Below are 57,123 nucleotides of genomic sequence, written 5' to 3' on the forward strand. Positions count from 1 at the left end.
TGCCACAGCATGGCTTCCCGGCGGCTGCCGCGCCGTCGTGGCTTGTCGCGCAGTTCCCCGCGCCCCTGAAACCGTGCCCGCGCGCCCCTCAGTACCGCCCTCTACCTGGCCACCAGCCGCCGTCCGGGGTGCCACAGCATGGCTTCCCGGCGGCTGCCGCGCCGTCGTGGCTTGTCGCGCAGTTCCCCGCGCCCCTGAAACCGTGCCCGCGCGCCCCTCAGTACCCCTCTATCTGGCCACCAGCCGCCGTGCCGCCTCCTTCACCGACGCCCGCAGCCGTTCACGGTCCGCGGGCTCGCCGCCCACGAGGATGCGCTTCATCTGCGGGACCACGGCCGCCCAGTTGGCCACGGCGATCAGCAGGAACAGCAGGTCGCGGGGCGGGATGGCGTCGGTGACGACACCGCGGGCCTGGCCGTCCCGCAGAGTGGCGACCTTGTGGCGGTAGTGCTCCTGGCGCTCCGCCTCGTCCGGCAGCTCGGCCGTGGCGCCGTACTCCAGGCCCTCCCAGAAGAGCAGGCGCAGCACCTCGGGGTGGGTCTCGTGGTAGTCCATGAGGCGGTCGATCCAGCCCTCGATGTCGTCCGGGTCGACCGGGACGGCGATCGCGAGGTCGAGCATGACCTTGCCCAGGACCTTCGTGAACAGCTCCGCCTTGTTGCCGAAGTAGGCGTAGATGAGCTGCTTGTTGGCCTTGGCCTCGGTCGCGATGCGGTCGATGCGGGCGCCCGCGATGCCGTGACGGGCGAACTCGGCGACCGCCGCCCCGAAGATCCGGGCCTTGGTCGCCTCGGGGTCCCTTGCTGCTGCCATGGGGCCCAGGGTACGGGCAGCGGAGCCGGTAACCAACTGTTTGGTTGACAGGGAATGAGCGGTCCTCGCACACTGTTGAGCCCGTCATCCAACCAACCAGTTGGTTATTAGATTCGACTCGAAGGATGCCCCGGTCATGCCGACAGCCACCGTCACCCCAGGACGGTCCACCGAGACCCCCGCGCGGGACGCGGGCTCGCTCCTCCTCGTCCTCATCGCCGTCTGCACCGCCGTCACGGCCGCCAACATCTACCTCGCGGCCCCGCTGCTCCCGCTCATCGCCCACGACTTCGGTTCGACGCCCTCCGCGGTCGCCTGGGTCGCCTCGGTCGCGCAGTTCGGCTACGCCTTCGGCCTGCTCGTCTTCGCCCCGCTCGGCGACAGCGTGAACCGGCGGCGCCTGGTCGCCGCCCTCTCCCTCGTGACCACCGCGGCCCTGACCGCCGCCGCGCTCGCCACCGGCACCACCGCCCTCGCGGCCGCCGTCCTGGTCGCCTCCGCGGCCACCGTCGTCCCCCAGCTACTGGTCCCGCTGGTCGCCCAGCGCGCACCCGCCCACCACCGGGCCCGGCATGTCGCGGCCGTCATCGCGGGCCTGTTCACCGGGATCGTCGCGGCCCGGGTGCTCGGCGGGCTGATCGGACAGGCCTTCGGCTGGCGGGTGGTGTTCGTGGGCGCGGCCGTCCTGACGGCCGTCCTCGGCCTCGCGACGGCGTACGCCCTGCCCGCGGAGCGGGTGCGCCGCTCCGGCCCGCTCTTCTCGGGTCTCACCGCGCTGCCGTCCGTCGTCCGCCGCTCGCCCGACCTGTGGCGCGCGTGCGTGCGGCAGGCCGGGATGTACGGCGCCTGGAGCGCGCTGTGGACCTCGCTGGCCCTCCTGCTGACCGGCTCGTCCTACGGCCTGTCGACCGCGACCGCCGGACTCTTCGGCCTCTTCGGGCTCGCCGCGAGCGTGGTGGCACCCCTGGCCGGCGGGTTCGTGGACCGCTTCGGCGCCGCCAAGGTCGTACGGTCGGCGTATCTGCTCGCCGCCGTGTCCGTGCCGCTGTTCTGGCTCGGCGGGCACGCGATATGGGCGCTGTTCGTCGCGGCGATCGCCGTCCACGCGGCCCTGGTCGCCTCCCATGTCGCCAACCAGACCCTCGCCCTGACGACGACCTCGACCCCGGCCACCGCCAACACGGCTTATGTGGTCGCCGGCTTCGCGGGCGGCGCCACGGCCTCCGCGCTGGCGGGGTCGGCGTACGGCTGGTGGGGCTGGGGTGGCGTGTGCGCCGTCGCGGGGGTGTGGCTGACCCTCGGCTGGCTCACCACGTCGGTACGGCGGTGAGGCCGCCGTCGCCCCGCGGCGAGATCGTCGCCGTACGGCGGTCAGGGTCCCCGGTCTCCGTCCGGGGCGCCCTGGCCGCCGTGTCCGTCAGATCGCGCGGAGCCGCGCTCAGAGCCGGGTGACGTCCAGGTCGCCCTCCGCGTACTGCTTGCGCAGGACCTTCTTGTCGAACTTTCCGACGCTCGTCTTCGGGACCGCCTCGATGATCGACCAGCGCTCCGGGAGCTGCCACTTGGCGATCCTGCAGACGTCGCTCGCGAGGAAGGCGCGCAGGGACTCGAAGTCGGCGGTGGAGCCCTCCTTGAGGACGACCGTGGCGAGGGGGCGCTCGCCCCACTTCTCGTCGGGGACGGCGACGACGGCGGCCTCGGTGACGTCCGGGTGGGACATCAGCGCGTTCTCCAGCTCGACCGAGGAGATCCATTCGCCGCCGGACTTGATGACGTCCTTGGCCCGGTCGGTGAGGGTGAGGAAGCCGTCGGCGGAGATCGTGCCGACGTCGCCCGTCTTCAGCCAGCCGTCCTCGCTGAACTTGTCGGCGGGGCGCAGGGGTTCGGCCTCCGGGCCGTTGTAGTACGCGCCGGCGATCCAGGGGCCGCGGACCTCCAGCTCGCCCGCCGACTCGCCGTCCCAGGGCAGGCGCTCGCCGCCGGGGCCGGTGAGGCGGGCCTCGACGCCGGCCGGGAAGCGGCCCTGGGTGAGGCGGTACGCGAACTCCTCGGGCGTGCCGACCACGTGGGCCGGGGGGCGCGCGATGGTGCCGAGCGGGGAGGTCTCCGTCATGCCCCAGGCGTGGCAGACCCGCATGCCCAGTCGGTCGAAGGCCTCCATCAGGGAGGGCGGGCAGGCCGAGCCGCCGATGGTGACCTGGACGAGCGAGGAGACGTCCCGCGGACGGGCGGTGAGCTCGGCGAGCAGGCCCTGCCAGATGGTGGGGACGGCGGCCGCGTGGGTCGGCTGCTCGCGCTCGATCATCTCGGCGAGGGGAGCGGGCTGCAGGAAGCGGTCCGGCATCAGCATGTTGACGCCGGTCATGAAGGTGGCGTGCGGCAGGCCCCAGGCGTTGACGTGGAACTGGGGGACGACCACGAGTGAGGTGTCCTGGTCGGTCAGGCCCATCGACTGGGCCATGTTGACCTGCATGGAGTGCAGATAGATCGAACGGTGGCTGTAGACCACGCCCTTGGGGTCGCCCGTGGTGCCGGAGGTGTAGCACATGGCTGCGGCCTGGCGCTCGTCCAGCTCGGGCCAGTCGTAGGTGGTGGGCTTGCCGGCGATCAGGTCCTCGTACTCGTGCACGCGCGCGTGGGAGCCTTCGAGGGCCGTGCGGTCGCCGGGTCCCGAGACGACCACGTGCTCGACCGTCTTGAGGTGCGGGAGCAGGGGGGCGAGCAGGGGGAGCAGCGAGCCGTTGACGATGACGACGCGGTCGGCCGCGTGGCCCACGATGAAGGCGAGCTGGTCGGCCGGCAGGCGGAGGTTCAGGGTGTGCAGGACCGCGCCCATGGAGGGGATCGCGAAGTACGCCTCGACGTGCTCGGAGTTGTTCCACATGAGGGTCGCCACCCGCTCGTCGTCGGCGACCTGGAGGTCCTCGCGCAGGGCGTGGGCGAGCTGCGCGGCGCGGGCGCCGATCTCGGCGAAGGAGCGGCGGTGCGGCTCCGGCTCGCCGGTCCAGGTGGTCACCTGTGAGGTGCCGTGGATCGACGACCCGTGGGTCAGGATCCTGGAGATCAGCAGCGGTACGTCCTGCATGGTGCTCAGCACGGCGTCCTCCCGGGGCGACATTGCCTACGCGGTAGTAAGGGATGCGCCGATTCTGCGCACATACCGCGCGGTATGTCACTAGAGGCGGGCGATCGATCACGTCACGATGCCCTCACAACGGCCGGCCGCGCCTGACGGTTCCCGGGGTGTCCCGGCGGATGAACGCCGCTCCGCCGTGGCGCCCTTACCGCGCGAGCACCAGCTCGGGGTCCTCGCGGAGTTTGCCCAGGGCTCGGGAGACCGCCGACTTCACGGTGCCGACGGAGACGCCGAGCACCTCGGCCGTCTGCACCTCGCTGAGGTCCTCGTAGTACCTGAGGACGACCATCGCCCGCTGCCGGGCCGGCAGCTTCATGATCACCCGCCACATCGCGTCGTGCAGCGCCTGCTGCTCGGCGGGGTCGTCCCCGCCCGGCACGGGATCCGGCTCGGGGATCTCGTCGGTCGCGAACTCGTCGACCTTGCGCTTGCGCCACTGCGAGGTGCGCGTGTTCAGCAGGGCCCGGCGCACATATCCGTCGAGGGCCCGGTGGTCCTCGATGCGCTCCCAGGCGACATACGTCTTGGTCAGGGCGGTCTGCAGCAGGTCCTCCGCGTCGCTCGGGTTCGCGGTCAGCGACCGGGCGGTACGCAGCAGCACCGGCTGGCGGGCCTTCACGTACGAGGCGAACGAGGGGTACGCGAGGGTCTGCGTCGCCGGGACGGCGGCCTTCGAAGCGCTGGTGCAGACGGGTGTGGTCATGGCTCCACGCTAGATTCGCGACGCCCTCCGCTCATCGGCCACAGGTCCCGAAGAGGACTCCGCCTCAGGTTGTAGAGGTGGTGCTGACTGCACCTCCTGAAGGTGGACGAGAGAGGCCCTCCTAGTGCGGGATCACCCCTGGGGGCTACTCGTCCACGGTGAGCACGAGCCCGGACGTGGGCACTCCCGTCCCGGCCGTCACCAGCACGCGCCCCGCCCCCGGTACCTGGTTCACGGCCGTCCCCCGCAGTTGCCGTACGGCTTCCGCGATGCCGTTCATCCCGTGGAGGTAGGCCTCGCCCAGTTGACCCCCGTGGGTGTTGAGGGGGAGCGCGCCCCGGCGTACGAAGTCCGCGGCCTCGCCCCGGGCGCAGAAGCCGAACTCCTCGAGCTGCATCAGGACAAAAGGCGTGAAGTGGTCGTACAGGATCACCACGTCGATGTCCCGGGGGCCGAGGCCCGAGGTCCGCCAGAGCTGGCGGGCGACGACGTTCATCTCGGGCAGGCCGGTGAGGTCGTCGCGGTAGAAGCTGGTCATCTGCTCCTGCGCGCGGCCCGCGCCCTGGGCGGCGGCCGTGACGACGGCGGGCCGCCGGGGGAGGTCACGCGCGCGTGCGAGGGAGGTGACGACGATCGCCTGGCCGCCGTCGGTCTCCTGGCAGCAGTCCAGGAGCCGCAGCGGCTCGACGATCCACCGGGAGGCCGCGTGGTCGGCGAGGGTGATGGGGCGGCCGTGGAACCAGGCGGCCGGATTGGTGGCCGCGTACGCGCGGTCGGTCACCGCCACATGGCCGAATGCCTCCGGGGTGAGGCCGTGGGTGTGCAGATAGCGCTGGGCCGCCATCGCCACCCAGGAGGCCGGGGTGAGCAGCCCGAAGGGCAGGGCCCAGCCGAGCGCGACGCCCTCGGCGGAGGGCTCGCGGTGCTGGACGCCGGAGCCGAAGCGGCGCCCGGAACGTTCGTTGAAGGCGCGGTAGCAGACCACGACCTCGGCCACGCCCGCCGCGATCGCGAGCGCCGCCTGCTGGACGGTCGCGCAGGCCGCGCCGCCGCCGTAGTGGACGCGGGAGAAGAAGGACAGCTCGCCGATCCCGCAGGCCTGGGCGACGGTGATCTCCGGACTGGTGTCCATGGTGAAGGTGACCATGCCGTCCACGTCGGCGGCCGTGAGCCCCGCGTCGTCGAGCGCCGCGCGGACCGCCTCGGCGGCCAGGGCCAGTTCGCTGCGGCCGGAGTCCTTGGAGAACTCGGTGGCCCCGATGCCGGCGATCGCGGCCCGGCCGCCGAGCCGGTCACGCGCGCGTGTGCTCATTCGGCGTCCCTCAGGCAGAAGGTGACCGTGCCCGTGACGTGGTCGCCGATGCCGTTGGCCCCCACGACCCGGACGGTGGCGGTGTCGCCCTCGACGGTCTCCACTGTTCCGCGCAATACCATGGTGTCGCCGGGATAGTTGGGGGCGCCCAGTCTGATGGCCACCTTCTTCAGCACGGTCCGCGGGCCGAAGTGATCGGTGATGTAGCGCCCCACCAGGCCGTTCGTCGTCAGGATGTTCATGAAGACGTCCGGGGAGCCCCTGCCGCGGGCCGCCTCCGGGTCGTGGTGCACGTCCTGGTAGTCCCGGGAGGCGATCGCCCCCGCGACGATCAGCGTGCGGGTGACCGGGATCTCCAGGGACGGCAGTTCGTCGCCTGCTCTCATACGGCGGCCTCCTCGGCGGCGGCGCGGAAGACGGGCAGGGTGAGATCGCCGTCGTACGTCGTGAAGGCGAGCCGCACCGGCATGCCGATCCGCACCTTGTCGTAGGGCGTCCCGACCACGTTGCTGATCATCCGCACGCCCTCGGCGAGTTCGACGAGCACGACGGCGTAGGGAGGGTCGAAGGCCGGGAAGGGCGGGTGGTGCATGACGACGTACGAGTGGACGGTCCCCGCCCCGCTCGCCTCGACGGTGTCCCAGTCGGGGCCGCCGCAGTGGGCGCAGCCCGGCAGCCACGGGAAGCGGAGGGCCGCGCAGGCGGTGCAGCGCTGGATGAGCAGCCGGTGCTGTTCGACGCCCTCCCAGAAGCCGGCGTTGTCCCGGTTGACGACGGGGCGGGGCCGGGGTGGGGCCTGCTCACGTCGTGCGGGCGCGTACTTGAGGATGCGGAACCGGTGGGTGCCGACGAGGGCCCCGGCTGCCCGGACCTCGGTTCGGGTCGTGACGAAGTGACCGGTGCCGAGCCTGGTGGTCTTGCGGTCCGAGACGGACTCGATGACGGTGTCGAACGTGATCTCGTCCCCCGGGCGCAGCGGCCGGAAGTACTCCTGCTCGCAGTCGGTGGCGACGACCGAGGTGCAGCCCGACGCGTCGAGCAGCGCGAGGAGTTCGTCGTACGCCGACGATCTGCCCGGGTGCCCGCTCAGGCCCCCCATCGTCCAGACCTGGAGCATGGTGGGCGGCGCGACGGCGTCGGGGCCCGCGTAGGCAGGGTGGGTGTCCCCGAGGGCCTCGCACCAGTGCCGGATCATGGGCAGGTTGACGGGGTCCTTGCCGGTGGCGGAGACGGCGGCGGGGTGTCCTTCGTAGGACGTGAGACGGGCGAGCGGGTCGGGGGGCGGGGCGTCCGGAACGCGGGCCTCGGGCAGGGTCGGCGGAGTGTCCGGATCGTCGGCCATGAGGACAACCTCCTTGTCCGCAAGATTTCCTGACTGTCCGTCAGATCAGGAGCGGTGTCAAGAGCGTCACCCGGGGCGCGGACACGCCTGCGCGGTGCGGTGGCTAGGGCATCGCCCTCGGGCGCGGACACGCCTGCGCGGTGCGGTGCGGTGCGGTGTCCAGCGCGTCACCCCGAGCCGGGACCCGCCTGCGCGGTGCGTTGTCCAGAGCGTCACCCCGAGCGCGGACACGCCTGCGCGGCGGCGCCGAAGCACCGCCGCGCGGACGTGTCACCTCCCCCCGTACAACCCCCCACGGTTCCCCCTGAAACCCCCCGGGATCCACCCCCTTGAAGCCCTCCTGAAGCCCCCCCCCCGCGGGCCCGCTCACTTCTCCCGGGTCACCACCACAGCGGGGTGAAGTGGACGGACGTGTTGTTGTTCCCCTGGTTGATGGCCGTGAACGCGGAGCCGTTGACCTGTGCCGTGTTGCTCTGGTTCGACGCCCCGGAGCCGACGGCGTTCTGCTGTGTGGTGGACGCGTTGCCGTTGTTGTCGTGCCCGACACCGCTGCCCACGATGCTCGCGACACCCGCGTTCGATCCGTCGTCCGCGAAGCCGCCGTTGTCCGCCGTCGCGATGCCGGTGAAGAGCGCGGCGGCGAGCGGGAGGGCGGAGACGGCGGCGATGACGCGGGCGGTACGGATGCTTGCCATGGTGTTTCCTCCAGAACCCGGCCGGTGGCCGGTAGTACGTCAAGTAAGGCTGTTGTCAGGGCAGTTGGCCGACCACCCCGGTGCTGTGCACGACGTCGTGAGTCCAGAGTTGCCCACCGAATCCCCGGCGAACCAGAGCGGAAGCTGTTATTCCCCCTGAAGCGTGAGGACAAGTCGATAAACCCCTTTCGCGACTTCAGGCGCCATGTCAGGGCGATACGGACTCTTACTCCCCAAGGGGGACAACAGAGGAAGCGTTCCAGCACCTTTCCGGCCAATCCCCCGTCCTCGGCGCGTCGCGCCCGCCACCCCTTCCCTTTTTCGAACACGCGTACGAACATGGAGGCATGGCCACCACAGACCGGCAGGCCACGACGCTGGCCCTCGCACACGCCCTGTCAGCCGCCGAGCGCGGGCTGTCCGTCATCCCCCTGTCCCGCACCAAGCCCCCCGCCCTGCGCTCCCCCCACCGCGACGACCCCCTGGGCGCCCCCTGCCACGGCGAGTGCGGCGCGTTCGGACACGGCGTGTACGACGCCTCGACCGACCCCGTCCGCATCCGCGAGCTCTTCGCGGCCGCCCCCTGGGCCACGGGCTACGGCATCGCGTGCGGTCTGCCGCCCCACCATCTGATCGGCGTCGACCTGGACACCAAGTCGGGCACGGACTCCTCGGCGGCCCTGCGCGAACTGGCCCTGCGCCACCTCTTCACGATCCCCGACACGGTCGTCGTCCTCACCCCGAGCGGCGGCCGCCACCTGTGGCTGACCGGCCCGCCGGACGCCGCCGTCCCCAACTCGGCCGGCCGCCTGGCCCCCGGCATCGACATCAGGGGCGCCGGCGGCTACCTCGTCGGCCCCGGTTCCCGCACCGACCACGGCACCTACGCGACGGCCCCGGGCACCGCCCACCTCGCCCCCGCGGCCTGCCCGCCGGCCCTGCTCCGCCTGCTGCTGCCCCCGCCGCGCCCCACCCACCCGGCGACCCACCCCTCGGCGGGCGACCAGGGCCAGGGCCTGGTCCAGTTCGTCCTCGCCGCCCACGAGGGCCAGCGCAACACCCGCCTTTTCTGGGCCGCCTGCCGCGCCTACGAGAACGGCATCGGCCCGGCGCTGGTCGCGCCCCTGGTGGACGCGGCCCTCAACACGGGCCTCACGGAACGCGAGGCACGGGCGACGATCGCGTCGGCGGCCCGCATGACGGGCCGCCGCCCCTGACTCCCCACCACCCGGACCGCGGGCACCACGAGAACCAGAACCACCGGAACCACCAGCACGGCAGAACCATTGGAGCGCCACAGAGTGCCGATCATGACCCTGTCCCGGCTCGTCCTGACCTCCGGCCGCAGGGTCGACCTCGGGGAGCTGCGCCTGACGTCGACGTACGGCGGGATGCTGGACGGCTACCCGTGCAGACCGGTCAACGAGCTGCGGATCGAGGGCCTGCTGCGAGCGGCCGAGCACGACTACCCGACCGCCCCCGTGCACCTGGTTCCGCCCCCGCACGAGTACCCGGACCACTACCCCGGCGCCTTCGGCCCGGTCGAGATGCTGCCCGCGGTGGCCTGCGTCGGCGTCTTCCGCTCCACGACCCTGACCCCGTCCCGCGACCCCATCCTCTACGGCAGCCACCTGACGATCATCTGGTTCCAGCCCCACGCCCGCGTCCCCTCCGACTGCGACGCCCAGGCCGGCCTGAGGGACGTCGCCTGGGAGCAACTCGCACGGGACTACGAGCTGTAGCCCGCCGGCACGCAGAAAGGGTGCCCCGTGACGGGGCACCCTTTCTGACGGGCTCATGCGCTGAACCACCGCGGTGGGTGTGGGATTTGAACCCACGGTGACATCGCTGCCACGACGGTTTTCAAGACCGTTCCCTTAGGCCGCTCGGGCAACCCACCCCGCGCCGCCGGTGACCGTGGCGCGGGGACCAGAGTAACGGGTCCGGACGGTGGCGTGGATGCTAGCTGTCGCCGGTGCGGGAGCCCAGGGTGAGATCGACCGTGCGGGTCCGGCCGTCCCGCTCGTAGGTGATCTTGACCTTGTCGCCGGGCTTGTGGGTCCAGATCTCGCCGATCAGGGTGGGCCCGGAGTCGATGACGTGGTCGTCCAGCTTGGTGATGACGTCGCCCGGCTTGAGGCCGGCCTTGGCGGCGGGACCGCCCGCCTCGACCGGGGCCGAGCCGCCGGCGCCCTCGGTGGTGATCTTCGCGCCGCCCGAGGAGTCCTCCAGGGAGACGGACGCGCCGATCTTGGCGTAGACCGGCTTGCCGGTCCGGATGAGCTGCTGGGCGACGTACTTGGCCTGGTTGATCGGGATGGCGAAGCCGAGGCCGATCGAGCCGGACTGGCTGGTGCCGCCGAGGCCGCCGCTGCTGGTGGACTGGATCGCGGAGTTGATGCCGATCACGTTGCCCTGCGCGTCGAGGAGGGGGCCTCCCGAGTTGCCCGGGTTGATCGACGCGTCGGTCTGCAGCGCGCTCATGTAGGAGGCGTTGCTGCCGCTGCCGTCGCTGGAGGCCACCGGGCGGTTCTTCGCGCTGATGATGCCGGTGGTGACGGTGTTCGACAGGCCGAAGGGGGCGCCGATGGCGATGGTGGAGTCGCCGACGGCCACCTGGTCAGAGTTGCCGAGGGTGAGCGGCTTGAGGTCGCTCGGCGCGTTCTTGAGCTTGATGACCGCCACGTCGTAGCCCTGCGCGTGGCCGACCACCTCGGCGTTGTACTTCTTGCCGTTCGGGAAGGTGGCGGTCAGCTTGCCGCCGTCGACCGCGTCGGCGACCACGTGGTTATTGGTGACGATGTGGCCCTCGGTGTCGAAGACGAACCCGGTGCCGGTGCCGCCCTCGCCGTTGGTGGACTCGGCCTCGATGGTGACCGTGCTCGGCAGGGCCCGCTGGGCCACACCCGCGACGGTGTCGGCGGCCCGCTTGACGCTGCCGCCGGTGTCCGAGGCGGACAGGGTCGTCGAGGAGCCGTTGTCGTTGTTCTTCGCCAGGGTGTAGCCGAGACCGCCGCCGATGCCGCCGGCGACCAGCGCGGCCACCAGGATCGCGGCGACGAGACCACCGCGGCCCGTCTTCGGCTTCGGCGCGGGCTGCTGGTAGCCCGCTCCCCAGACACCGGTCGGACCGGCGCCGCCCGCACCGCCGTCGGCGTACGGCGGCGTGCCCGGGACCTGCGGCGGCGGCCAGGCGCCCTCGGGGCCGCCCGCGCCACCGTGCTGCTGCCCCTGCGCCGAGGCGTACGCGGGAGCCGGTCCGGCGTGCACGAGTTCCGGGTTCTGGGCGCCGCCCGCGGGGTGCGGCGGGACCGGCGGGGTCGGGGCGCCGGCCTCGGGGGCCTGGGGCGCCGAAGCCGCGGGAGCGTCCACCGGCACGGGGGGTGCAGACGGGGCCGGGGGTACCGCGGTGCCCTCGTTCTCGGTGCTCACAGCTTCTCTCCTCGGTCCACGGCTGTCGATTGTCGGTCGCACTCGGTCACGCTCGGCCGGGGCCGCCGCGTGTCCGGCGTACGTCAGCTATGCATGTCCTTTTGTATGCCGTCAGCTTTTCCCACGAGCCGTCAGGGCACCATAAGCGGTGCCTGTGGGTCCGTGGCTGCTCTTTATATAGGCCATGTAAGACAAATAAGGCGCAAACCGTATGCCTTCGGATACCTCCGTTCGCACGCGTACCCCCGCGCGGTGGCACCATGACGCGGTGACCCACGCACGGCAGCAACTGACTCAAGTCGTCGCCCACCGCGGAGCCTCGGAAGACGCTCCCGAGCACACGCTCGCCGCGTACCGCAAGGCGATCGAGGACGGCGCGGACGCCCTGGAGTGCGATGTACGCCTCACGGCCGACGGCCATCTCGTGTGCGTCCACGACCGACGGGTCAACCGTACGTCCAACGGCCGCGGAGCGGTCTCGGCCCTGGAGCTCGCCGACCTCGCCGCGCTGGACTTCGGCTCGCGCAGGACACGGGAGTTCTGGCGCACCCGCGACGAGGAACCGGACTGGGTGTACCGGCCCGAGGACCGCGAGGACACCTCCGTGCTCACCCTGGAGCGGCTGCTCGAACTCGTCGCCGACGCGGGCCGGCGGGTGGAGATGGCCATCGAGACCAAGCACCCGACGCGCTGGGCCGGCCAGGTCGAGGAGCGGCTGCTGCTGCTCCTGAAGCGGTTCGGCCTGGACAGCCCCGCCTCGGCCGCCGAGTCGCCGATCAGGGTCATGAGCTTCTCGGCCCGGTCGCTGCACCGCGTGCGTGCCGCCTCGCCGACCCTGCCGACGGTCTACCTGCTCCAGTTCGTCTCGCCCCGGCTGCGGGACGGCCGGCTGCCCGCGGGGGTGCGGATCGCGGGGCCCTCGATCCGGATCGTGCGCAACCACCCCGGTTACATCGAGCGCCTGAAGCGGGCGGGCCACCAGGTGCACGTGTGGACCGTGAACGAGATGGAGGACGTGGACCTCTGCGTCGAACTCGGCGTCGACGCCATCATCACCAACCGGCCGCGCGCGGTGCTCGACCGACTCGGCCGCTGACGTCGCCTCCGTCACAGGGTGTGCCCCGGCGCGTTCGGTGCGTGTTCGAGCGTGGTGAATGCGTCGGCGGAGCGGGATCGGCCGGTTTCCGGTTCAGGCCAATGGGGCATCCACACCGTGGCGTGGGGCGAAGGAGGTCTCGGGGGTGGCGTTGGTGGTGGCACAGGAGGTGCCCACGTCGTCGAGCATGGCCGTACCCCATGGCCCTGCGGGCGTGGGGGAAGCGAGACACCGTATGCGCGTGCAACTGCGCAGGGGTGGCGTGGCGGAATCGGTCATCGACGACGCCGTACTGATTCTTTCCGAACTCTTGAGCAACGCGTGCAAACACGGCCGGCCGCTGGGCGACGCCCTGGCCGGGGACGGTGACGTCCGTGCCGCCTGGCGGGTGGACGCGGGCGGCAGGCTCACGGTCGAGGTGACGGACGGCGGCGGGCCCACCCGCCCGGCTCCGGCCACGCCCTCGGTCACCGCGCACGGCGGCCGCGGGCTCAACATCATCACCGCGCTGGCCGACGACTGGGGTGTCAGGGACGACGCCCGGGACGAGGTCACGGTGTGGGTGATCGTCCACGCGGACGTGCACGACCCGGACGCGAGCCGCCGCCGCGACGACTTCGCGACGCGTGTCGTGGCCCCGTCGGTCGCGATACCCGACCTGGACTTCTCGGACGCGTTCGACGATCTCGCCTGAGGGGCCGGGACCGGACGTCCGGGCCGGACACCGCGGTGGTTGTCCACAGGCTCCCGTCGGCCAGGTCGCGAGCGGCTAGGCTCGCGCCCGTACGAGACGAGCCGTAACCGGGAGACAGCCACGATGGCCAAGAAGCGACCCCAGACGAAGGCCAAGCGCCCGCAGAGCACGGATGGCGCCCGCGCCGTAGGCGCTGATGGTCGGATTCCGGTCGTCGGCGCCCGCGAACCCTGCCCGTGCGGAAGCGGCCGCCGCTACAAGGCCTGCCACGGCCGGGCCGCCGCACAGGCCGCGACCGAGCTGGTGCACCGCCCGTTCGAGGGGCTTGCGGGTGAGGGCGACTGGGTGGCCCTGCGCGAGCTGGTCCCCGCCGCCACCGTGGAGCTGACCCTCAGGAGCGGTCTCCCCGAGGGCGTCCCGTCGGTCACGCTGGCCACCGTCCTGCCGATGGCCTGGCCCGCCCTGCGCCGCGACGACGGCTCGGTCCTGCTCGGCCTGCAGAACGACACGGCGTCCGGTGACATCAGCCGCGATCTCGCCGACACCCTCCAGCGCGCGCTCACCGCGGCTCCGGGCACCCCGGTCGAGGGCCGGCGCGCGCCCGCCGACGGTCCGCGGCTGCAGGATCTCCTCGACCCCGAAGGCGCGTTCGAGCCAGTTGTGCACGAGGGCTTCGAGTTCTGGGTCCCGGACGCGGAGAACGCCACGCCCGAGGTGACCGCCTCCCTGGAGCGGGCCAACGCGGCGGCCATCCCGACCGTCCGGCTGACCGGTGTCGACGCCGCCTACTGGTGCGAGACCCCGGACAAGAACCACCTGCGCTGGGTGATGCCCCACCCCGAGGAGCAACTTCTGGACGCGCTCGCGCGCCTGCACGCGGCCGGGAAGTCGAGCCTCGGCGAGGGCACCCGGCTCGTCGGTTCCTTCCGCGCCCACGGCCTCACCGTCCCGGTGTGGGACCTGCCGAGCGGGGTCACCGCGGAGGACGTCGAGAAGCCGGCCGCCGAGTTCGCCGAGCGGCTCGCGGGCGCTCTGGCCACGGACGCACCGCTGACCGTCGACGAGCGCCGGGCCCGGGGCGGCCTCACCAACCGTCAGGTCACGCTGAGTTGACACAAGGGGTGCGGCTGACCGGTCGGTCAGCCGCACCGAACCTTCACGGAACTACCGGCTCCGTTCACAACTCCCCACAGGGGAAGGCGAATCGGTGTCCGAATCAGCCAGGGAGCGGCGCGGTCGAATTTGCGAACGGGCGATCTCTTGTTACCGTTCCAGTAGCCCGGTTGCTGGTGCATCCCCCGTCGCCAGCAACCGGGTCTTTCTGTGTCCGGGCAGCTTTACGGAACGCCGTCGCGCGTCAACTGCCCGCGTCCTCCGCGGAGTTGCTCCCCACCCGCAGCAGCAGCGGTCCGTTGCCCCGCCGGGCGAACTCCGCCATCGCCGTGTAGTCGGCCGGTGCCCCCTGGGTGCGTTCCCGGGGCGTCTCGCACATGTCCGGCTCGTCCCCGGCGCCGACCGCGCAGCGCAGCTCCACCGTGCGTCCGCCGGGTCCCATGAAGCTGAGCGCGGCGTCCAGCACCGCGCCGGTCGCGTTGCGGTAGTAGGTCCGCGCCCAGGTCTCCTCGCCCTGAGTGAGCACACAGGTCTGCGCCTCGATGCCGTCGGGGGAGATCAGTTCGGGACCGCAGCGCGCGGCGGTGGCCAGACCCACACCGAGCAGCAGCGGGGAGCGGCCGGGAGCGGCGAGGGGCGCCTTGGGGTCATCGGCCGCGGACGGTCGTACGGCGGAGGGCCCCGCGTCGAGGCGGGCGGCGGAAGATCCGGCGTCGTGACGGGCCGCGGATGATCCCGCGTCGGTACGCGCTGCGGAGGACCGCTCGGTCGTACGCACCGCGGACGACCCCGCGTCGGTACGCGCGGCGGGAAGGGGCGTGTCGGGACGCACGAGATCGCGGACGACCGTACGGCCTCGGTCGCCCACCTGTCCCGCGGAGGCCACGGCCAGGGGCAGCGCGACGGCGCACACCACGGCACCGGACAGGGCGAGCAGCCGAACCCATCGGGGGTCTGGGGGTCGCCCCCCGGAATGACGCAGCATGGAGCGGACGATAACGACCGAGCGCGGGCACCCGGTTCCGCCCGCGCCCGACACCCTTACAACTCGGGTGCGCTCACACCCGTACGAGTGAGGGCCTCGACCACGGCGTCCACCACGGCCTCGACGTCGGGAACCCACGGGGAGGCCGAGCCGGGCAGCGGAGCCCGCTCCCAGGCGATCTCGCCGTGGCCGGTCTCGGAGGGGGGCAGGGCGAGGTAGCCGCCCTCGCCGTGGAAGCGGAGGGAACCGGGGACGTGGTCCTGGGCGTACAGCAGTTCGCCCAACTGTTCCAGGGAGTACGGCTTGACCAGGATCGCCCAGCGGGTCGGCGAGGCGACCACCGGGCCGAGGCGCATGCCCTCGCGGTCGAGCGCGGCCAGCGCGCGGGCGGCCGGGAGCGCCGGCAGGCTGACCGCGCAGGGGGCGCTGCCGCCGGTGGCCAGGACGATCGGCGCGGCCGGGCGGTTGGTCCACCACCAGCGCACCATGCGTTCGTCCGTGGTGGCCGCGAGCAGCCCGGGGTCGAAGGGGTGGGCGCCGGGGACCGTGCACTCCGGGTCGGGGCATCCGCAGCGGGCCCGGCCCTCCGGGTCCGGTGCCACACCCGGGAGTACGGGCCACTGCCATTCCTTCGCGAAGGTCAGGGCCGCGCTGAGCAATTCAGGCCTTCCGTCGCTGCGCTGGGACAGGAGCCTGCGTCGCCTTCCGAGGATCTCGCGCATGAGCGCTCGTTCCTTTCCGTTGCACCGCTGGCAACACCGTGGACCACATCACACCATGTGTCGATCACTTCACTGTGCGTACCTGTTGGCGCATCACGCCCTTGTCCGAGACAAGGGGAACCCCATACTGCGTCTATCAAAAGCGCGGGCGTGGCGGGGGGTGGCGAAGTCTGGCGTTTTGCCGTCCCGGTATTTCTCTCCGCCTCCGCCACGGGAGGATGGGGCTCGATCGTCGGTGGCTAAGACGCCCGGGTCGGTCACCAGGTTCCGGGTGACTGTCCAGCACCCCTGGTCCTTACCGAGTACGTACCCATCACGACCGCTGTGACGCTCTGTGGAGCAAGGCCAGTCGACCTCAATACACCTTAACCCGAGGCAGTTTTAAGCCAACTTTGCCCATCAACCCACCCTCCACCGGTTACCCACGGACACCAGGAATCCCGGCAGGACAATGCTGGACATCCCCTTACGAGTGCGTGTACATGTGGAGACACTGCTAGCGGCGCAGAATGACATGGGGGTTTGCGATGCTTTTGAGCAATACGCACCGGTCGGAAAGCCGGACGCCATGAACGCCCCTCACCCTTCGAAAGTGGCCGGAATCGATTCAACGGTTCCCGCACCCGCACACACTGTCCCGCCCGCGCCTGCCGCCCCGGGCACCCCCGTGGCCCCCGCGCCGCACCCACCCGGCGCCCTGCTCCAGGACCGTCTGGCCGGCTGGGTCTCCGACCTCACGACCCTCCACGAACTCACCGAACGGCTCGCCCGCACGGACGCGTTGTCCGACGCCCTCCAGGAACTCCTGCGCGCCGGCGCCGCCCTGGTGGGGGCCCGGCGCGGACTCCTCGTCCTCGAACCGGACGACGGCCTCGGACCCGACACCACCATCGGCCTCGGGCTCGGCCGCGCCGACCTCGGGCACATCGAGACCGTGCCGCGCAGCGCGATGGCGTACGGCCGGCTCCTCGACACGGCGGCCGGGCTGCCGGGCGGTGACGGCGAGATCGCCCAGCCCGACCTGCTCGCCGAGGACGGCCTGGACCCGCGCCACCGCGAGGTGGCCGCCCGCCTCGGCTACGCCGCCTGCTACGCGCTCCCCCTGTCCACGGCCGGCGCGGGCCGCCTCGGTGCCGCCGTCTGGCTCTACGACGAGCCCGCCGAACCGTCCGAGCGCCGGCGCCACCTCGTCGGCCTGTACGTCCGCCACGCCACCGAACACCTGGCCCGGCTCGTCGAGGTCGAGCGCACGCGCGCGTGCATGGCGACGATGGCCGAGGAGCTGCTGCCGTCCCGGCTCCCCCGCGTCGCCGGCGTCCGGCTCGCCGTCCGGCACCGCACCGGCCCGCGCGGCGGCGGCGACTGGTACGACGCGCTGCCGCTGCCCGACGCGGCCCTGGGCCTCGCGGTCGGCTCGGTCACCGGCAGCGGCCCGAGCGCGATCGCCGCGATGGGCCGCCTGCGGGCCTCCCTGCGCGCGTACGCCGTGATGGAGGGCGAGGACCCGGTCGCGGTCCTGTCCGACCTGGAGCTGCTGCTGCGGCTGACCGAGCCGGCCCGCTCCGCCACCGCCTTGTTCGCCTACTGCGAGCCCGCGCTGCGCAAGTTCACGCTGGCCGGTGCCGGGCACTGCCCGCCGCTGCTGATCGGCGAGCGGCGCACCGAGTTCGTGGAGACGTCCGTGTCGGCGCCGCTCGGCATGCTCGCCTGCTGGGAGGCGCCGAGCGTGGAACTGTGCGCGGAGCCCGGAGAGACGGTTCTGCTGTACACCGACGGGCTGCTGCACCGCACGGGCGACTCCACCGACCGCGCCTTCGCCCGTCTGCACGCGGCCGCGGCCGGGGTGCCGAAGGCGCTGCGCGGCGACCCCGACGCCGTCGCCGACCACGTGCTGCGGACCGTGCTGCCGGACGGGCGTGACGAGGCGGACTCCGCGGAGGACGTCGTCCTGCTCGCGGCTCACTTCGAGTAGCGATCGGTAACAGGTGCTGCGGGCCTGGGCCCCCTTCGGTACGACCGTACGATGGACGGGGTCCAGTGCCGTACCTAGGAGGATGACCGTGGCCGACGAGCTCACCCCGGAGACCCCGGAAGAGTCGGAAGAGCCGATCAAGAAGCGCAAGAACGGCCTGTACCCGGGCGTCTCCGACGAGCTGGCCGAGAACATGAAGTCCGGCTGGGCCGACACGGAGCTGCACGACCTGGAGCCGATCGCGCAGGCCGCCGAGACCGCGGCCCGCCGCGCGGCGCTGTCGGCGCGCTTCCCCGGCGAGCGGCTGGTGGTCCCCGCGGGCAACCTGAAGACCCGCTCCAACGACACCGAGTACGCCTTCCGGGCCTCCGTGGAGTACGCCTACCTCACGGGCAACCAGACCGAGGACGGCGTCCTCGTCCTGGAGCCCGCCCAGGACGGCCACACCGCCACGCTGTACCTGCTGCCGCGCTCCGACCGCGAGAACGGCGAGTTCTGGCTGTCCGGCCAGGGCGAGCTGTGGGTCGGGCGGCGGCACTCGCTGACCGAGGCGTCGACGCTGTACGGCCTCCCCGTCTCCGACGTGCGCGAGCTCGCCGACGCCCTGCGCGAGGCCACCGGCCCGGTGCGGGTCGTGCGCGGCCACGACGCCGGCATCGAGGCCGCGCTGACCGACAAGGTCACCGGCGAGCGGGACGAGGAGCTGCGGGTCTTCCTGTCCGAGGCCCGTCTCGTCAAGGACGACTTCGAGATCGCGGAGCTCCAGAAGGCCGTCAACTCGACGGTCCGCGGCTTCGAGGACGTGGTGAAGGTCCTCGACAGGGCCGAGGCCACCTCCGAGCGGTACATCGAGGGCACGTTCTTCCTCCGCGCGCGCGTGGAGGGCAACGACGTCGGCTACGGCACGATCGCCGCGGCGGGACCGCACGCCTGCACCCTGCACTGGGTGCGCAACGACGGACCGGTGCGCTCCGGTGACCTCCTGCTCCTGGACGCGGGCGTCGAGACGCACACGTACTACACCGCCGACGTCACGCGCACCCTGCCGGTCAACGGCCGGTTCAGCGAGATCCAGAAGAAGATCTACGACGCCGTGTACGACGCCCAGGAGGCCGGGATCGCGGCCGTGCAGCCGGGTGCCAAGTACCGGGACTTCCATGACGCGGCCCAGCGGGTGCTGGCCGAGCGGCTCGTGGAGTGGGGCCTGGTCGAGGGGCCGGTGGAGCGGGTGCTGGAGCTCGGGCTCCAGCGTCGCTGGACGCTGCACGGGACCGGGCACATGCTCGGCATGGACGTCCACGACTGCGCCGCCGCGCGGGTCGAGACCTACGTGGACGGGGTCCTGGAGGCGGGGATGGTGCTGACCGTCGAGCCCGGTCTGTACTTCCAGGCCGACGACCTGACCGTGCCCGAGGAGTACCGGGGCATCGGGGTGCGGATCGAGGACGACATCCTCGTGACGGCCGACGGGAACCGGAACCTGTCCGACGGCCTTCCCCGGCGGTCCGACGAGGTCGAGGCGTGGATGGCCGGTCTCAAGGGCTGAGTCACGGGCCGGGGGGTTCGGTGGACCTGCATCTGGACCCCGACGGCGCCGACGGGCGTCGGGCCGGGCTCGAACGGGACCTGCGCGACGCCGTCCGGCACGGGCGGCTGGCCCCCGGCGCCCGGCTTCCCGCCACCCGGCGGCTCGCCGAGGAGCTGGGGATGTCCCGGGGGACCGTGAAGGCCGCCTACGACCAGTTGATCGCCGAGGGCTACCTGACCGCCCGGCAGGGGTCGGGGACCGTCGTCGCCCCGCTGCCGGCCGCCGAGACCGGCCCGGCCGAGAGCGGTGCACGCGTGCGTGCGCCGCTTTTCGACCTGCGGCCCGGAACCCCCGACGTCGGCGCCTTTCCCGCCACCGCCTGGCTCAGGGCCGTACGACGGGCCGTCGCCGCCGCGCCCGTCTCCGCCTACGACTACGGCGACCCCCTGGGCCGGATCGAACTGCGGACCGCCCTGTCGGAGTATCTCGGCCGGGCCCGCGGAGTCGTCGCCCATCCGGAGCGGATCGTCGTCACCTCGGGGGCCGTGCAGGGGCTCGCGCTGCTCACCGGGGTCCTGGCGGGCGGGACCGTCGCCATGGAGGACCCCGGGCTGCCCTTCCACCGCGACGTCGTACGGCGGGCCGGCGGACGGGTGGTGCCGGCACCGGTCGACGGGTGGGGCGTGGAGGTCGACGGTCTGGGCAACTCCGCGGCCGTCGTCGTCACGCCCGCCCACCAGTACCCGACCGGCGTGACGCTGCACCCCGCACGGAGGCGGGCGCTGACCGACTGGGCACGCGCGCGTGGGGCGTTGGTCGTCGAGGACGACTACGACGGGGAGTTCCGCTACGACCGGCAGCCCGTAGGGGCGCTCCAGGGGATGGCGCCGGGGCAGGTCGTCTACCTCGGGACCGCGTCCAAGACGCTCGGACCGGCGCTCCGGCTCGGCTGGATGGTGCTGCCGCCGCACCTCGTCGCCCCCGTCGCCGACGCCAAGCTGCACAGCGACCACAGCACCGAGGCCATCGGGCAGCTCGCGCTCGCCGAGCTGATCCGCAGCCACGCCTACGACCGTCACGTGCGCGCGTGCCGGCTGCGGTACCGGCGGCGCAGGGACCGGCTCGTGGAGCGGCTGGGGGCGCGATGGCGGGTCCAGGGCATCGCGGCCGGGCTGCACGCTCTGGTGGAGGTCGGGGACGAGACGGCCGTGCTGGCCCGGGCCGCGGCCGAGGGGCTCGCGGTGGGGTCGCTCCGGGAGCACTGGCACGCGTCCGGGACTCGCGAGGGGCTGGTCGTGGGGTACGGGACGCCACGCGAGGGGGCGTATCCCGGGGCGCTGGACGCCCTGGTCCGGGTCCTGGAATTGGACCACTCCCCGAGGTGACGAGTGGGCCTCCCCGGCGGCCCACCCCGCTTCTAGCGTTGTCCTCATGACGAACTCACTCGTCCCGCCCGCGGGCCCGCCACGCGTCCTGGCACTCGCCCAGTTGAGCAACTCCGTCGGGGACGGCGCCTACTACGTGACGTCGGCCCTCTACTTCACGCACGTCGTCGGTCTCGACCCCGCGCGCGTGGGGCTCGGGCTGACCGTCGGGTGGGCGGTCGGATCGGTGGTGGGAGTACCGCTCGGGCGGCTCGCGGACCGGCGCGGGGCGCGCGGTACGGCGGTGCTGCTGGCGCTGGCGACGGGGCTGGCGGTGGCGTCCTTCCTGGTCGTGCGGGACTTCGTGCCGTTCGTCCTGGCGGCCTGTGCCTACGCCTCCGCGCAGTCGGGGCTCGCCGCGGCCCGGCAGGCCCTGCTCGCGGGGCTGGTGTCCGCCGGGGAGCGGACCGGGCTGCTGGCCCACCTCCAGGCGACCCTCAACGCCGGGCTGGCGGTCGGGGCGGGGCTGGGCGGGCTCGCGCTGCACGCCGGGACGCGGGCCGGGTATCTCGGGGTATTCGCGGTGGACGCGGTGAGCTTCGTGGTGTGCGCGGGCCTGTTGCTGCGGCTGCCGTCGGTGGCCCCTCGCGGGACCGCGGACCGGCGTCAGGGCTCCGGGGTGCTGCGCGACCGGCCGTACGCCGTGATCACCTTGCTGAACACCGTCCTGCTGCTGCGGATGCCGCTGCTGAGCCTGGGCATCCCGCTGTGGATCGCCGAGCGGACCGCGGCCCCGGCCTGGCTGGTCTCCGCGTTGTTCGTGCTGAACACCGGGGCCGTGATGGTGTTCCAGGTGCGGATGGCCCGCGGGGTGACGGGCCCGGCGTCGGCCACGCGCGTGGTGCGGCGGTCGGGCTGGGTCATGCTGGCGGCCTGCGCGGTCTTCGCGCTGTCGGCGGGGGCCTCGCCGTGGGTGGCCGTGGGGGCGCTGGTCGTCGGGGCGGTGCTCCAGGTGGTGGCCGAGATGGGGCAGTCCGCCGGGGCCTGGCAGCTCTCCTTCGACCTGGCCCCGGCCGAACGGGTCGGCGAGTACCAGGGGTTCTTCGGGACCGGGGTGACGGTGGCCCGGACCCTGGGCCCCCTGGTGCTGACGACACTGCTGGTGGAGTGGGGCACGCCGGGGTGGCTGCTGCTCGGCGGGGCGACACTCGTGGCGTCGTACGCGATGGGTCCGGCGACCAGGCGGGCGGCGGCGGGCCGGGTGTCACGGCCGGGGACCGAGCGGGCTGTGCTGGTGGGCTGAGGCGGCCGGTGCGGAGGGCGCGGGGCGGAGCCCGCTTGTCGCGGTGGGCGGCGATCTTCTTGGCGGCCGCGGCCACGTCCCCGGACCGTGCCCCCGGGTCGAGGGCGGCCGCGGCGACCAGCAGGCCGAGGGTCCACAGCGCACCTCGGTGGCCGCCGCCGGCCAGGCCCACCGAGTGCTCGGTGCACCGGCCGATCGCACCCAGCTCCGCCCGCAACTGCGGGGTGGGTTCGCCGGTGCGCCGGGCGGCGGCGGCCATCGCCGCGAGGCCGGGCGCGAGCGCCTTGGCCGACCAGCGCAGCGAGCAGTGGTCCCGGCGCGTGGCCCGGGCCCCGAGGTCACGCGGGTCGGGCAGGCCCGGCTTGGGAGCCAGGGCGAGCTGACCGGTCAGCGCGGCCACTGCGGCCTGCGCCAGCGCCTCGTCCTCGCGGCTGCTCATGGCCGCACCCTACGAGGACGCGGGGGCCGAGGGACCGGCACTTTCGGACGGACCGGACGGACCTCCGCTCGGGGTCGCTCCACCGCCACCGCCACCGCTGCCGCCCGCGCCGGTGTGCCCGGCGTCAGGGTCGAGTCCCTGTGGTTTCCCGTCATGGCGAGGAACGTAGGAACCCAGGCCGTCAGGAGCTTGAGGGGACGCTGTGCGCGAGCTGAGGATGCTGGGGAAACTGAAGTCCGCGGCCGCGGTTCACACCGCGATGAGCGGTGCGTCCTTGCGCCACTTGAGGATCTTGTCGAAGCTCACCACGGCGCCGCGGCCCGGCTTGTTGCCGATCTGGACGTGGTCGGCGAGCTCGTGGATGAGACAGAGCCCTCGGCCGTTCTCCGCCTCCACGGGGGTCAGGCGGGGGCGCACCGGCGAGAAGCCTGGACCGGAGTCGGTGACCTCGATACGGCACTTCTCGCCGTCGAGGTAGGCGGTGACCCGGTAGGCCTCCGTGGCGTCCTGCGGCCCGCTCTCCCCGCCGTGCTCCACGGCGTTGGCGCAGGCCTCGCTCAGGGCGAGGGAGAGGTCGTAGGAGACGTCCGGGTCCACGCCCGCGGTCTCCATGGTGCCGAGCAGCAGGCGCCGGGCGAGCGGAACGCTCGCGGCCTCGCGCCTCAGATGGAGTGACCACCAGATGCTCATGCTCCAGCCTCCTGGCCGCGGCTCGACATACCGTTACGTATTGCCGCCCGTGCCCGTCCGTAAGCACATCCTTGACGTGATGCCGCCCATATGGGCGATGCGTCGGGGGCAACGGGCGGTGTATGTGGGGCAGTCCGCATGAGAAGTGACGTTCCGGTCGTACCCCCCGTACGTCATCTTGTGGACCTGCCGTATGGCGCTCATAAGCCCAGTGCGATGATGAGCCCGCCATGACTGCCCCCCACGCGCGCTCCGGAGGGGATCTCCGGGTTCTGCGGGCCGCGGTGTTCGCCGCGGTCTGCGTCGTGCTGGCCGCCGCCGGTCACGCAATCGCCTCCTGCGCCACGGTTCCGCTGTGGACGCTCGGCGCGGGGTTCGCCGGGGTCGGGCTCGTCGTGGCACCTCTGGCCGGTCGCGCGCGCTCGCTGCCGGGCATCGCGACGCTGCTCGCGGTCGGACAGACCGTGCTGCACGTCCTGTTCGGCCTCGGACAGCACGGCACGACGGCGATGACCTCGTCGATGACGTCCATGACGTCGATGTCCTCGATGACGTCGTCGATGTCCTCCTCGGTGTCGTCCGCGCAGTCGGTTTCCGACGCCACGCTGGTCCAGCAGGCCGCGCGGCTGCTGTGCGGGACCACCGCCGCGGCGATCAGCCCGGCGCAGGCGCAGAAGATCCTCACCGACGCCCGGCTCTATCCCGGCACACCGGGGACCACGACCCACCACGCGGCGGACGCCGTGAGTGCCGTCTCCGTCTGGCCGTCCCTGTCGATGATCCTCGGGCACGTCCTCGCCGCGGTCGCCGCGGGGTGGCTGCTGCGGCGCGGGGACCTGGCGCTGCTGCGGCTCGTCGAACTGTCCACGTGCTCGGCGCATTCGGTTGCGGAAGGGGCGCTCGTACGGTCCCTGCGCGGGGCGCTCGCGCTGGTGCGTGCCCTGTGCGCCGGGCTGCCGGGGGTTCCCGAGGCCGGGCCGCGCGCCCCGCTGGCGGCGTCTCTCGCGCCGCCCCGGCCGCGGACCGCGGCACTCCAGCACACGGTGATCAGGCGCGGGCCGCCGGCCGCCGACGTACTCGTTCTCGCCGCCTGACGCGACGCGACCACCGCTCCACTTCCCAGGGAGACGGAAAAAGGGGCCGCCGTCGTGCGGCACGCGCGTGTGCGCACGCGTATCCCTCTCCACAGGATCTCTTTCGAAGCGGAGTGCTCTTCATGAAGGCTTCTCGTCTCGCCGCCACCGGTGCCGTCGCCGCCACCGCCGTCGTCGTCCTCTCCTCGCCCGCGTTCGCACACGTCAGCGTGCAGGCCGAGGGCACCGCGGCCAAGGGCGGTTACGCGGTCGTGGACTTCAAGGTCCCGAACGAGCGTGACAACGCCTCCACCACCAAGCTCGAGGTCAGCTTCCCGACCGACCACCCGCTGGCCTCGGTCATGCCGGAGCCGATGCCCGGCTGGAAGATCGAGGTCACCAAGTCCAAGCTCGCCAAGCCCCTCGAGCTGCACGGCGAACAGATCACCGAGGCCGTCTCCAAGGTCACCTGGACCGCCTCCGGCAAGGACAGCGGCATCCAGCCCGGCTACTTCGAGAAGTTCCCGGTCTCCATCGGCGCCCTGCCCGAGGACGCCGACGAACTGGTGTTCAAGGCGATCCAGACGTACTCCAACAAGGAGGTCGTCCGCTGGATCGAGGTCCAGGAGGACGGGGCGGAGGAGCCCGAGACGCCGGCTCCCGTCCTCGCCCTGTCCGCGGCCTCCGAGGACGGGCACCACGGCTCGACGGCCGCCGACGACGCGGACGACAAGACGGAGAACGCCGCCGCGGCCACCGACTCCGGCACCGCCGACAGCAGCGACACCACGGCCCGTGTCCTCGGCGTGGTCGGCATCGTCGTCGGCGCCCTGGGCGTGGCCTATGGCGTGCTCGCCGGCCGCCGGCGCAGCGACGCCTGACCTGTTCCGCGGGAGGCGTGCCGGGGTCGTACGGCCCCGGCACGCACCGAAATTCTTACATCTGGGACATTTTGATATGCGCAAGAAGATGTTCGCCGCGGCCGCGCTGGTCGCCGCCGCCACCCTGACCCTCTCCGCCTGCGGCAGCGGTGACGACGGCGACAGCTCGCCCGTCTCGGTGGTCTCGGAGGAGGCCGGCTCGGACAAGGCCGCCACCGTCCTCGACCAGCCGTTCGAGAAGCCCGACCTGGTCCTCACCGACACCAAGGGCCAGAAGTACGACCTCCGCAAGGAGACCAAGGGCAGGCCGACGCTCGTGTACTTCGGCTACACCCACTGCCCCGACATCTGCCCGCTGACGATGAACAACATCGCCGTCGCGAAGAAGCAGCTCCCCAAGGCCGAGCAGGACCGACTGACCGTCGTGTTCGTCACCACCGACCCGGCCCGCGACACCCCGGCCGAGCTCGGCAAGTGGCTCAAGGGCATCGACACCCGGTTCGTGGGCCTGACCGGCGACTTCGCCACCATCCAGGCGAGCGCCCGCACCCTGGGCATCTCCATCGAGCCGACCCACAAGGACAAGAAGACCGGCAAGACCGTCTCGGTGCACGGCACCCAGGTCGTCGCCTTCTCCCCGAGGACCGACCAGGGATACGTCCTCTACGGCGAGGACGCCACCGTGGACGACTACACCAAGGACCTGCCCAAGCTCATCAAGGGGCAGAACCCGTGAGGCGTACGGCGATGTCGGCAGCCGTCCTGTCCGGGACCGGGGCCCTCGCCCTGGTCGGAGCCCTCGTCCTGGTCGGCTGCTCCGGCTCCGACTCCTCCGCCGAGGACCTCACCGTCTCCGGCGCCTACATCCCGCAGCCCGTCTCCGCCGACATGGCCGCCGGGTTCCTGACCATCTCCAACTCCGGCTCCTCCGCGGACGAGCTGACCTCGGTCACCAGTGACGACGGCGAGGTCACCATGCACGAGACCGACGGCGGCGCGATGGAGGAGGTCACCCGCCTGACCGTCCCGGCCCACGGGCGACTCGTGTTCAGGAGCGGCGCCAACCACCTGATGTTCGACAAGCTGAAACAGGCCCCGAAGCAGGGGCAGACCGTCACCGTCGAACTGCACTTCGCCACCTCCGACCCCGTCGTCGTCAAGATGCCGGTGAAGTCGGCGACCTACGTCCCGAAGACCGGACACTGAGGGAGGGACCACCTTGACGCAGACCATCACCCCCCGCGTCCGGACCCTGGTACTGCTGCTCCTGGCCGCGTGCGGCCTGCTGCTGGCCACGGCCGGGCCGGCCTCGGCGCACGCCGCGCTCACCGGCAGCGACCCCCAGCAGGGGGTGGTGGTCGACAAGGCGCCCGACCAGGTCTCCCTAACCTTCTCCGAGAAGGTCGCCCTGTCGAGCGACTCGCTGCGGGTCCTCGACCCCAAGGGCAAGGCCGTCGAGCAGGGCAAGCCGTTCGAGGTCAGCGGCACGACGTACGCCGTGAAGCTGCACAGCGGGCTGCCCGACGGCACCTACACCGTCACCTACCAGGTCGTCTCCGCCGACAGCCATCCGGTCTCCGGTGCCTTCACCTTCTCCATCGGCGCCCCCTCGACCACCTCCGTCTCCGTCTCCGGGGACACGGCGGGCGGCGGGGTCGTCGGCTGGCTGTACGGCTTCGGCCGCTACATGTCGTACGCCGGTTTCACCGTGCTGGTCGGCGGCGCCGCCTTCGTGCTCGGCTGCTGGCAGCGCGGCGCCGGAGTGCGGCCCATGCAGCGGCTCGTCGTCGGCGGCTGGCTCACGCTCACCGCGGCCACCCTGCTGCTGCTCCTGCTGCGCGGCTCCTACACGAGCTCCGGGAAGGTCGGGGACGTCTTCGACCTGGACCTGCTCGGCAACGTGCTCCAGACCAAGGCGGGCGCGGCACTCGTCTCCCGGCTGCTGCTGCTCGCGGCTGCGGCCCTGTTCATCTCCGTGCTCTTCGGGGCGTACGACAAGCGCGAGGACGAGGAGAAGCGCGACCTCACCTTCGGGCTGGCGATCGGCGGGACCGTCGTCGCGGCCGGGCTCGCGGCGAGCTGGGCGATGGCCGAGCACGCCTCGGTCGGGCTCCAGGCGGGCATCGCGATGCCCGTCGACGTCGTCCACCTGCTGGCCGTCGCCACCTGGCTCGGCGGCCTCACCGCCCTGCTCGTCGCCCTGTACCGCTCGGACGCGCCGGTCGAGTCGGCCGCCGTACGACGGTTCTCCCAGGTCGCCTTCGGCAGCGTCGTCGCGCTGGTCGCGACCGGCGTCTACCAGTCCTGGCGGCAGCTCGGCTCCTGGTCGGCCTTCACCGGGACGCGGTACGGGCAGTTGCTGCTGGTCAAGATCGGGCTGGTGGCGCTGCTGGTCGGCATCGCGTTCATCTCCCGCCGGTGGACCGCGCAGCTCGCGGACACGGTGGTGCAGCGGGGGAAGCGGGCACAGCAGAAGGAACGGGTCGGGGCGGGTGCCGCCGGCTCGGGCGGGGGTTCCGGCTCGGGGTCGGGCCTTGGCTCTGGCAAGTCCAAGGGGGGCGGCGGCTCCAAGGGCGCCGCTTCGAAGGAAGCCGGTGCCAAGGAGGGCGGCGACAAGAGCGCCGGCTCCGGGACCGCCCGTGACTCCAAGCGGGCCGCCCAGCTCGCCCGGCAGCAGGCCGCGATGGACACCGCGCGGCAGAAGCGGAGTCGGGACGCCGATCCGAACCGCTTCGGGCTGCGCCGCTCGGTACTCGCCGAGGCGGGGGTCGCGGTCGTCCTGCTGGCGGTCACGACCGTGCTGACGCAGACCGAGCCCGGTCGTACGGAGGAGGACGCCAAGGCGGCCAAGGCGGCCTCCTCGTCGGCCTCCTCCGACCCGTCGGGATCGTCCGGCGCGCTCACCCTGGACATGTCCTTCGACACCGGCGGCACGGACGGCAAGGGTGTCGTGACCGTCGACTTCGACCCCGCGCGCGTGGGCGGCAACGAGATGCACGTCTACGTCCAGCGGCCCAACGGCCGGGCCTTCGACATCCCCGAGGTGAAGGTCGCCCTCACCCTGGAGGCCAAGAAGATCGGTCCGCTGGCCGTCACGCCCGACCGCATCGCCACGGGCCACTGGTCGGCGAGCAACGTGCAGATCCCCATGGCGGGCGACTGGAAGGTCGCGGTGACCGTGCGGACCTCCGACATCGACCAGACGACCGTCTCCAAGAACGCTCAGATCGGCTGAACCGCACCATGGCTGAACAGTCCCCTTCCCTCGTCGACGACGGCGCCTCCGCCCCGGAGAGTCCGGCCGCGCGGCAGGGCATCTCACGGCGGGCCCTGCTCGGCACCGCCGGCGCCACCGGGCTCGTCCTCGGAGCCGCCGGCGGGGCCGCGGGGTATGCCGCCGCACCCGCCGCGGCGACTCCGCTGGCCTCGGTCGGCAGCCACGAGGTGATGTTTCACGGGAAACATCAGCCCGGCATCACCGACGGCCTCCAGGCGTGCGGCCATCTCGTCGCCTTCGACCTGGCGGCGGGCGCGGGCCGCAAGGAGGCCGCCGCACTGCTGCGCCGCTGGTCCGCGACGGCTCAGCGGCTGATGGCGGGGGAGGCGTCCGCGTCCGGCGACACGGATGTCGCCCGGGACGCAGGCCCCTCCTCGCTGACGCTCACCTTCGGTTTCGGGCACAGTTTCTTCGCCCGCACCGGACTGGAGAAGCAGCGGCCGGTCGCCCTCGACCCGCTGCCCGACTTCTCCTCCGACCAGCTCGACAAGGCCCGCAGCAACGGCGATCTGTGGGTGCAGATCGGCGCCGACGACGCCCTGGTCGCCTTCCACGCCCTGCGCGCGGTCCAGAAGGACGCGGGCAGCGCGGCGAAGGTCCGCTGGCAGATGAACGGCTTCAACCGCACTCCGGGAGCCACGGCCCACCCCATGACGGCCCGCAACCTCATGGGCCAGGTGGACGGCACCCGCAATCCGAAGCCGAGCGAGCCCGACTTCGCCCAGCGCGTCTTCGTCCCCGAGTCCGGCACGCCCGCGTGGATGGCGAACGGCTCCTACGCGGTCGTACGGCGGATCCGGATGCTCCTGGACGACTGGGAGAAGCTGTCCCTCGGGGCCCAGGAGGCCGTCATCGGGCGCCGCAAGGCGAACGGCGCACCCCTGACCGGGGGCACCGAGACGACCGCGATGGACCTGGAGAAGACCGACGCCGAGGGCACTCTGGTCGTCCCGGTCAACGCGCACGCCCGGATCACCCGGCCCGACCAGAACGGGGGCGCGGCCATCCTGCGCCGTCCGTTCTCGTACCACGACGGCATCGACGCGGACGGGACGCCGGACGCGGGGCTGCTGTTCGTCTGCTGGCAGGCGGACCCGCTGCGCGGTTTCGTCCCGCTCCAACGCAAGCTCGACCGCGGGGACGCGCTCTCCCCGTTCGTCCGGCACGAGTCCAGCGGCCTGTTCGCGGTACCGGGCGGGGCGGCCCAGGGCGAGTACGTGGGGCAGGCGCTGCTGGAGGGGTGAGCGCCCCGGACGTGCGGGACGGGGGCGCGCGGGCGTGGGTCACGCGAACGTCGGAGGCGGCCCTTGGTCACGCCGTTTCACTCAGCGGAGGGGCACTCGTGAGACGAGTGCGTCCCCTTCCGCAAGGGCCATTAGGGTGAGGTCATGCCAGCCAGCTATGCGTATCTCGGCCCCGAGGGGACCTTCACCGAAGTCGCGCTGCGGACGCTTCCCGAGGCGGCGACCCGGGAGCTGATCCCGTACGTGTCGGTGCAGTCGGCGCTGGACGCGGTGCGCGCGGGCGAGGCCGAGGCCGCGTTCGTGCCGATCGAGAACTCCGTCGAGGGCGGCATCACCACCACCCTCGACGAACTGGTCGCGGGCGCCCCGCTGATGATCTACCGCGAGGTGCTGCTGTCGATCACCTTCGCGCTGCTGGTCAGGCCCGGCACCGAGCTCTCGGACATCAAGACGGTCTCCGCGCACCCGGCCGCCCAGCCGCAGGTGCGCAACTGGCTCAAGAGACACCTCCCGGACGTCCACTGGGAGTCCGCCGCCTCGAACGCGGACGCGGCCCGGCTGGTCCAGGAGGGCCAGTACGACGCTGCCTTCGCCGGCGAGTTCGCGGCCGCCCGGTACGGCCTCCAGGCGCTGGAGACCGGCATCCACGACGCCGAGAACGCGCAGACGCGGTTCGTACTGGTCGGCCGCCCGGCCCGGCCCGCCGCGCCGACCGGGGCCGACAAGACCTCCGTCGTGCTGTGGCAGCGCGACGACCACCCCGGCGGGCTGCGTGACCTGCTCGGCGAGTTCGCCACCCGCGGCATCAACCTGATGCTGCTCCAGTCCCGGCCCACCGGGGCGGGCATCGGCAACTACTGCTTCTGCATCGACGCCGAGGGCCACATCACCGACCGCCGGGTGGCCGAGGCCCTGATGGGGCTGAAGCGGATCTGCCACGAGGTGCGCTTCCTGGGGTCGTACCCGCGTGCGGACAAGGGGCCGACGGACCTGGGGGCGCCCCTGACCGGAACCTCGGACGAGGAGTTCATGGCCGCCTCGGACTGGGTGGCCCGATGCCAGGACGGCCGCTTCTAGAGCCGGTCCTACCTGCAGATTTTAGTTATCCACAGGAGTTTTCCACAGGTCCGCTTCTCGACCTGGGGACAAGTCGACAACAAAAGGTGACCCTGTCGACAAATCGGCCCTCAGGGCCCATCCGTGTCCACACGCACGCAGGTCACCCTTCGTCCACTGTTTTCCTTTAGGCAATCCTTTGGGGTGACCCCTTTCCACTCGAAAGTAGGGGTAGAAGTGGGTTTGTGACGGGAATCCTCGGCATGGCCCTCGGGTTTCGGAGTGATCAATTCCGAAATCCACAGATCGTCCGCACACCCTGTGGATAACTTTTCGCGGGGTGTGGATTCCTGTGGACAACCGTGGGCCAAGTCCCGGTCCCCGCAAGGGAGTCGAGTCAACCCGACTCCTCGCGCGTGCTTCCTCCCGGGGATGCGGCACGCCTTTCCTTGACACGCACCGCAATTCGCCCATAACGGTACGTAAGTAGCGATTCCTCCCGACGGGGAATAGTGAGTCGTGGGCCGTATCCCCGCACCGGTAGCCTTGGCCGCGTGATTGACCTTCGCCTGCTCCGTGAGGACCCCGACCGAGTGCGCGCGTCCCAGCGCGCCCGTGGAGAGGACGTCGCCCTCGTCGACGCCCTCCTGTCTGCCGACGAGCGGCGCAGGTCGTCCGGCGTCCGCTTCGACGAGCTGCGTTCCGAGCAGAAGTCGCTCGGCAAGCTCATCCCCAAGGCCACGCCGGAGGAGCGCGCCGAGCTGCTCCAGAAGGCGGAGCAGCTCAAGTCCGACGTCAAGGCCGCCGAGGCCGCCCAGAACGAGGCGGACGACGAGACCAAGCGCCTCGCGCTGCAACTCGGCAACCTCGTCCACCCCGACGTCCCCGTCGGCGGCGAGGAGGACTTCGTCGTCCTGGAGACGCACGGCACGATCCGTGACTTCGGCGCCGAGGGCTTCGAGCCCAAGGACCACCTGGAGCTCGGCGAGGCGCTCGGCGCCATCGACGTCGAGCGGGGCGCCAAGGTGTCCGGCTCGCGCTTCTACTACCTGACCGGCGTCGGCGCGCTCCTGGAGCTCGCGCTCGTCAACGCGGCGATCGCGCAGGCCACCGAGGCCGGGTTCACGCCGATGCTCACCCCCGCGCTGGTCCGCCCGCGCGCCATGGAGGGCACCGGCTTCCTCGGCCAGGCCGCGGAGAACGTCTACCACCTGGAGAAGGACGACTACTACCTGGTCGGCACCTCCGAGGTCCCGCTCGCCGCGTACCACATGGACGAGATCGTCGACGCCGCCCAACTGCCGCTGCGCTACGCCGGCTTCTCGCCGTGCTTCCGCCGCGAGGCCGGCACCTACGGCAAGGACACCCGCGGCATCTTCCGCGTGCACCAGTTCGACAAGGTCGAGATGTTCTCCTACGTCGCCCCCGAGGAGGCGGAGAACGAGCACAAGCGGCTCCTGGACTGGGAGAAGCAGTGGCTGACCGGTCTTGAGCTGCCGTTCCAGGTCATCGACGTCGCCTCGGGCGACCTCGGCGCCTCGGCATCCCGCAAGTACGACTGCGAGGCGTGGATCCCGACGCAGGGCAAGTACCGCGAGCTGACCTCGGCCTCCAACTGCGACAGCTTCCAGGCCCGCCGCCTGTCCGTGCGCATGCGCGACGGCAAGAAGGTGCAGCCGCTGGCGACGCTCAACGGCACGCTGTGCGCCGTACCGCGCACCATCGTGGCCATCCTGGAGAACCACCAGCTCGCCGACGGCTCGGTGCGGGTGCCCGAGGTGCTGCGTCCGTACCTGGGCGGCCGGGAGCTGCTGGAGCCGGTCGCCAAGTGAGCCAGGCCCTGCCGTACCGGCTGATCGCGACCGACCTCGACGGCACGCTGCTGCGCTCCGACGACTCGGTCTCCCGGCGCACCCGGGACGCGCTCGCCGCGGCCACCGCGGCGGGCGCCGCCCACATCGTCGTGACGGGACGCGCGGTCCCCTGGACCCGGCACATCCTCGACGACCTCGGCTACGACGGCCTCGCGGTCTGCGGGCAGGGCGCGCAGGTGTACGACGCCGGCGCGCACCGTCTGCTGACGTCCGTGACGCTGGACCGGCAGCTCGCCGGTGTGGCCCTCGCGAAGATCGAGGCGGAGGTCGGCCCGCTGTACCTGGCGGCGAGCCGTGACGGCCTCGAGGGCGACGTACTGGTCGGGCCGGGATACGCGGTGACGGGGAAGCTGCCGTCGATGCCGTTCACGGACGCGTCGGACCTGTGGGCCGCCCCGCTGAACAAGATCTACATACAGCATCCGAGGCTGTCGGACGACGAACTGGCCGAGGCGGCCCAGCAGGCCGCGGGCGGCTTCGTCACGGTCGCGATGGCCGGCGAGGGCATCGTCGAACTGCTCCCGCTGGGCCTGTCGAAGGCGACCGGCCTGTCCCTGGCGGCCCGCCGTCTGGGGCTGAAGGCCGCGGACACGATCGCCTTCGGCGACATGCCCAACGACATCCCGATGTTCGCCTGGGCGTCCTACGGCGTGGCGATGGCGGACGCGCACGAGGAACTCAAGGCGGTGGCCGACGAGGTGACGGCCTCCAACGAGGAGGACGGCATCGCGGTGGTGCTGGAGCGGTTGCTGGGCTGACGCTGGTTCAGTCGCAGGTGCTCGGACTGCTGCGGCTGTCGGCGCTGTTCGCGGAGGATGCACGGATCGAACGTGCGCGGGCTTTCACCCGACCATGCCTGCATCTGCTTCAACACAGTGCAAGCCAGTGCCTTGCCACTCGGCCAATCCTCCGGGTGGGCGGCCTCACGCGAGAGCGACATCGCGTGCTCGAAGCGGCCGCCCCGGGCAGGTCCTGCGGGTGGACTCGACGGTGGCGTAACTACACCGGAGTCCTCCGCCGGCTGCCCTGACGGGAGCAGGACGTACTGTCGTGCATGGACACCGTCCGGCTCCTCTCCCAGCTCGTGGTGAACACAACCATCGTGCCCGTCCGCCGAGTTGGGCGCCACCGAATTAAACGGTCAGGTGTTCGACCTACCGGCGTCCCCACCGCCTGCGGCGCTTGCTGAAGAACCATCCCGCGGGCGGCTCGTCGGAGCGCCAGGGCTGCGGCTCGGGCGACTCCCGGCGCCAGCGCGCGGCGAGCATACGGGCCCGGGCAGACGGCTCGGAGGTCTCCGCGGAGCGTATGAAGTCCTCGTCCAGCACGAGGTCCTCCCAGTCGTCTGCCATGTCCGTTCCCTTCGGCTCGCAGCCGGACACACCCCTTGTCCAGTGTGGCCGGACCAGGATGAAGTCCCGGTCAATAAGCGGGACGTGAGGGGCTCCTACTCCTCGCCCGCCAGCGTCAGCGACCGCAGCTTCTGTCCCGCGTACCAGGTCGCGAGGACGGTCACCACGACCAGCAGCACGGTGGCCGTCGGCAGGCCGACGTCCGAGGTGACCAGGTCCCCGCCCGCGACCTTGTGGGCGACGGCCAGCGACCACTGCTGGACGCTCAGGGTCCTCGCGCCCGCCACCAGGGAGCCGAACAGGGCCTCCCAGACCAGCGCGTAGACGAGCCCGAACACCACCGCGTGCCGGGACACCGTGCCGAGCAGCAGGAAGAGCGCCGCGTAGGCGATCGAGGAGACCAGCGCTGCCACCGTGTAGGCGACGGCGATCTGCTGGCCGTTGCCGTTGAGGATGAAGCCCGCGATCAGCGTCGGCAGGGCCGAGAAGACCATCGTCACGGCGATCGCCACGATCAGCTTGGTGAAGATGATCGTCGGCCGCTTGACCGGCTTGGACAGCAGGTACACCACCGATCCGTCGTCGATCTCCGGGCCGATCGCGCCGGTGCCCGCGATGACGCCGATGATCGGGACCATGGTGGCGAGCGCGAGCCCGCCCAGCAGGTCGGAGGCGGTCTGGTCGTCGGCGCCGACCAGACCGCGCACGATCACGGAGATCAGGATCAGCAGCGCCGGCAGGGCGCCCAGGATGAGGGCCCGGCGGCGGCCGAGCAGGGCCCGGTAGGTGAGTCGGGCGACTGTGGGGTCGTACATCTTCGGCCTCCTACGCCGCGACGAGATACGAGAAGACGGACTCGAGCGACTCGTCGGACGGCGAGACCGTGAGCAGCCGGATGCCGTGGTCGCGCGCGACCTTGGGCAGCAGCGCGGTGAACCGGCCGAAGTCGACGGCCTGGATGCGCAACGCGCCTTCCGTCAGGTCGACCTCGATGCCGGACGTGGACGGGTCGGCGATCAGCGCGGCCGCGAGCGCGCGGTCGTCGCTGGAACGCACCAGGTAGCGGTGCGGGCGGTCCGTCATCAGGCGGCGGATCCTGCGGAAGTCACCGCTGGCCGCGTGCCGGCCCGCGACGACGACCTCGATGTGCCAGGCGAGCTGCTCGACCTCTTCGAGGATGTGCGAGGAGAACAGCACGGTGCGGCCCTCGTCGCCCATGCGCCGCAGCAGGTCCATGAGCTGCATGCGCTGACGCGGGTCCATGCCGTTGAACGGCTCGTCGAGCAGCAGCAGCGAGGGGTCGTGGACCAGCGCGGACGCCATCTTCACGCGCTGGCGCATGCCCTTGGAGTACGTGGAGATCTTGCGGTCCTGCGCGTACTCCATCTCGACCGTGGCCAGCGCCTTCTGGGCGGCCTTGGCGCCGAGGCCGTGCAACTCGGCGTTGGCGACGACGAACTCGCGGCCGGTGAGGAAGTCGTACATCGCCTCGCGCTCGGGGACGATGCCGATGTGCCGGTAGATGGCCTCGTTGCGCCACACCTGCTGTCCGTCGAGGGTGACGGTGCCGGTGGAGGGGGCGAGGAAGCCGCCCATCATGTTGATGAGGGTGGACTTCCCGGCGCCGTTGGGGCCGAGGAGGCCGGTGACGCCGGGGCCGATCGTCATGGTGATGTCGTTGACGGCGACCACGTTGCCGAACCAGCGGGAGACGTGGTCGATCTGGAGCGTGGTCACAGTCCCACCTTCTTGTAGCGGCGCATCAGGAGGCCGTAGCTGGCGGCGATCAGACCGAGGACGGCCAGGACGTAGACCACGCCCTCGCCGTTCGACGGGCCGACCGCTCCCGGGAAGGCCGAGTTCGCGCCGAGGAACGCGGACTGCAGTCCGTCGATGAGCGTGACCGGCGAGAACAGGCCGATCCACGGGACGGCACTGGAGCTGCCCTGGGCGTCGGCGATGGCCTGGAGGGTGGAGACCGCGCCGTAGGAGATGGTCATGACGGCGATCACGGCCGCGATGCCGAAGCCGCGGCGCGGGGTGACCGACGCGATCACCAGGCCGATACCGGCGAAGAGCAGCGAGAGCAGCGCCACGGAGACGAGTCCCTGACCGAATCCCTTGGTCTGGTCGGTGAAGTCCAGCTTGGCCAGCAGCGCGCCCACGTAGAGCACGATCAGCGGGGCCGCGGTGAGGACGAACATCGCGGTGGCGAGCGCCGCGTACTTCGCGCGCACGTAGTCGGCGGTCTCGATGGGCCGCGAGAAGTACAGCGGCACGGTCTTGAAGCGCAGGTCGCGCGAGACGGACTGGGGTGCCTGCGAGGCGACATACAGGCTGATGACGGCCTGCATGATGATCGCGTAGCGCGTGTAGTCGACGGGCAGGTCGTTGGCCTTCGTGGCGACCGCGACGGCCACCATGATGGCCGCGGGCACGCACATCACGACGAAGAGCAGCATCGGCAGCACCTTGGACTTCACCGAGCGGCCGAGGCCGTAGGCGCCGCGCAGGGACTGCGAGTACAGCGAGCGGGTGGCGTAGGACCGGCCGAGGCGGGGGCCGTCGTAGGAGCGGTAGCCGATGTTGTGGATGCGGGTCTGGTCGCCCGAGGGGACGGTGACCGGGTGCTCAACTGCCATGGCCGACGGCCTCCTTCCGCTGCTCGTCCTCGTTCGTGAAGACTTCCGAGATGTGGTGCCTGCGCTGTTCCATGCGCACCAGGCCGAGCCCGAGGTCGGCGACGACGTCCCGGACGACGTCGTAGGTCTCCTCGCCCTGCGCGGTCAGCAGCAGGATGTGGCCGGCGCCCGGCAGACCGCTCGCGGAGTCGAGGACCTCGACGCCGCGCGCGTGGAGCGCCTCGCGCACCGCGCGGGTGCCGTCCGGGTGCGTGTCGGTGTCGGTGACCTCGACCGCGAGGGTCGTGGTGGTCTGGGTGAAGTCGGTGGTGGAGCTGGAGCGCAGGAGCTTGCCGCCGTCGATGACGACGACGTGGTCGCAGGTGCGCTCCAGTTCGCCCAGCAGGTGCGAGGTGACCAGGACCGAGATGCCGAAGTCCGTCCAGATACGGCGGATCAGGCCCAGCATGTCGTCGCGGCCGACCGGGTCGAGGCCGTTGGTCGGCTCGTCGAGGAAGACGAGCTGCGGGTCGTGCACCAGGGCCTGGGCGAGCTTCACGCGCTGCTTCATGCCGGTGGAGTAGCCGCCGATGGGGCGGTAGCGCTCCTCGTACAGGCCGACATGACGCAGGGTGTCCGCGGTGCGCTCGCGCGCGGCGGTGGGCGGCAGTCCGGACATGCGGGCCATGTGCACGACGAACTCGGTGGCCGAGACGTCGGGCGGCAGGCAGTCGTGCTCCGGCATGTAGCCGACCCGCTCGCGGATGGCGGCGCCCTTGGTCGCGACGTCGAGCCCGAGCACTTCGGCGCGGCCCTCGGTGGCGGGGGACAGACCCAGCAGGATCTTGATCATGGTGGACTTGCCGGCTCCGTTGGCGCCGACGAGTCCGGTCACACCGGGTCCGACGTCCAAGGAGAGCCGGTCAAGCGCGGTCACCCGGGGGAACCGCTTGCTCAGGCTTTCGGTCGCGATCACAGTCACATCCCCGACAGTAGTGACGCGGACCACTCAGGTCGTCACCCCGCAGAGCTGCATCGGCATCAGACTCCAGACGTACGGGCACCTAGGGGTCACCCTGAGGTCCGACAACCGGGCCTCCGTTTTCCACATCGGCGGGTTTTTCCACAGCCCGCCCAGGCCCTATTGACGCAGCCTCCAATGACTGTCACATTCGCCAGTGTCACGTTACGGACACGTACCGCGGTCGACGGGGACGAGGCGGCATGACCACAGCAGCGCACGGCGAACTGACCACCAGGTTGCGGGGATTCCGGCAGGTCCAGCGGCTCGCGTACGCATGCGCGGAGGCGGTCGCGGCCCGACTGGAACCCGGTGTGAGCGAGCGGCAGGCCGCCCGGATGCAGCGTGAGTGGCTGCGGGCGCGGGGCGTACGGGACTGGTTCCACCTGCCCTTCGCCTGGTTCGGGGACCGCACGGCGTTCACCGGCTTCCGCGTTCCGCTCCAGTTCTTCCCCACCGACCGCCGCCTGGAGCCCGGGATGCCGTTCATCCTGGACATGGCCCCGGTGTACGAGGGGCACACCGCGGACATCGGCTACTCGGGCTCGCTCGGCGTCAACCCGATCCAGGACCGGCTGATGGCCGACCTGGAGGCGCACCGCGAGCTGATCCTGCGCGAGGTCCGCGAGCGGCGGCCGCTGCGCGAGATCTACGAGGACGTCGACCGCCTCATGGTCCGCCAGGGATACGCCAACCGGCACCGCGCGTACCCCTTCGGCGTCATCGCCCACAAGGTCGACCGGGTCAAGCAGCGTCGCTGGTCCCCCCACCTGTTCGGGTTCGGCACCCAGTCCCTGAAGGGCCTGGCGGCGGACGCGCTGCATGGTCACCGCGAGGGCTGGTCCCCCCTGTGGTCGCCGTACCGCTTCTCCGACCACCCGCCGCGGCCGGGCCTGTGGGCGGTCGAACCTCACCTCGGTTTCCGGGGCACCGGCGCCAAGTTCGAGGAGATCCTCGTCGTCACCGACTCCGCGGACCCCGAGCAGAGCGCCTTCTGGCTGGACGACGATCTGCCGCACGTGCGGCGCTGGGCGGAGGAGAAGTGACCTTGCTCGAAGGAGCGCGCGAGCGCCGGGTACGCACCGGCGGCGTCGAACTGTCCGTGGCGGAACTGGGCGACCCGGCCCAACCGACCGTGATCCTCGTGCACGGCTACCCGGACAGCAAGGAGGTCTGGTCCGAGGTCGCCCCCCGCCTCGCCGACCGCTTCCACGTCGTCCTCTACGACGTCCGCGGCCACGGCCGCTCCACCGCGCCCCGGCCGCTGCGCGGCGGGTTCACCCTGGAGAAGCTGACGGACGACTTCCTGGCCGTCGCGGACGCCGTCAGCCCGGACCGGCCCGTGCACCTCGTCGGCCACGACTGGGGCTCCGTGCAGTCCTGGGAGTTCGTCACCGTCCGGCGCACCGAGGGCCGCGTCGCCTCCTTCACCTCGATGTCCGGGCCGTCCCTCGACCACTTCGGCCACTGGATCCAGAGCCGTCTGCGCCGGCCCACCCCGCGCCGGGTCGGCCAGCTCCTCGGCCAGGGCGCCAAGTCCTGGTACGTGTACGCGCTGCAGACCCCCGTCCTGCCCGAACTGGCCTGGCGCGGCCCGCTCGGCAAGGCCTGGCCGCGCATACTGGAGCGCGCCGAGAAGGTCCCCTCCGACGGCTACCCGACCGCCTCGCTGCCCAGCGACGCCGCCCACGGCGCCTGGCTGTACCGCGACAACGTCCGGTCCCGGCTGCGCCGCCCGCGCACCGACGCGTACGCACACGCGCCCGTGCAGCTCATCACGCCCCTCGGGGACGCCTTCCTCTCCGAGAAGCTCTACGACGGCCTGGAGCAGTGGGCACCGCGGCTCACCCGGCGCACCCTCCCCGCCAAGCACTGGATCCCCCGCTCCCGGCCCGACCAGGTGTCGGCGTGGATCACCGAGTTCGTGACGTCCGTCGAAGGCGGCCGGACACCGGTCCGGGCGACCGGGAAGTACGCCGACCGGTTCGGCGGACAGCTCGTCCTCGTCACCGGCGCCGGCAGCGGCATCGGACGGGCCACCGCGTTCGCCTTCGCCGAGGCCGGCGCCCGCGTGGTCGCCGTCGACCGGGAGGTCGAGTCCGCCGCCCGCACCGCCGAACTGTCCCGGCTGCTCGGCGCCCCCGAGGCCTGGGCGGAGACCGTCGACGTCTCCGACGAGCGGGCCATGGAGGAACTCGCCGCCAAGGTCGCCGCCGAGTACGGCGTGGTGGACGTGCTGGTCAACAACGCCGGCATCGGCCTCGGCGGCCCCTTCCTCGACACCACCACCGAGGACTGGAAGAAGGTCCTCGACGTCAACCTGTGGGGCGTCATCCACGGCTGCCGCCTCTTCGGCCGGCAGATGGCCGAGCGCGGACAGGGCGGCCACATCGTCAACACCGCCTCGGCGGCCGCCTACCAGCCCTCCCGGGCACTGTCCGCCTACGGCACCTCCAAGGCCGCCGTCCTCATGCTCAGCGAGAGCCTGCGCGCGGAACTGGCGGGCCGCGGGATCGGTGTCTCGGCGATCTGCCCCGGCTTCGTCAACACCTCCATCACCTCCACCGCGCGCTTCGCGGGCGTCGACGCCGACGAGGAGAAACGCCGCCAGAAGCGCACCGCCCGCCTCTACCGACTGCGCAACTACCCACCCGAGAAGGTCGCCGACGCCGTCCTCAGAGCGGTCGTGCGCAACCAGGCCGTCGTACCGGTCACCCCGGAGGCCCGCGGCGCCCTCGCCCTGGCCCGCCTCGCGCCACGGGCACTGCGGGCGATCGCACGGCTGGAGCCGCCGCGATGAGCCACCCGATCGCCCCGCGCCGGGTGGCCTTCGACTGGTCCCGCACCCCCCTGCACTGGATCCCCGGCGAGCCCACCGCCACCCACGTCGTCAACGTGCTGCACCTGCTGCTGCCGGCGGGCGAACGCTGGTTCGTGAAGGTCTTCAAGGAAGGCCTCCCGCTCGTCAGCGACCCCGGACTCCGCGCCGACGTCAAGGGGTTCATGGGCCAGGAGGCCACCCACAGCGTCCAGCACACGCACGTACTCGACCACTTGGCGGCGCAGCGCCTCGACACCGCCGCCTTCACCCGGCACGTCGACTTCCTCTTCGAGCGACTGCTCGGCGAGCACCCGCCCCTCAACGCACCGATCCCCGCGCGCGAATGGCTGCGGTTCAGGCTGTCCGTCATCGCCGCTGTCGAGCAGTTCACGGCGGTGCTCGGCGACTGGGTCCTGGCCGCCGACGGCCTCGACCGGGCCGGCGCCGACGAGGTCATGCTCGACCTCCTGCGCTGGCACGGCGCCGAGGAGGTCGAACACGGCGCGGTCGCCTTCGACATGTACCAGCACTGCGGCGGCACCGGCACCTCCCGCTACGCCCGCCGGATCGCGGGAATGGCGGTGACCGCCCCCGTGCTGCTGTACCTGTGGGTATGGGGGACGGCCTACCTGATGCGCCACGACCCGGAGCTCGCCGGACGGCTGCGCTACTCCCTCAAGGAGCACGAGAAGGCCGTACGCAAGGGACTGCTTCCGGCCTGGCGGGAACTGGGCGCGGCCGTACCGCGCTACCTCCGTCGCTCCTACCGCCCCTCGCACGAAGGGTCGTTGAGCCGTGCGGTGGAGTACCTGAAGCGGTCACCGGCGGCGAAGGCGGCCTCGTGAGCGACACCCCCGCCTACCGGATCGAGGACCTGGCCCACCTCAGCGGCGCCACCGTCCGCACCATCCGCGCCTACCAGGACCGCGGACTGCTCCCCCGCCCCGAGCGCCGCGGCCGCGCCAACATCTACACCGACACCCACCTCGCCCGGCTGCGGCAGATCGCCGACCTCCTCGACCGCGGCTACGGCCTGGCCTCCATCAAGGAACTCCTGGAGGCCTACGACTCCGGCCGCGGTCTCGGCGGGATCCTCGGGCTGGTCGCCGAGGTCGACGGCCCCTGGACCGACGAGGAGCCCGTCCGGGTCTCCCGCGCCGAACTGGACGCACACTTCGGCGGCACCCCCGACGAGGCCGCGGTCGCCGAGGCGGTGGAGCTCGGCGTGCTGGAGCCGGTGCCCGGGGACGAGGACTCCTTCCTCGTCCCCAGCCCCCAAGAGCTCGCCGTGGCGGTTGAGTTGCATGCCGCCGGAGTCCCCCTCTCCGCGATCTCGGGCCACCTGCGGGAGTTGAGGGGCCAGGTCGAGCACATCGCGGCCCGTTTCCTGGAGTTCACCACCGAGCACGTCTTCGCCCGCTACCTCGACGGACCGCACCGGCCCAGCGACTCCGACGCCGCCGAAGCGGCCTCCCTCGTACGAAGGCTGCGGCCCCTGGCACAGCAGACCGTGGACGCCGAACTCGCTCGGGCCATGCGGCTGTTGGCGGTGCAGCAGCTACGCCAACACCTCGGCTCCGGGGAGGTGCAGGACGGTCGGCCCGTGTCACGTTCCGTGGCCGTGCCCGAGGAGACGATGCGGGCGGTGGAAGGGCTGGTTGGGGCCGAGGGGGTGGCGGAGTTCTTTGTGCTGGCTGCTGAACGGGAGGTGCGGGCACGGAAGTTGGATGCGCTCACGTCAAGTGGACGCCCCCCAGTCGATTTTGACGAAGAGGGCTGACATGACAGGGAGTTGTCCACAGAAACGCCAAGTAGCCTGTGGATAACTACAGTTGGTTGTGGATCAAACATCGGGCCCAAAATCATTCGCGTGATTCACGTCTCTCCCGGCACCCTGGCGAGATGAACCAGAACAAGCCGCGCGAGTGGGACGAGAGACGCACCGTGAAGGTGTCGAAGTACCTCTCGAAGCATCTGCGCCACCAACCCGAACGGATCGGGATCACGCTCGACGAAGCCGGCTGGGTGGAGATCGACGTGCTGATCGCCGCGGCCACCGCACACGGCTTCCGCTTCACCCGCGACGAACTGGACCACGTGGTCGCCGCCAACGACAAGCAGCGCTTCGCCATCGACGGCACCCGCATCCGCGCCAGCCAGGGCCACAGCATCGACGTCGACCTGGGCCTGCCCCCGGCGACCCCGCCGCCGTACCTCTACCACGGGACCGTGGACCGCTACCTGGACGCGATCCGCGCCGAGGGACTGCGCCCCATGAACCGGCACGACGTGCACCTGTCGGCCGACCGCGAGACGGCGACCCGGGTCGGCGCCCGCCGCGGCCGCCCCGTCGTGCTCTCCGTCGACGCACAGGCCATGCACCACGACGGCCACGTCTTCCACGTCAGCGCCAACGGGGTGTGGCTGACCCAGGCCGTGCCACCGCGCTATCTGCGGTTTCCCCAGCCGCACTGAACCCGCCGGGAGATGATCGACGCCATGAACCCCGGCAGGAAGCACCTCCCCACCACCGAGGCCGCCGTCACCGAGCTCCGCGCCCTGGCCGCCGAGTACGGGCTCGCCATCGAGGTGGCCCACGACATCGGCGCCGACCAGACCTCCCGCCGCAGTGCCGCGGGCGTCGGCGTCACCACCGACCCGGACGGCACCCTGCCCCACGAGGCGTACGTCGAACTCGGCGGCCGGCCCCAGGTGGACGTGCGCCTGTTCCCGGACGACGACGCCCTGATCACCGTCGACGGCGTCGAGTGCCCCGACGTCGCCCGTGACGACGTTCCCGCGTTCCTCCGCGCCGTCTACGACGGCCACGCCTGGGTGAAGGCGCGTCGCTTCCCGCCCAGCCACTTCCTGATGGTGCCGCTCCCTGGCGACCGTGTGCACAAGGAGTTCATCCCGGTCGGCCTCAGCCCCTGGCTCAGCGAGCGCACACAGTGACCGTAGGTCACCGTTTCACGTGAAACACGGCCCGCCGCATACGCTCGGACACATGAGTCTGCGTCTGAGCACCGTGATCCTCCCGTACCGCCGCTGGAACGAGGGGGGCCGCGAGGCATGGCAGCGCGCGGAGCAGCTCGGCTTCCACACCGGATACACCTACGACCACCTGTCCTGGCGCACCTTCCGCGACGGGCCCTGGTTCGGTGCCGTGCCCACCCTGACCGGCGCCGCGGGCGTCACCGAGCGGATGCGCCTGGGCACCCTGGTGACCTCGCCGAACTTCCGCCACCCGGTGACCCTCGCCAAGGAGCTGATCACGCTCGACGACATCTCCGGCGGCCGCGTCACTCTCGGCATCGGCGCGGGCGGCACCGGCTTCGACGCCACCGCGCTCGGCCAGGACCCGTGGAGCCCGCGCGAGCGCGCCGACCGGCTCGCCGAGTTCGTCCCGCTGCTCGACCGCCTGCTCACCGAGGACTCCGTGTCCTACGAGGGCGACTTCTACTCGGCGCACGAGGCGCGCAACATCCCCGGCTGCGTCCAGCGGCCCCGGCTGCCCTTCGCCGTGGCGGCCACCGGGCCGCGCGGCCTGAAGCTCGCCGCACGCCACGGACAGGCGTGGGTGACCACCGGCGACCCGAAGCTGTACGAGAACGGCACACCCGAGCAGTCCGTCCAGGCCCTCCGCGACCAGGTCGACAGGCTCACCGACACCTGCGCGGCGCTCGGCCGGGACGTGAGCACGCTGGACAAGGTCCTGCTCACCGGTTTCACCCCCGACCGCAGCCGCCCGCTGGAGTCCCTCGACGCGTTCGTCGACTTCGCGGGCCGCCACCGGGAGCTCGGTTTCACGGAGCTCGTGATCCACTGGCCGATTGCCGATTCGGACTTCGCCGCCGACGAGAAGGTCTTCGAGCAGATCGCCATGGAGGCCGCGGCACAGGTGGGCTGAGACAGCGGCACCGGGACGCGTGGGGTACGTCCCACGTCATCTATGTCTCACCTGTGCGGGCATCCGCACGGTCGTGCACGCATATGCGGGAGAATGAGCGGGTGACCTCAGCGACTCGACAGCCCGAGACCCCGGCCGCCGACATACCGCCGCGCCTGATCGCCACCGATCTCGACGGCACTCTGCTGCGCGACGACAAGTCGGTGTCCCCACGCACGGTCGCGGCCCTCGCCGCCGCCGAGGAGGCCGGCATCGAGGTCTTCTTCGTCACCGGTCGCCCCGCCCGCTGGATGGATGTCGTCAGCGACCACGTCCACGGCCACGGCCTCGCCATCTGCGGCAACGGCGCCGCCGTGGTCGACCTGCACGGCGGCCCCGGCGCCCACCGGTTCGTGAAGGTGCGCGAGCTGGCCCGGGAGAACGCGCTGGACGCCGTACGGCTGCTGCGCGACGCGGCCCCCGGCACGGTGTACGCGGTGGAGCAGACGTACGGCTTCTACCAGGAGCCGGACTACCCCAAGCTGCACATGGAGATCCCGGACAACCTCGCCCCCGCCGAGGAGCTGCTGGCGGACGACGGTCCCGGTGCCGCCGAGCCGGTGCTGAAGATCCTCGCCTACCACCCCTCGATCGACCCGGACGCCTTCCTCACCCTGTCCCGGCTGGCCATCGGCGAGCGCGCCAACGTCACCCGGTCCAGTCCCAGCGCCCTGCTGGAGATCAGCGGGCCCGGTGTCTCCAAGGCCAGCACGCTCGCCCTGTGCTGTGCCGAGCGCGGGATCTCGCACGAGCAGGTCGTGGCCTTCGGGGACATGCCCAACGACATCGAGATGCTCACCTGGGCCGGCCAGTCGTACGCGATGGGCAACGCCCACCCCGACGCGATCGCGGCGGCCTCGGGCCGGACCGTCGCCAACAACGAGGACGGGGTGGCCGTCGTGATCGAGCGGATGCTGGAACGCCTGTAGGGGCACCGCGGCCCGGCCGAGGGGCGCTGCGCGGCCGGTTCAGCCGACCGCCGCCCCGCGTGCCGCCAGCCACGGCAGCGGGTCCACCGCCGAGCCCGCCTCGGGCGTGACCCGCACCTCGAAGTGCAGGTGCGGTCCGGTCGAGTTGCCGCTCGTGCCGGACTGGCCGATCCACCGTCCGGGCGCCACGCTCTCGCCCTGGTCGACGGTGACGGCGGCGAGATGCGCGTACTGGGTGGAGTAGCCGTCCGGGTGCTCGATCACGATCTCGATGCCGAAGGGACCGCCGCAGGACACCTTCACCACCCGGCCCGCGCCCACCGCCCGCACCGGCGTCCCGATCGGCACCGCGAAGTCCTGCCCGGTGTGCCGGCTCGCCCACCGCGTCCCACCGCTGCCGAACCCGGCGGACAGCTCGTACGCCGTCACCGGAGCGACCCAGGTGCCCTCCACCGCCGGCGGCGGCTCGTCCAGGTGGACGGCACCCCGGCACGAACCTGCCGCCACGGAGACGTCGGCCTGACTCTGCAACTGCCCGCGAGCGTCTTCGAGCGTCCGCTCGATCTCCTGCTTCAGGGCGTCCAGTTCGGCACGGCGCTGCTCCAGCTTCCGCCAGACCGCCGCGGCCTTCGCCTCGTCCGCGGCGAGCCGGGCCTCGGCCCGGCGGCTCTTCTCGACCGCGTTGTCGACGGCCAACGTCGTCCGGGAGAAGACGTGCTGGCCCCGCATCAACTCGGCGGGATCCCGGGCGAAGATGATCTGCGCGGTCAGCGGGAGGCCGCCGCTGTCGCGGTACTGGGCCCGGGCGACCCGGCCGAGGTGCTCCCGCAGCACCGCGATCTCCCGGCGCTCCCGGCCCAGCAGTTCCTCGAACCACCGCGCCCGCGCCCGCTGCGCCTCCGCCTCCTGACGTCCCGCCTCGTACCGCTGGGTCGCCAGCGCCGCGTCCTGATACAGCCGCAGCACCTGAGCGCCGACCCCCGGATCCCCGTCCTCGGGGTGGCCCGCGGCGGCGGCGTCCGGGGGACGGGCCGCCAGCACCGCGACCGCACACAGCAGAGCCGGAACGAGCAGCGGATGGCGGCGAGGTGAGCGCATGTCAGCGATCCTGTCCCGGCAACCCGGACACGGTCCTGTTCAAGGCGTACGGCCGGGGGACAGGTTGCTGCGCACGGGTCAGTGGCGCACCCGCCCGGCATCCGCCGTCCTCACCGCGCCGCCACCAGCAGCTCCGACTCCGCCTCCCGCTCGGCCATCCCCCGCAACGGCCCCTCCGCACCAGCCAGCTCCGCATAGGAACCGCGCTGCACGATCCGCCCCTCGTCGAGCACGACCACCTCGTCCACCGACTCCAGCCCCGCCAGGCGGTGCGTGATGAGCAGGGTCGTACGGCCCTCGGTGGCGGCCAGCAGATCGGCGGTGAGCGCGTCGGCGGTGGGCAGGTCGAGATGTTCGGCGGGCTCGTCCAGCACCAGGACGGGGAAGTCGGCCAGCAGCACCCGGGCCAGCGCGAGCCGCTGGCGCTGGCCGCCCGACAGCCACGCCCCGTGCTCACCGACCAGGGTGTCCAGCCCGTCGGGCAGGCTCTCCGCCCAGTCGAGCAGACGGGCCCGCCGCAGCGCGTCCCGCAGTTCCTCCTCGCTCGCGTCCTTCCGGGCGAGCAGCAGGTTCTCGCGCACCGAGCTGTCGAAGAGGTGGGCGTCCTGGGCGCACAGTCCCACCAGCCGCCGTACCTCGTCGCTGTGCAGGCCGTAGGCGTCCACACCGCCCAAGGTGTAGCTGCCGGCGTCCGCGTCCAGGAAGCGCAGCAGCACCTGAGCGAGGGTCGTCTTGCCGGAGCCGGAGGCGCCGACCACGGCGATCCTTCGCCCTTCCGCGAGGGTCAGGTCCAGGCCCGCGAGCGCGTCCCGGTCCTGGCCCTCGTATCGGGTGGTCACTTGCCTGAGGACGACGGGGAAGGGCGAGGCGGGCGCCTGCCGAGCGTGCTCCGGCTCCCGTACCGGCTCGGGCGCGTCCAGCACCTCGTGTACGCGCTCCGCGCTCCTGCGCACCCGCTGGCGGTACTGCACGGCGACCGGCAGACCGAGCACGGCCTCGAAGGCGGCCAGCGGGGTGAGGACGACGACGGCCATGGTGACCCCGCCGAGCCGACCGGAGGCGACCGCCTGGGCGCCGACGAGGGCAGTCGCGGTGACGGTCAGGCCGCAGATCAGGGCGGCCAGACCGTCCCCGAGCGCGGTGGCGGTGGCGGCGCGGGAGGCGATCCGGGTGAGGACGCCGTCGGCCCGCCGAGCCTCGGCGGTACGGGCGGGCAGGGCACCGGCGACGGTCAACTCGGCGGTCCCGGTGAGGAGATCGGTCACCCGGGTCGACAGGTTCCCGCGGGCGGGGGCGAGCCTGCGCTCGGCGCGGCGGGCCACGGCACCCGTGACCAGCGGGACCCCGACGCCGGCGGCCAGCAGGCCCACGGCCAGCGCGGCACCCGCCTCCGGCAGCAGCCAGGCCGTGAAGCCCACGGAGGCCGCCGACACCACGACGGCTGCACCGGCGGGCAGCAGCCAGCGCAGCCAGTAGTCCTGGAGGGCGTCCACGTCCGAGACGAGCCGCGAGAGCAGATCACCCCGGCGGGCCGTGCGCAGACCGGCGGGCGCCAGCCGCTCCAGGCGCCGGTACACGGCGACCCGGGTGTCGGCGAGCATGCGCAGGACGGCGTCGTGCGACACCAGCCGCTCCGCGTACCGGAACACGGCCCGTCCGATCCCGAAGGCCCGGGTCGCCGTCACGGCCACCATCAGATACAGCACGGGCGGCTGCTGCGAGGCCCGCGAGATGAGCCACCCGGAGGTCGCCATCAGTCCCACGGCGCTGCCGAGGGCGAGGCTGCCGAGCAGCAGGGCGAGCGCGAGGCGCCCCCGTCGGGGGCCTGCCATGGCACGGACACGGGTGAGCACACCGCGCGCCGCTGCCACCTGCTCGACCGTTTCAAGCTCGGCCGGAGCCGGAACGGGGTCACCGTCCTCGACCGCGCGAGACGTGGACGCCCTGACCGTGGTGTCCGCAGAGGCCGGGGCCGCGGGCTCCGTCAGCCGCACCACCCGGTCCGCCACCCCGAGCAACGCCGGCCGGTGCACCACCAGCAGCACCGTCCGCCCGGCCGCCAGCCGCCGTACGGCCGCCACGACCTCCGCCTCGGTCGCCCCGTCGAGCGCCGCCGTCGGCTCGTCCAGGAGCAGGACCGGCCGGTCCGCGAGGAACGCCCGGGCCAGCGCGAGCCGTTGCCGCTGCCCGGCGGAGAGCCCGGCGCCGTCCTCGCCTAGCACGGTGGCGGCGCCGAGCGGAAGCGCGTCGACGAACCCCAGCGCCCCCGCGTCCCCCAACGCCCGCCGCACCGCGGCCTCGTCGGCGTCGGGCCGGGCGAGCCGGACGTTCTCGGCGATCGTCCCGGCGAACAGGTGCGGCCGCTGCGGCACCCACGCGATGCGCGACCGCCACTCCTCCAGGTCGGCCTCGGCGAGATCGACTCCCCCGATCCGCACCCGCCCCTCGACCGGCCGCACAAAACCCAGCAGGACGTTGAGCAAGGTCGACTTGCCCGCCCCGCTGGGCCCGACCAGTGCGACCGACTCGCCGGGCGCGACCTCGAAGGACACGTCCGTGACGGCGTCCCCGGAGCGGCCGGGGTACCGGACCGTGACCCGCTCGAAGGCCAGCGCACCGGCGGGCGCGACAGCCGTGCCCGAGGCCGGCACCGGCGTCTCCAGCACGGAGAAGATCTCCTCGGCGGCCGCCAGCCCCTCCGCCGCCGCGTGGTACTGCGCACCCACCTGCCGCAGCGGCAGATAGGCCTCGGGGGCCAGGATGAGGATGACCAGGCCGTCGTACAGGTGCATCTCGCCGTGCACGAGCCGCATCCCGATCGTCACGGCGACCAGCGCCACCGAGAGCGTCGACAGCAGCTCCAGCGCGAAGGAGGAGATGAAGGCGATCCGCAGCGTCCGCATGGTCGCCTGCCGGTACTCACCGGTGATGCGGCGGATCGACTCGGCCTGCGCCTTGGCCCGGCCGAACACCTTCAGGGTCGGCAGCCCCGCCACGACGTCCAGGAAGTGCCCCGACAACCGCGACAGCAGCCGCCACTGACGGTCCATCCGGGACTGCGTGGCCCAGCCGATCAACACCATGAAGACCGGGATGAGGGGCAGGGTGCCGACGATGATGGCCGCCGAGACCCAGTCCTCCGTCACGATCCGCGCCAGCACCGCCACCGGCACGACCACCGCCAGCCCCAACTGCGGCAGATAGCGCGAGAAGTAGTCGTCGAGCGCGTCGACACCCCTGGTGGCGAGAGCGACCAGGGACCCGGTCCGCTGTCCGCTCAGCCACCCCGGCCCCAATGCGGTGGCCCGCTCCACCAGGCGGCCTCGCAGCTCCGACTTCACCGCCGCGCTCGCCCGGTGCGCGGCCAGTTCGGTGAGCCACGAGACAAGACCACGGCCTGCGGCGACGGCCGCCAACAGCAGTAGGGGAGTGCGGAGTTCTGCGACCGCCAGACCGTGCTGGAACGCGCCGACCACGATCTCGGCGATGAGCATCGCCTGAGCGATGACCAGCAGGGCGCCGAGGACTCCCAGACCCACCACGGCCACCAGGAAGAGGCGGGTGGCCCGGGCGTAGCGGAGGAGACGCGGGTCGATCGGTTTCACGTGAAACACACCCTCTTCTCAAGGGGCATGTTTCACGTGAAACATGCCCCATCGGGCTCAGTGCGCGGCTTCGGCGATGTGCTGCGTGCCGATCCGCTTGCGGAACACCCAGTAGGTCCAGCCCTGGTAGAGCAGGACGACCGGAGTGGCGATTCCCGCACACCAGGTCATGATCCTCAGCGTGTACGGGCTCGACGAGGCGTTGGTGACCGTGAGGCTCCAGTCCGCGTCGAGCGAGGACGGCATGACGTTCGGGAAGAGCGTCAGGAAGAGCATGGCCACGGCGGCCACGATGGTGACGCCCGACAGTGCGAACGACCAGCCCTCACGGCCCGCCTGGTTGGCCACCAGGGCGGCGACCAGCGCGGCCACGGCCACCACCAGAGCGACCAGGCTCTTGGCGTCACCGCTGTCGACCTGCGTCCACAGCAGGAAGACCAGTGCCAGCCCGGCCGCGGTGAGCCCGACCCGGGTCGCCAGCTTCCGCGCCCGCTCCCGGATCTCACCGACGGTCTTCAGGGCCGTGAACACCGTCCCGTGGAAGGTGAACAGGGTCAGCGTCACCAGACCACCGAGCAGGGCGTACGGGTTGAGCAGGTCCCAGAGGGAGCCGACGTACTCGAAGTCCTGGTCGATCTTCACCCCGTGCACGATGTTGCCGAAGGCCACACCCCACAGGAACGCGGGGATGAGCGAGGTCCAGAAGATCGCGGTCTCCCAGTTGCGCTGCCAGTTCTCCTCGGGCCGCTTGGCCCGGTACTCGAAGGCGACACCCCGGACGATCAGGCAGACCAGGATGACCAGCAGCGGCAGGTAGAAGCCGGAGAAGAGCGTCGCGTACCAGTCGGGGAAGGCGGCGAAGGTCGCGCCGCCCGCTGTCAGCAGCCACACCTCGTTGCCGTCCCAGACCGGGCCGATGGTGTTGATCAGGACGCGCTTCTCGGTCCGGTCACGGGCGAGCAGCTTGGTGAGGACGCCGACTCCGAAGTCGAAGCCCTCCAGGAAGAAGTAGCCGGTCCACAGGACGGCGATGAGCACGAACCAGACGTCGTGAAGTTCCATGACTCGATCTCCCTCGGCCTAGTACGAGAAGGCCATCGGCTTGTCGGCGTCACGGGTGTCGCCGCCGATCTTCGTGGGCGGGTTGAGGTCGGCCTCGGTGAGCTCGGGCGGGCCGGCTTTGACGTACTTCACGAGCAGCTTGACCTCGACGACGGCGAGGATGGCGTACAGAGCCGTGAAGACGAGCATCGAGATGAGGACCTCGGCCTGGGAGACGCCGGGGGAGACCGCGTGCCGGGTCTGCAGGACGCCGTAGACGACCCAGGGCTGGCGGCCCATCTCGGTGAAGATCCAGCCCCAGGAGTTGGCGATCAGCGGGAAGCCCAGGGTCCAGATCGCCACGAGCCAGTAGAGCCTGCCGAGCTTGGGGCTGAGGGCCTTGTTCCTGAAGAGGACCAGATGCGGCACCTCGTCGTCGGCCACCCGCAGGTGCTGCGGGAGCATGAACTTCTTGCGGGTCAGCCACAGTCCGGCGAGGCCGATGGCGAAGGACGCCATGCCGAAGCCGATCATCCAGCGGAAGGCCCAGAAGGTCACGGGGATGTTGGGCCGGTAGTCCCCCGGTCCGTACTTCTCCTGCTCGGCCTTGTTGACGTCGTTGATGCCGGGGATGTACGAGGTGAAGTCGTCGTTGGCCAGGAAGGACAGCAGGCCCGGGATCTCGATGGCCACGCTGTTGTGGCCCTTCTCCACGTCGCCGTAAGCGAAGATCGAGAAGGGGGCCGATTCCTGGCCGTCCCACAGGGCCTCGGCGGCCGCCATCTTCATCGGCTGCTGCTTGAACATGACCTTGCCGAGCGTGTCACCGCTGATCGCGGTGAGCATGCCGGCGATGACCACGGTGACCAGGCCGAGACGCAGCGAGGTCTTCATCACGGGGATGTGCTTCTTGCGGAACAGGTGGAAGGCCGCGATGCCGACCATGAAGGCGCCGCCGGTCAGGAAGGTGGCCGACAGGGTGTGGAAGACCTGGGCGAGCGTGGTGTTCTGGGTCAGCACCGCCCAGAAGTCGGTGAGTTCGGCGCGGCCCTTCTCCTTGTTGATCCGGTAGCCGACCGGGTGCTGCATCCACGAGTTGGCCGCGAGGATGAAGTACGCCGACAGGATCGTGCCGATCGAGACCATCCAGATGCAGGCCAGGTGGATCTTCTTGGGCAGCTTGTCCCAGCCGAAGATCCACAGACCGATGAAGGTGGACTCGAAGAAGAAGGCGATCAGGGCCTCGAAGGCCAGCGGGGCGCCGAAGACGTCACCGACGAAGCGCGAGTAGTCGGACCAGTTCATGCCGAACTGGAACTCCTGCACGATGCCGGTGACCACACCCATCGCGATGTTGATCAGGAAGAGCTTGCCCCAGAACTTCGTGGCCCTGAGGTACTTCTCGTTCTCCGTCCGCACCCAGGCGGTCTGGAGGCCTGCCGTGAGCGCGGCCAGGGAGATCGTCAGGGGGACGAACAGGAAGTGGTAGACGGTGGTGATGCCGAACTGCCATCGCGCCAGGGTCTCCGGCGCCAGAGCCAGGTCCACGTCGCCGCTCCTTACCTCACAGGCTTGTGGAACAAATGCGTGCGAAGCGTCCGCTTGTGAAAGCGTTCACATTCACAAGCTAGTATGCCGTACCTGTTTTCGATAAACGAAGGGGGGTCCCCGTTCACCTTCGGGGACCCCCTGCTAAACCTCTCTGACCTGCGTGGACGTCAGGCCGGTGTGAGCTAGAGCTCCTTGCGGAAGCCCTCCGCCACCTTCAGGAAGATGTCGTTCGCCTCGGCCTCGCCGACCGTCACGCGCACACCCTCGCCCGCGAAGGGCCGTACGACCACACCGTGCTGCTCGCACGCGGCGGCGAAGCCGACCGTGCGCTCCCCCAGCCGCAGCCACACGAAGTTGGCCTGGGTCTCGGGCACCGTCCAGCCCTGGGCGCGCAGCCCCTCAACCACCCGGTTGCGCTCGCAGACCAGCGAGCCGACCCGGCCCAGGAGTTCGTCCTCGGCCCGCAGCGAGGCGATCGCCGCCTCCTGCGCGAGCTGGCTCACCCCGAAGGGGACCGCCGTCTTGCGCAGGGCCGCGGCCACCGGCTCGTGGGCGATCGCGAAGCCGACCCTCAGCCCCGCGAGGCCGTACGCCTTGGAGAAGGTCCGCAGCACGCAGACGTTCGGCCGGGTGCGGTACAGCTCCACGCCGTCCGGCACCTCGGGGTCGCGGATGAACTCGCGGTAGGCCTCGTCCAGCACCACCAGCACGTCACTCGGCACCCGGTCGAGGAATCGTTCCAGCTCGGCCCGCCTGACGACCGTGCCCGTCGGATTGTTGGGGTTGCACACGAAGATCAGCCGGGTCCGCTCGGTGATCGCGTCGGCCATCGCGTCCAGGTCGTGCACATCGCCCGACGTCAGCGGCACCCGTACCGAGTTGGCACCGCTGATCTGCGTGATGATCGGGTACGCCTCGAACGACCGCCACGCGTAGATCACCTCGTCGCCCGGCCCCGAGGTCGCCTGGATCAACTGCTGGGCGACGCCGACCGAGCCCGTGCCGGTCGCCAGGTGGGAGAGCGGGACGCCGAAGCGCTCGGACAGCTCCTCCATCAGGCCCGTGCAGGCCATGTCCGGGTACCGGTTGAAGGAGGAGACCGCGGCCGTCACCGTCTCCAGCACACCCGGCAGCGGCGGATACGGGTTCTCGTTGGAGGACAGCTTGTAGGCCACCGGACCGCCGGCAGCGGCGGGCTTGCCCGGCTTGTACGTGGGAATACCCTCCAGCTCGGCACGCAGCTTGGGGCTCGTCTCGCTCACCGCAGTCCTCCTCTGGACCACCGACACATGACCACCGGAACATGGCGGCCGACTCCGGCAGCCGGCTCCAATACTGCTCACCTTATGAGGATTGGGCGCCGATGCGTACAGGTGCGAGCCAACCTCATACGCCCCACCCGCATCAGGGGCATCACCGTACGAAGGCAGACGAATCAGGGGGCGTGATCACATATATCTATGCGCCGGTGGCTCGCGCCGTAGCGCGCGTCACCCGTGAAGGTGAGTTGAGACCTCTTCGAAACATCGGGGGCTTGGCAGGCCCATGCGCGCCGACAAGTTAAGTAGTGCCATTGGATCGTTTAACTGACTGTTTTTCAAAGGTAGTTGGCACTAGATGACCTTGCAGAAACGTGCCTGTCAACGCGTGCATATGCGTCCGCCCTACCCCACCGCATGAGCCCTACTATCGGCTCGCCATGACAGCAGCAGGGAAGCACCAGGTGAGCCGCGCGGAAACCTCACGTCGAGGCAGTCGGCCGGGCCGGGCGGGCATCAGAGACGTGGCCGCCGCCGCCGGAGTCTCCATCACGACCGTCTCCGACGCCCTGAACGGCAAGGGCAGACTCCCGGACGCCACCCGCCGCCATGTCAGAGAGGTCGCCGACCGACTGGGTTACCGGCCCTCGGCCGCGGCCAGAACCCTCCGTACCGGCAAGTCGGGACTCATCGGCCTGACCGTGACGACGTACGGGGATGAACCTTTCACCTTCACCGAGTTCGCGTACTTCGCCGAGATGGCGCGGGCCGCCACCTCGGCCGCGCTCGCCCGCGGTTACGCCCTCGTCATCCTGCCGGCGACCTCCCGCCACGACGTGTGGTCGAACGTCGCCCTGGACGGCACGGTGGTCATCGACCCGTCCGACCAGGACCCGGTCGTCAGCGAACTGGTCCGGCAGGGACTGCCGGTCGTCTCCGACGGCCGCCCGGCCGGCGCGCTCCCGGTCACCGCCTGGGTCGACAACGACCACGAGGCCGCCGTCCTCGGCATCCTCGACCACCTCGCCGACGCCGGCGCTCGCCGCATCGGCCTGCTGACCGGGACCACGACGGACACGTACACCCATCTGTCGACCACCGCGTACCTGCGCTGGTGCGAGCGGGTGGGGCAGGACCCGGTCTACGAGGCCTACCCGGCGCACGACCCCTGCGCGGGCGCCGTCGCCGCCGACCGGCTGCTCGCCCGCCCCGACCGACCGGACGCCGTCTACGGCCTGTTCGACCCGAACGGCACCGACCTGCTGGCCGCCGCCCGCCGCTACGGGCTGCGCGTCCCGGACGACCTGCTCATCGTCTGCTGCAGCGAGTCCACCGTGTACGCCAACACCGAGCCGCCCGTCACCACGCTCTCCCTCAAGCCCCGCCGCATCGGCACGGCCGTGATCCAGCTCCTCATCGACGCCATCGAAGGGGTCGAATCGGACCAACCGGTCGAGCAGGTGATACCGACCGAGCTGATCGTGCGCACCTCCTCGCAGCGGCGGGCCCCTCGCACGACGGTCAGCCCGCCGCGGTCGCCCGAGGAGGGGTAGGCCGTCGGCGGAGCGGAGCGGCTCGGGCCGGTTCGGGTCGGGTCGGGTCGGGTCGGGTCGCGGCGAACCGGCGGCTCCGGTCGTGGCGGACGGGCGAGGCGGACGGGCGTGGCGGTGTGACGGAGCGGGGGGTGGCGGAGTGGTGGTGTGGTGGGGTGCACGACGCTGCGAATCCAGACAGTCCGCGTCGGCGGCTGCAAAGGTCTCCGGGCCGGCGGCCTGGAGGGTGTCCGGGTCCGCGCCCGAGAGTGTCCAGGTTCGCGCGCCCGAGGGTGCCGGGCCTGTGCCCGACGGTGTCCAGGTCCGCGACCGAGGGTGTCCGGGTCCGCAGCCCCGTACCCGCCGTCAACCCCGTGGGCGATCTGCCGTCTCACGCGTCGGTGACCCGATCCGTCGGACCGGCTGCCGGAGCGGAGCGTCAGGCGGGGGTCGAAGCCCGGCCCAAACGGGGCGAATGCCGCGGTGAACAGGAGTCTTGCTCCGATTCACCACCCCTGGGTCATCACACGGCGCGATCCGCATTCCTATGATGGGCCCACGACACCGCGGGGCCGCTGCGACCAGGCAGTCCGAAGCGGTGCAGAAGCGGCGCGATGGTGGAGGGGTCTGATGACTCAGGGGGCCGGTCAGGGACCCGAGGTGGAGCGCACAGCGGTGCTGCGCGACTTCCGGGTGCCCGCGTACGTCAACGAGACCGGTCCGTACGGCCACAGCACACACCCCGGAGACGTCGTCCCGGCCCACGAGGAGGCCTACCCGGAGGGGTACACCCCCACCGAACAGGACCTGCCCGTCATCGACCACGGCGACGGACTCCAGGCGGCCGCCGACCCCGCCGCCGAGCAGGCTGCGGACGGTCCCGGTCCGCTCTTCGTCGTCGGCGACGTCCACGGCTACCTCGACGAACTGATGGCCGCACTCCACGAGAAGGGCCTGGTCGACGCCGCCGGCAACTGGTGCGCGGGCACCGCCCGGCTGTGGTTCCTCGGCGACTTCACCGACCGCGGTCCCGACGGCATCGGCGTCATCGACCTCGTGATGCGGCTGTCCGCGGAGGCCGCGGCGGCGGGCGGCTACTGCAAGGCCCTCATGGGCAACCACGAGCTGCTGCTGATCGGCGCCAAGCGGTTCGGCGACACCCCCGTCAACTCCGGCGCGGGCACCGCCACCTTCCAGGCGGCCTGGCTGCTCAACGGCGGGCAGAAGACCGACATGGACCGCCTCCAGGACCACCACCTGCAGTGGATGGCCCGCCTCGACGCCGTCGAGGAGGTCGACGGCCACCTGCTCGTCCACTCCGACACCACCGCCTATCTCGACTACGGCGACTCGATCGAGGCGGTCAACGACACCGTCCGCGAGACCCTCACGCGCAATGACGCGGACGAGGTGTGGGACCTGTTCCGCAAGTTCACCAAGCGCTTCTCCTTCCGCGACGAAGGCGGCGCCGACCATGTGCGCTCCCTGCTCGACACGTACGGCGGCAACCGCGTCGTCCACGGCCACAGCCCGATCCCCTATCTGCTCGGCGAGGTGGGCTCCGAGGACGACAAGGAGGAATCCGGTCCGCTGGTCGAGG

At 71.6% G+C, this 57,123-nt stretch carries 50 protein-coding genes, 2 tRNA genes and 1 pseudogene (1 of these 53 only partly in view); 29 read left to right on the forward strand and 24 right to left on the reverse strand.

Going from position 1 to position 57,123, the window contains the following annotated elements; genetic code table 11:
* Positions 1-228: 228 nt before the first annotated feature.
* On the reverse strand, positions 229-813 hold the full coding sequence (locus tag ACZ66S_RS17990) for a TetR/AcrR family transcriptional regulator (RefSeq protein WP_469902492.1): 585 nt from the start codon (positions 811-813) through the stop codon (positions 229-231).
* Between the two features lie 136 nt (positions 814-949).
* Between ACZ66S_RS17990 and ACZ66S_RS17995 the strand changes: the two genes are divergently transcribed.
* Complete coding sequence (locus ACZ66S_RS17995) at positions 950-2,143, forward strand: MFS transporter (RefSeq protein WP_469902493.1); 1,194 nt, start codon at positions 950-952, stop codon at positions 2,141-2,143.
* 108 nt (positions 2,144-2,251) lie between these two features.
* Here ACZ66S_RS17995 and ACZ66S_RS18000 read toward each other — a convergent pair whose 3' ends face one another.
* The 6 genes from ACZ66S_RS18000 to ACZ66S_RS18025 form a co-directional block, all read right to left on the reverse strand.
* Positions 2,252-3,931 carry a long-chain fatty acid--CoA ligase gene (locus tag ACZ66S_RS18000; RefSeq protein ID WP_469902494.1) on the reverse strand — a complete coding sequence of 560 codons (1,680 nt, stop codon included), beginning with the start codon at positions 3,929-3,931 and terminating at the stop codon, positions 2,252-2,254.
* Positions 3,932-4,094: 163 nt separating this feature from the next.
* A complete protein-coding gene (locus tag ACZ66S_RS18005) occupies positions 4,095-4,652 on the reverse strand; it encodes a SigE family RNA polymerase sigma factor (RefSeq protein ID WP_469902495.1) in 558 nt (185 codons plus the stop codon).
* Positions 4,653-4,797: 145 nt separating this feature from the next.
* On the reverse strand, positions 4,798-5,964 hold the full coding sequence (locus ACZ66S_RS18010) for a lipid-transfer protein (protein WP_469902496.1): 1,167 nt from the start codon (positions 5,962-5,964) through the stop codon (positions 4,798-4,800).
* Positions 5,961-6,350 (reverse strand): MaoC family dehydratase, encoded by a 390-nt coding sequence (locus ACZ66S_RS18015; RefSeq protein ID WP_469902497.1) that lies wholly within the window; start codon positions 6,348-6,350, stop codon positions 5,961-5,963. Before ACZ66S_RS18015 ends, ACZ66S_RS18010 begins: the two co-directional genes overlap by 4 nt.
* Complete coding sequence (locus ACZ66S_RS18020; RefSeq protein ID WP_469902498.1) at positions 6,347-7,306, reverse strand: bifunctional MaoC family dehydratase N-terminal/OB-fold nucleic acid binding domain-containing protein; 960 nt, start codon at positions 7,304-7,306, stop codon at positions 6,347-6,349. Before ACZ66S_RS18020 ends, ACZ66S_RS18015 begins: the two co-directional genes overlap by 4 nt.
* 380 nt (positions 7,307-7,686) lie before the next feature.
* On the reverse strand, positions 7,687-8,001 hold the full coding sequence (locus tag ACZ66S_RS18025; RefSeq protein WP_086724924.1) for a hypothetical protein: 315 nt from the start codon (positions 7,999-8,001) through the stop codon (positions 7,687-7,689).
* Positions 8,002-8,348: 347 nt separating this feature from the next.
* Between ACZ66S_RS18025 and ACZ66S_RS18030 the strand changes: the two genes are divergently transcribed.
* Together ACZ66S_RS18030 and ACZ66S_RS18035 are read left to right on the forward strand one after the other, a co-directional pair.
* Positions 8,349-9,218 (forward strand): bifunctional DNA primase/polymerase, encoded by an 870-nt coding sequence (locus tag ACZ66S_RS18030; protein WP_469902499.1) that lies wholly within the window; start codon positions 8,349-8,351, stop codon positions 9,216-9,218.
* A gap of 93 nt (positions 9,219-9,311) precedes the next feature.
* Positions 9,312-9,743 (forward strand): hypothetical protein, encoded by a 432-nt coding sequence (locus ACZ66S_RS18035; RefSeq protein WP_469902500.1) that lies wholly within the window; start codon positions 9,312-9,314, stop codon positions 9,741-9,743.
* Positions 9,744-9,814: 71 nt separating this feature from the next.
* Here ACZ66S_RS18035 and ACZ66S_RS18040 read toward each other — a convergent pair.
* Both ACZ66S_RS18040 and ACZ66S_RS18045 read right to left on the reverse strand, forming a co-directional pair.
* Positions 9,815-9,901, reverse strand: a tRNA-Ser gene (locus ACZ66S_RS18040).
* Between the two features lie 62 nt (positions 9,902-9,963).
* Entirely contained in the window at positions 9,964-11,433 is a 1,470-nt protein-coding gene (locus ACZ66S_RS18045) for a S1C family serine protease (protein WP_469902501.1), read from the reverse strand.
* Positions 11,434-11,701: 268 nt separating this feature from the next.
* On the opposite strand from ACZ66S_RS18045, the gene ACZ66S_RS18050 reads away from it, so the two are divergent.
* From ACZ66S_RS18050 to ACZ66S_RS18060, 3 genes are all read left to right on the forward strand, one after another.
* Positions 11,702-12,529: a glycerophosphodiester phosphodiesterase gene (locus ACZ66S_RS18050; RefSeq protein ID WP_053852004.1), complete on the forward strand. Its 828-nt coding sequence runs from the start codon at positions 11,702-11,704 to the stop codon at positions 12,527-12,529.
* Between the two features lie 58 nt (positions 12,530-12,587).
* A complete protein-coding gene (locus tag ACZ66S_RS18055; protein WP_469902502.1) occupies positions 12,588-13,223 on the forward strand; it encodes an ATP-binding protein in 636 nt (211 codons plus the stop codon).
* 123 nt (positions 13,224-13,346) lie between these two features.
* A complete protein-coding gene (locus tag ACZ66S_RS18060; protein ID WP_469902503.1) occupies positions 13,347-14,336 on the forward strand; it encodes a DUF5926 family protein in 990 nt (329 codons plus the stop codon).
* Positions 14,337-14,580: 244 nt separating this feature from the next.
* On the opposite strand, the gene ACZ66S_RS18065 is transcribed toward ACZ66S_RS18060, so the two are convergent.
* Both ACZ66S_RS18065 and ACZ66S_RS18070 read right to left on the reverse strand, forming a co-directional pair.
* A complete protein-coding gene (locus ACZ66S_RS18065; RefSeq protein WP_469902504.1) occupies positions 14,581-15,321 on the reverse strand; it encodes a hypothetical protein in 741 nt (246 codons plus the stop codon).
* Between the two features lie 56 nt (positions 15,322-15,377).
* The gene (locus ACZ66S_RS18070) at positions 15,378-16,043 is read right to left on the reverse strand and encodes a bifunctional DNA primase/polymerase (RefSeq protein ID WP_469902505.1); all 666 of its coding nucleotides are present in this window, start codon (positions 16,041-16,043) and stop codon (positions 15,378-15,380) included.
* 451 nt (positions 16,044-16,494) lie between these two features.
* Between ACZ66S_RS18070 and ACZ66S_RS18075 the strand changes: the two genes are divergently transcribed.
* The 4 genes from ACZ66S_RS18075 (at position 16,495) to ACZ66S_RS18090 (ending at position 22,210) form a co-directional block, all read left to right on the forward strand.
* Positions 16,495-18,015, forward strand: coding sequence for a PP2C family protein-serine/threonine phosphatase (locus ACZ66S_RS18075; RefSeq protein ID WP_469902506.1), 1,521 nt, complete (start codon positions 16,495-16,497; stop codon positions 18,013-18,015).
* An 88-nt stretch (positions 18,016-18,103) separates the two neighbouring features.
* Positions 18,104-19,561: an aminopeptidase P family protein gene (locus ACZ66S_RS18080; protein WP_469902507.1), complete on the forward strand. Its 1,458-nt coding sequence runs from the start codon at positions 18,104-18,106 to the stop codon at positions 19,559-19,561.
* Positions 19,562-19,581: 20 nt separating this feature from the next.
* Entirely contained in the window at positions 19,582-20,928 is a 1,347-nt protein-coding gene (gene pdxR / locus ACZ66S_RS18085) for a MocR-like pyridoxine biosynthesis transcription factor PdxR (protein WP_469902508.1), read from the forward strand.
* Positions 20,929-20,974: 46 nt separating this feature from the next.
* Positions 20,975-22,210, forward strand: coding sequence for an MFS transporter (locus ACZ66S_RS18090; RefSeq protein WP_469902509.1), 1,236 nt, complete (start codon positions 20,975-20,977; stop codon positions 22,208-22,210).
* Here the strand turns inward: ACZ66S_RS18090 and ACZ66S_RS18095 are convergent.
* Positions 22,206-22,649 (reverse strand): annotated as a pseudogene (locus tag ACZ66S_RS18095) (triphosphoribosyl-dephospho-CoA synthase); the annotation flags it as partial. The gene ACZ66S_RS18090 and the pseudogene ACZ66S_RS18095 overlap by 5 nt on opposite strands.
* 249 nt (positions 22,650-22,898) lie before the next feature.
* Positions 22,899-23,339 carry an ATP-binding protein gene (locus ACZ66S_RS18100; RefSeq protein WP_469902510.1) on the reverse strand — a complete coding sequence of 147 codons (441 nt, stop codon included), beginning with the start codon at positions 23,337-23,339 and terminating at the stop codon, positions 22,899-22,901.
* 230 nt (positions 23,340-23,569) lie between these two features.
* Between ACZ66S_RS18100 and ACZ66S_RS18105 the strand changes: the two genes are divergently transcribed.
* The 9 genes from ACZ66S_RS18105 to ACZ66S_RS18145 all read left to right on the forward strand — a co-directional run bounded on the left by ACZ66S_RS18105 (position 23,570) and on the right by ACZ66S_RS18145 (position 33,502).
* Positions 23,570-24,433 carry a hypothetical protein gene (locus tag ACZ66S_RS18105; RefSeq protein WP_469902511.1) on the forward strand — a complete coding sequence of 288 codons (864 nt, stop codon included), beginning with the start codon at positions 23,570-23,572 and terminating at the stop codon, positions 24,431-24,433.
* Between the two features lie 122 nt (positions 24,434-24,555).
* Positions 24,556-25,293, forward strand: a complete 738-nt coding sequence (locus ACZ66S_RS18110; protein WP_469902512.1) for a YcnI family copper-binding membrane protein — start codon at positions 24,556-24,558, stop codon at positions 25,291-25,293.
* A 76-nt stretch (positions 25,294-25,369) separates the two neighbouring features.
* Entirely contained in the window at positions 25,370-26,029 is a 660-nt protein-coding gene (locus ACZ66S_RS18115; protein WP_469902513.1) for an SCO family protein, read from the forward strand.
* Between the two features lie 11 nt (positions 26,030-26,040).
* On the forward strand, positions 26,041-26,499 hold the full coding sequence (locus ACZ66S_RS18120) for a copper chaperone PCu(A)C (protein ID WP_469902514.1): 459 nt from the start codon (positions 26,041-26,043) through the stop codon (positions 26,497-26,499).
* Positions 26,500-26,512: 13 nt separating this feature from the next.
* A complete protein-coding gene (locus tag ACZ66S_RS18125; RefSeq protein WP_469902515.1) occupies positions 26,513-28,528 on the forward strand; it encodes a copper resistance CopC/CopD family protein in 2,016 nt (671 codons plus the stop codon).
* An 8-nt stretch (positions 28,529-28,536) separates the two neighbouring features.
* Positions 28,537-29,814, forward strand: coding sequence for an iron uptake transporter deferrochelatase/peroxidase subunit (gene efeB / locus ACZ66S_RS18130; RefSeq protein ID WP_469902516.1), 1,278 nt, complete (start codon positions 28,537-28,539; stop codon positions 29,812-29,814).
* A 144-nt stretch (positions 29,815-29,958) separates the two neighbouring features.
* Entirely contained in the window at positions 29,959-30,891 is a 933-nt protein-coding gene (pheA, locus tag ACZ66S_RS18135) for a prephenate dehydratase (protein ID WP_469902517.1), read from the forward strand.
* 533 nt (positions 30,892-31,424) lie between these two features.
* Positions 31,425-32,702: a serine--tRNA ligase gene (gene serS, locus ACZ66S_RS18140; RefSeq protein WP_469902518.1), complete on the forward strand. Its 1,278-nt coding sequence runs from the start codon at positions 31,425-31,427 to the stop codon at positions 32,700-32,702.
* Positions 32,699-33,502 carry an HAD family hydrolase gene (locus tag ACZ66S_RS18145; RefSeq protein WP_469902519.1) on the forward strand — a complete coding sequence of 268 codons (804 nt, stop codon included), beginning with the start codon at positions 32,699-32,701 and terminating at the stop codon, positions 33,500-33,502. The genes serS and ACZ66S_RS18145 overlap by 4 nt, the downstream gene beginning before the upstream one ends.
* A 51-nt stretch (positions 33,503-33,553) precedes the next feature.
* On the opposite strand, the gene ACZ66S_RS18150 is transcribed toward ACZ66S_RS18145, so the two are convergent.
* The 6 genes from ACZ66S_RS18150 to ACZ66S_RS18175 form a co-directional block, all read right to left on the reverse strand.
* A tRNA-OTHER gene (locus ACZ66S_RS18150) sits at positions 33,554-33,655 on the reverse strand.
* Between the two features lie 243 nt (positions 33,656-33,898).
* Complete coding sequence (locus ACZ66S_RS18155) at positions 33,899-34,096, reverse strand: SGM_3592 family protein (RefSeq protein ID WP_469902520.1); 198 nt, start codon at positions 34,094-34,096, stop codon at positions 33,899-33,901.
* Positions 34,097-34,191: 95 nt separating this feature from the next.
* Positions 34,192-34,911, reverse strand: coding sequence for an ABC transporter permease (locus ACZ66S_RS18160; RefSeq protein WP_469902521.1), 720 nt, complete (start codon positions 34,909-34,911; stop codon positions 34,192-34,194).
* A 10-nt stretch (positions 34,912-34,921) separates the two neighbouring features.
* Complete coding sequence (locus ACZ66S_RS18165) at positions 34,922-35,833, reverse strand: ABC transporter ATP-binding protein (RefSeq protein WP_053849664.1); 912 nt, start codon at positions 35,831-35,833, stop codon at positions 34,922-34,924.
* Complete coding sequence (locus ACZ66S_RS18170; protein ID WP_469902522.1) at positions 35,830-36,738, reverse strand: ABC transporter permease subunit; 909 nt, start codon at positions 36,736-36,738, stop codon at positions 35,830-35,832. The genes ACZ66S_RS18165 and ACZ66S_RS18170 overlap by 4 nt, the downstream gene beginning before the upstream one ends.
* Entirely contained in the window at positions 36,728-37,693 is a 966-nt protein-coding gene (locus ACZ66S_RS18175) for an ABC transporter ATP-binding protein (RefSeq protein WP_469902523.1), read from the reverse strand. Before ACZ66S_RS18175 ends, ACZ66S_RS18170 begins: the two co-directional genes overlap by 11 nt.
* A gap of 248 nt (positions 37,694-37,941) precedes the next feature.
* On the opposite strand from ACZ66S_RS18175, the gene ACZ66S_RS18180 reads away from it, so the two are divergent.
* The 8 genes from ACZ66S_RS18180 (at position 37,942) to ACZ66S_RS18215 (ending at position 45,437) form a co-directional block, all read left to right on the forward strand.
* The gene (locus ACZ66S_RS18180) at positions 37,942-38,784 is read left to right on the forward strand and encodes a M24 family metallopeptidase (protein WP_469902524.1); all 843 of its coding nucleotides are present in this window, start codon (positions 37,942-37,944) and stop codon (positions 38,782-38,784) included.
* Positions 38,781-40,538 carry an SDR family oxidoreductase gene (locus tag ACZ66S_RS18185; protein WP_469902525.1) on the forward strand — a complete coding sequence of 586 codons (1,758 nt, stop codon included), beginning with the start codon at positions 38,781-38,783 and terminating at the stop codon, positions 40,536-40,538. Before ACZ66S_RS18180 ends, ACZ66S_RS18185 begins: the two co-directional genes overlap by 4 nt.
* Complete coding sequence (locus ACZ66S_RS18190) at positions 40,535-41,404, forward strand: metal-dependent hydrolase (RefSeq protein WP_469902526.1); 870 nt, start codon at positions 40,535-40,537, stop codon at positions 41,402-41,404. Before ACZ66S_RS18185 ends, ACZ66S_RS18190 begins: the two co-directional genes overlap by 4 nt.
* A complete protein-coding gene (locus ACZ66S_RS18195) occupies positions 41,401-42,339 on the forward strand; it encodes a MerR family transcriptional regulator (protein WP_469902527.1) in 939 nt (312 codons plus the stop codon). The genes ACZ66S_RS18190 and ACZ66S_RS18195 overlap by 4 nt, the downstream gene beginning before the upstream one ends.
* A gap of 122 nt (positions 42,340-42,461) precedes the next feature.
* Entirely contained in the window at positions 42,462-43,034 is a 573-nt protein-coding gene (locus tag ACZ66S_RS18200) for an RNA 2'-phosphotransferase (protein ID WP_469902528.1), read from the forward strand.
* Between the two features lie 24 nt (positions 43,035-43,058).
* Entirely contained in the window at positions 43,059-43,514 is a 456-nt protein-coding gene (locus tag ACZ66S_RS18205) for a hypothetical protein (RefSeq protein ID WP_469902529.1), read from the forward strand.
* A 52-nt stretch (positions 43,515-43,566) separates the two neighbouring features.
* Positions 43,567-44,469: an LLM class flavin-dependent oxidoreductase gene (locus ACZ66S_RS18210; protein WP_469902530.1), complete on the forward strand. Its 903-nt coding sequence runs from the start codon at positions 43,567-43,569 to the stop codon at positions 44,467-44,469.
* Positions 44,470-44,552: 83 nt separating this feature from the next.
* Positions 44,553-45,437 (forward strand): Cof-type HAD-IIB family hydrolase, encoded by an 885-nt coding sequence (locus ACZ66S_RS18215; RefSeq protein WP_469902531.1) that lies wholly within the window; start codon positions 44,553-44,555, stop codon positions 45,435-45,437.
* Between the two features lie 39 nt (positions 45,438-45,476).
* Here the strand turns inward: ACZ66S_RS18215 and ACZ66S_RS18220 are convergent, their stop codons facing one another.
* The 5 genes from ACZ66S_RS18220 to hisC form a co-directional block, all read right to left on the reverse strand.
* On the reverse strand, positions 45,477-46,535 hold the full coding sequence (locus ACZ66S_RS18220; protein ID WP_469902532.1) for a M23 family metallopeptidase: 1,059 nt from the start codon (positions 46,533-46,535) through the stop codon (positions 45,477-45,479).
* A 110-nt stretch (positions 46,536-46,645) separates the two neighbouring features.
* Positions 46,646-50,140, reverse strand: coding sequence for a thiol reductant ABC exporter subunit CydD (cydD, locus tag ACZ66S_RS18225; RefSeq protein WP_469902533.1), 3,495 nt, complete (start codon positions 50,138-50,140; stop codon positions 46,646-46,648).
* Positions 50,141-50,197: 57 nt separating this feature from the next.
* Positions 50,198-51,202 (reverse strand): cytochrome d ubiquinol oxidase subunit II, encoded by a 1,005-nt coding sequence (gene cydB, locus ACZ66S_RS18230; protein WP_469902534.1) that lies wholly within the window; start codon positions 51,200-51,202, stop codon positions 50,198-50,200.
* Between the two features lie 18 nt (positions 51,203-51,220).
* Positions 51,221-52,729, reverse strand: a complete 1,509-nt coding sequence (locus tag ACZ66S_RS18235; protein WP_469902535.1) for a cytochrome ubiquinol oxidase subunit I — start codon at positions 52,727-52,729, stop codon at positions 51,221-51,223.
* 185 nt (positions 52,730-52,914) lie between these two features.
* Positions 52,915-53,994, reverse strand: coding sequence for a histidinol-phosphate transaminase (hisC, locus tag ACZ66S_RS18240; protein WP_469902536.1), 1,080 nt, complete (start codon positions 53,992-53,994; stop codon positions 52,915-52,917).
* 437 nt (positions 53,995-54,431) lie between these two features.
* Here hisC and ACZ66S_RS18245 point away from each other — a divergent pair, with 437 nt between their 5' ends.
* Together ACZ66S_RS18245 and ACZ66S_RS18250 are read left to right on the forward strand one after the other, a co-directional pair.
* Complete coding sequence (locus ACZ66S_RS18245; protein WP_469902537.1) at positions 54,432-55,544, forward strand: LacI family DNA-binding transcriptional regulator; 1,113 nt, start codon at positions 54,432-54,434, stop codon at positions 55,542-55,544.
* Between the two features lie 609 nt (positions 55,545-56,153).
* On the forward strand, positions 56,154-57,123 hold the 5' portion of the coding sequence (locus ACZ66S_RS18250; RefSeq protein WP_469902538.1) for a metallophosphoesterase. 98 nt of this gene lie beyond the right edge of the window; the window shows 970 of its 1,068 coding nt (coding positions 1-970); the start codon lies at positions 56,154-56,156; its stop codon lies beyond the right edge, outside the window.

The organism is Streptomyces sp. NPDC107471 (assembly GCF_055582845.1).

Coding starts and splice junctions, on each gene's coding strand:
- ACZ66S_RS18115 (WP_469902513.1), top strand. CDS start 25,370: ATGCGCAAGAAGATGTTCGCCGCGGCCGCGCTGGTCGCCGCCGCCACC.
- ACZ66S_RS18210 (WP_469902530.1), top strand. CDS start 43,567: ATGAGTCTGCGTCTGAGCACCGTGATCCTCCCGTACCGCCGCTGGAAC.
- ACZ66S_RS18120 (WP_469902514.1), top strand. CDS start 26,041: ATGTCGGCAGCCGTCCTGTCCGGGACCGGGGCCCTCGCCCTGGTCGGA.
- ACZ66S_RS18025 (WP_086724924.1), bottom strand. CDS start 8,001: ATGGCAAGCATCCGTACCGCCCGCGTCATCGCCGCCGTCTCCGCCCTC.
- ACZ66S_RS17995 (WP_469902493.1), top strand. CDS start 950: ATGCCGACAGCCACCGTCACCCCAGGACGGTCCACCGAGACCCCCGCG.
- ACZ66S_RS17990 (WP_469902492.1), bottom strand. CDS start 813: ATGGCAGCAGCAAGGGACCCCGAGGCGACCAAGGCCCGGATCTTCGGG.
- ACZ66S_RS18035 (WP_469902500.1), top strand. CDS start 9,312: ATGACCCTGTCCCGGCTCGTCCTGACCTCCGGCCGCAGGGTCGACCTC.
- ACZ66S_RS18245 (WP_469902537.1), top strand. CDS start 54,432: ATGACAGCAGCAGGGAAGCACCAGGTGAGCCGCGCGGAAACCTCACGT.
- ACZ66S_RS18015 (WP_469902497.1), bottom strand. CDS start 6,350: ATGAGAGCAGGCGACGAACTGCCGTCCCTGGAGATCCCGGTCACCCGC.
- ACZ66S_RS18090 (WP_469902509.1), top strand. CDS start 20,975: ATGACGAACTCACTCGTCCCGCCCGCGGGCCCGCCACGCGTCCTGGCA.
- ACZ66S_RS18110 (WP_469902512.1), top strand. CDS start 24,556: ATGAAGGCTTCTCGTCTCGCCGCCACCGGTGCCGTCGCCGCCACCGCC.
- ACZ66S_RS18215 (WP_469902531.1), top strand. CDS start 44,553: ATGCGGGAGAATGAGCGGGTGACCTCAGCGACTCGACAGCCCGAGACC.
- ACZ66S_RS18065 (WP_469902504.1), bottom strand. CDS start 15,321: ATGCTGCGTCATTCCGGGGGGCGACCCCCAGACCCCCGATGGGTTCGG.
- cydB (WP_469902534.1), bottom strand. CDS start 51,202: ATGGAACTTCACGACGTCTGGTTCGTGCTCATCGCCGTCCTGTGGACC.
- ACZ66S_RS18220 (WP_469902532.1), bottom strand. CDS start 46,535: ATGCGCTCACCTCGCCGCCATCCGCTGCTCGTTCCGGCTCTGCTGTGT.
- efeB (WP_469902516.1), top strand. CDS start 28,537: ATGGCTGAACAGTCCCCTTCCCTCGTCGACGACGGCGCCTCCGCCCCG.
- ACZ66S_RS18075 (WP_469902506.1), top strand. CDS start 16,495: ATGCTGGACATCCCCTTACGAGTGCGTGTACATGTGGAGACACTGCTA.
- ACZ66S_RS18020 (WP_469902498.1), bottom strand. CDS start 7,306: ATGGCCGACGATCCGGACACTCCGCCGACCCTGCCCGAGGCCCGCGTT.
- ACZ66S_RS18060 (WP_469902503.1), top strand. CDS start 13,347: ATGGCCAAGAAGCGACCCCAGACGAAGGCCAAGCGCCCGCAGAGCACG.
- ACZ66S_RS18170 (WP_469902522.1), bottom strand. CDS start 36,738: ATGGCAGTTGAGCACCCGGTCACCGTCCCCTCGGGCGACCAGACCCGC.
- ACZ66S_RS18205 (WP_469902529.1), top strand. CDS start 43,059: ATGAACCCCGGCAGGAAGCACCTCCCCACCACCGAGGCCGCCGTCACC.
- ACZ66S_RS18070 (WP_469902505.1), bottom strand. CDS start 16,043: ATGCGCGAGATCCTCGGAAGGCGACGCAGGCTCCTGTCCCAGCGCAGC.
- ACZ66S_RS18005 (WP_469902495.1), bottom strand. CDS start 4,652: ATGACCACACCCGTCTGCACCAGCGCTTCGAAGGCCGCCGTCCCGGCG.
- ACZ66S_RS18010 (WP_469902496.1), bottom strand. CDS start 5,964: ATGAGCACACGCGCGCGTGACCGGCTCGGCGGCCGGGCCGCGATCGCC.
- ACZ66S_RS18200 (WP_469902528.1), top strand. CDS start 42,462: ATGAACCAGAACAAGCCGCGCGAGTGGGACGAGAGACGCACCGTGAAG.
- ACZ66S_RS18100 (WP_469902510.1), bottom strand. CDS start 23,339: ATGAGCATCTGGTGGTCACTCCATCTGAGGCGCGAGGCCGCGAGCGTT.
- ACZ66S_RS18190 (WP_469902526.1), top strand. CDS start 40,535: ATGAGCCACCCGATCGCCCCGCGCCGGGTGGCCTTCGACTGGTCCCGC.
- ACZ66S_RS18000 (WP_469902494.1), bottom strand. CDS start 3,931: ATGTCGCCCCGGGAGGACGCCGTGCTGAGCACCATGCAGGACGTACCG.
- ACZ66S_RS18055 (WP_469902502.1), top strand. CDS start 12,588: ATGCGTCGGCGGAGCGGGATCGGCCGGTTTCCGGTTCAGGCCAATGGG.
- ACZ66S_RS18155 (WP_469902520.1), bottom strand. CDS start 34,096: ATGGCAGACGACTGGGAGGACCTCGTGCTGGACGAGGACTTCATACGC.
- ACZ66S_RS18180 (WP_469902524.1), top strand. CDS start 37,942: ATGACCACAGCAGCGCACGGCGAACTGACCACCAGGTTGCGGGGATTC.
- pheA (WP_469902517.1), top strand. CDS start 29,959: ATGCCAGCCAGCTATGCGTATCTCGGCCCCGAGGGGACCTTCACCGAA.
- ACZ66S_RS18030 (WP_469902499.1), top strand. CDS start 8,349: ATGGCCACCACAGACCGGCAGGCCACGACGCTGGCCCTCGCACACGCC.
- ACZ66S_RS18160 (WP_469902521.1), bottom strand. CDS start 34,911: ATGTACGACCCCACAGTCGCCCGACTCACCTACCGGGCCCTGCTCGGC.
- ACZ66S_RS18105 (WP_469902511.1), top strand. CDS start 23,570: ATGACTGCCCCCCACGCGCGCTCCGGAGGGGATCTCCGGGTTCTGCGG.